General features: G+C 67.6%; 54 protein-coding genes and 3 pseudogenes (2 of these 57 only partly in view). 25 read left to right on the plus strand and 32 right to left on the minus strand.

Going from position 1 to position 57274, the window contains the following annotated elements:
* Positions 1-486: the 5' portion of a MarR family winged helix-turn-helix transcriptional regulator gene (locus tag OG568_RS01605; RefSeq protein ID WP_329529941.1), read on the minus strand. The gene continues 12 nt to the left of window position 1, outside the view; the window shows 486 of its 498 coding nt (coding positions 1-486); its start codon is at positions 484-486; the stop codon falls past the left edge of the window.
* 259 nt (positions 487-745) lie between these two features.
* On the opposite strand from OG568_RS01605, the gene OG568_RS01610 reads away from it, so the two are divergent.
* The 3 genes from OG568_RS01610 to OG568_RS01620 all read left to right on the plus strand — a co-directional run bounded on the left by OG568_RS01610 (position 746) and on the right by OG568_RS01620 (position 3811).
* Entirely contained in the window at positions 746-1513 is a 768-nt protein-coding gene (locus OG568_RS01610) for a pirin family protein (protein WP_329529942.1), read from the plus strand.
* Positions 1514-2773: 1260 nt separating this feature from the next.
* Positions 2774-3232 (plus strand): MarR family winged helix-turn-helix transcriptional regulator, encoded by a 459-nt coding sequence (locus OG568_RS01615; protein WP_329529943.1) that lies wholly within the window; start codon positions 2774-2776, stop codon positions 3230-3232.
* Positions 3233-3565: 333 nt separating this feature from the next.
* Positions 3566-3811: a hypothetical protein gene (locus OG568_RS01620; RefSeq protein WP_329529944.1), complete on the plus strand. Its 246-nt coding sequence runs from the start codon at positions 3566-3568 to the stop codon at positions 3809-3811.
* Positions 3812-3928: 117 nt separating this feature from the next.
* Here OG568_RS01620 and OG568_RS01625 read toward each other — a convergent pair whose 3' ends face one another.
* From OG568_RS01625 to OG568_RS01635, 3 genes are all read right to left on the minus strand, one after another.
* Positions 3929-4642 carry an SDR family NAD(P)-dependent oxidoreductase gene (locus OG568_RS01625; RefSeq protein WP_329529945.1) on the minus strand — a complete coding sequence of 238 codons (714 nt, stop codon included), beginning with the start codon at positions 4640-4642 and terminating at the stop codon, positions 3929-3931.
* A gap of 538 nt (positions 4643-5180) precedes the next feature.
* Positions 5181-5327, minus strand: coding sequence for a hypothetical protein (locus OG568_RS01630; RefSeq protein WP_329529946.1), 147 nt, complete (start codon positions 5325-5327; stop codon positions 5181-5183).
* A gap of 78 nt (positions 5328-5405) precedes the next feature.
* Positions 5406-5600: a hypothetical protein gene (locus OG568_RS01635; RefSeq protein ID WP_266578775.1), complete on the minus strand. Its 195-nt coding sequence runs from the start codon at positions 5598-5600 to the stop codon at positions 5406-5408.
* Between the two features lie 394 nt (positions 5601-5994).
* On the opposite strand from OG568_RS01635, the gene OG568_RS01640 reads away from it, so the two are divergent.
* Positions 5995-6174, plus strand: coding sequence for a hypothetical protein (locus OG568_RS01640; RefSeq protein ID WP_266578779.1), 180 nt, complete (start codon positions 5995-5997; stop codon positions 6172-6174).
* An 841-nt stretch (positions 6175-7015) separates the two neighbouring features.
* The gene (locus tag OG568_RS01645; protein WP_323138262.1) at positions 7016-7231 is read left to right on the plus strand and encodes a hypothetical protein; all 216 of its coding nucleotides are present in this window, start codon (positions 7016-7018) and stop codon (positions 7229-7231) included.
* A gap of 202 nt (positions 7232-7433) precedes the next feature.
* Here OG568_RS01645 and OG568_RS01650 read toward each other — a convergent pair whose 3' ends face one another.
* The 5 genes from OG568_RS01650 to OG568_RS01670 all read right to left on the minus strand — a co-directional run bounded on the left by OG568_RS01650 (position 7434) and on the right by OG568_RS01670 (position 12380).
* Positions 7434-7811, minus strand: a complete 378-nt coding sequence (locus OG568_RS01650; RefSeq protein WP_329529947.1) for a fic family toxin-antitoxin system, toxin component — start codon at positions 7809-7811, stop codon at positions 7434-7436.
* Positions 7811-8050: a hypothetical protein gene (locus OG568_RS01655; RefSeq protein ID WP_266633761.1), complete on the minus strand. Its 240-nt coding sequence runs from the start codon at positions 8048-8050 to the stop codon at positions 7811-7813. The genes OG568_RS01650 and OG568_RS01655 overlap by 1 nt, the downstream gene beginning before the upstream one ends.
* Positions 8051-8347: 297 nt before the next feature.
* Entirely contained in the window at positions 8348-8746 is a 399-nt protein-coding gene (locus OG568_RS01660; RefSeq protein WP_266423714.1) for a 6-pyruvoyl trahydropterin synthase family protein, read from the minus strand.
* A 551-nt stretch (positions 8747-9297) separates the two neighbouring features.
* Positions 9298-11238, minus strand: a complete 1941-nt coding sequence (locus OG568_RS01665; RefSeq protein WP_443077514.1) for an N-acetylmuramoyl-L-alanine amidase — start codon at positions 11236-11238, stop codon at positions 9298-9300.
* Between the two features lie 695 nt (positions 11239-11933).
* A complete protein-coding gene (locus tag OG568_RS01670) occupies positions 11934-12380 on the minus strand; it encodes a hypothetical protein (protein ID WP_329529948.1) in 447 nt (148 codons plus the stop codon).
* Between the two features lie 48 nt (positions 12381-12428).
* On the opposite strand from OG568_RS01670, the gene OG568_RS01675 reads away from it, so the two are divergent.
* Positions 12429-13943, plus strand: coding sequence for a GMC family oxidoreductase (locus OG568_RS01675; RefSeq protein ID WP_443077842.1), 1515 nt, complete (start codon positions 12429-12431; stop codon positions 13941-13943).
* A gap of 77 nt (positions 13944-14020) precedes the next feature.
* Here the strand turns inward: OG568_RS01675 and OG568_RS01680 are convergent, their stop codons facing one another.
* Positions 14021-14233 (minus strand): hypothetical protein, encoded by a 213-nt coding sequence (locus OG568_RS01680; RefSeq protein WP_329529950.1) that lies wholly within the window; start codon positions 14231-14233, stop codon positions 14021-14023.
* Positions 14234-14542: 309 nt separating this feature from the next.
* Here OG568_RS01680 and OG568_RS01685 point away from each other — a divergent pair, with 309 nt between their 5' ends.
* On the plus strand, positions 14543-15187 hold the full coding sequence (locus OG568_RS01685) for a DsbA family oxidoreductase (protein WP_329529951.1): 645 nt from the start codon (positions 14543-14545) through the stop codon (positions 15185-15187).
* A gap of 437 nt (positions 15188-15624) precedes the next feature.
* On the opposite strand, the pseudogene OG568_RS01690 reads toward OG568_RS01685, so the two are convergent.
* Positions 15625-16182, minus strand: a pseudogene (locus OG568_RS01690) (IS5/IS1182 family transposase); the annotation flags it as partial.
* A gap of 70 nt (positions 16183-16252) precedes the next feature.
* On the opposite strand from OG568_RS01690, the gene OG568_RS01695 reads away from it, so the two are divergent.
* On the plus strand, positions 16253-16948 hold the full coding sequence (locus OG568_RS01695; protein ID WP_329529952.1) for a type 1 glutamine amidotransferase domain-containing protein: 696 nt from the start codon (positions 16253-16255) through the stop codon (positions 16946-16948).
* 273 nt (positions 16949-17221) lie between these two features.
* Here the strand turns inward: OG568_RS01695 and OG568_RS01700 are convergent, their stop codons facing one another.
* The gene (locus tag OG568_RS01700; RefSeq protein ID WP_329529953.1) at positions 17222-18001 is read right to left on the minus strand and encodes a class I SAM-dependent methyltransferase; all 780 of its coding nucleotides are present in this window, start codon (positions 17999-18001) and stop codon (positions 17222-17224) included.
* Positions 18002-18480: 479 nt separating this feature from the next.
* Here OG568_RS01700 and OG568_RS01705 point away from each other — a divergent pair, with 479 nt between their 5' ends.
* Entirely contained in the window at positions 18481-18837 is a 357-nt protein-coding gene (locus OG568_RS01705) for a hypothetical protein (RefSeq protein ID WP_329529954.1), read from the plus strand.
* Between the two features lie 40 nt (positions 18838-18877).
* On the opposite strand, the gene OG568_RS01710 is transcribed toward OG568_RS01705, so the two are convergent.
* From OG568_RS01710 to OG568_RS01720, 3 genes are all read right to left on the minus strand, one after another.
* Positions 18878-19510, minus strand: coding sequence for a UbiX family flavin prenyltransferase (locus tag OG568_RS01710; RefSeq protein WP_329529955.1), 633 nt, complete (start codon positions 19508-19510; stop codon positions 18878-18880).
* A gap of 692 nt (positions 19511-20202) precedes the next feature.
* Positions 20203-21705: a UbiD family decarboxylase gene (locus OG568_RS01715; RefSeq protein WP_329529956.1), complete on the minus strand. Its 1503-nt coding sequence runs from the start codon at positions 21703-21705 to the stop codon at positions 20203-20205.
* Positions 21705-22304 (minus strand): non-oxidative hydroxyarylic acid decarboxylases subunit B, encoded by a 600-nt coding sequence (locus OG568_RS01720; protein WP_329529957.1) that lies wholly within the window; start codon positions 22302-22304, stop codon positions 21705-21707. The genes OG568_RS01715 and OG568_RS01720 overlap by 1 nt, the downstream gene beginning before the upstream one ends.
* A 114-nt stretch (positions 22305-22418) precedes the next feature.
* Here OG568_RS01720 and OG568_RS01725 point away from each other — a divergent pair, with 114 nt between their 5' ends.
* Positions 22419-22883: a MarR family winged helix-turn-helix transcriptional regulator gene (locus tag OG568_RS01725; protein WP_329529958.1), complete on the plus strand. Its 465-nt coding sequence runs from the start codon at positions 22419-22421 to the stop codon at positions 22881-22883.
* Positions 22884-23370: 487 nt separating this feature from the next.
* On the opposite strand, the gene OG568_RS01730 is transcribed toward OG568_RS01725, so the two are convergent.
* The 4 genes from OG568_RS01730 to OG568_RS01745 all read right to left on the minus strand — a co-directional run bounded on the left by OG568_RS01730 (position 23371) and on the right by OG568_RS01745 (position 27822).
* Complete coding sequence (locus OG568_RS01730) at positions 23371-24549, minus strand: alpha-hydroxy-acid oxidizing protein (protein WP_329529959.1); 1179 nt, start codon at positions 24547-24549, stop codon at positions 23371-23373.
* Positions 24550-24755: 206 nt separating this feature from the next.
* A complete protein-coding gene (locus tag OG568_RS01735) occupies positions 24756-25517 on the minus strand; it encodes an SDR family oxidoreductase (protein WP_329529960.1) in 762 nt (253 codons plus the stop codon).
* Positions 25518-25555: 38 nt separating this feature from the next.
* Positions 25556-27139 carry a benzoylformate decarboxylase gene (mdlC, locus tag OG568_RS01740; protein WP_329529961.1) on the minus strand — a complete coding sequence of 528 codons (1584 nt, stop codon included), beginning with the start codon at positions 27137-27139 and terminating at the stop codon, positions 25556-25558.
* Between the two features lie 65 nt (positions 27140-27204).
* Positions 27205-27822, minus strand: a complete 618-nt coding sequence (locus OG568_RS01745) for an enoyl-CoA hydratase-related protein (protein WP_329529962.1) — start codon at positions 27820-27822, stop codon at positions 27205-27207.
* Positions 27823-28179: 357 nt separating this feature from the next.
* Here OG568_RS01745 and OG568_RS01750 point away from each other — a divergent pair, with 357 nt between their 5' ends.
* The 3 genes and pseudogenes from OG568_RS01750 to OG568_RS01755 all read left to right on the plus strand — a co-directional run bounded on the left by OG568_RS01750 (position 28180) and on the right by OG568_RS01755 (position 30067).
* Positions 28180-28782: an LLM class flavin-dependent oxidoreductase gene (locus OG568_RS01750; RefSeq protein ID WP_329529963.1), complete on the plus strand. Its 603-nt coding sequence runs from the start codon at positions 28180-28182 to the stop codon at positions 28780-28782.
* A 99-nt stretch (positions 28783-28881) separates the two neighbouring features.
* Positions 28882-29013 (plus strand): annotated as a pseudogene (locus OG568_RS61195) (NAD(P)-binding protein); the annotation flags it as partial.
* Between the two features lie 13 nt (positions 29014-29026).
* Complete coding sequence (locus OG568_RS01755; RefSeq protein WP_329536232.1) at positions 29027-30067, plus strand: GMC family oxidoreductase; 1041 nt, start codon at positions 29027-29029, stop codon at positions 30065-30067.
* A 320-nt stretch (positions 30068-30387) separates the two neighbouring features.
* On the opposite strand, the gene OG568_RS01760 is transcribed toward OG568_RS01755, so the two are convergent.
* A complete protein-coding gene (locus OG568_RS01760; RefSeq protein WP_329360089.1) occupies positions 30388-30840 on the minus strand; it encodes a MarR family winged helix-turn-helix transcriptional regulator in 453 nt (150 codons plus the stop codon).
* A gap of 329 nt (positions 30841-31169) precedes the next feature.
* On the opposite strand from OG568_RS01760, the gene OG568_RS01765 reads away from it, so the two are divergent.
* Positions 31170-31823 (plus strand): DUF1707 SHOCT-like domain-containing protein, encoded by a 654-nt coding sequence (locus OG568_RS01765; protein ID WP_329536233.1) that lies wholly within the window; start codon positions 31170-31172, stop codon positions 31821-31823.
* 677 nt (positions 31824-32500) lie between these two features.
* On the opposite strand, the gene OG568_RS01770 is transcribed toward OG568_RS01765, so the two are convergent.
* The 5 genes from OG568_RS01770 to OG568_RS01790 all read right to left on the minus strand — a co-directional run bounded on the left by OG568_RS01770 (position 32501) and on the right by OG568_RS01790 (position 36540).
* Positions 32501-32731 (minus strand): hypothetical protein, encoded by a 231-nt coding sequence (locus OG568_RS01770; protein WP_329529964.1) that lies wholly within the window; start codon positions 32729-32731, stop codon positions 32501-32503.
* Positions 32732-32902: 171 nt separating this feature from the next.
* Positions 32903-33853: a GlxA family transcriptional regulator gene (locus tag OG568_RS01775; protein WP_329529965.1), complete on the minus strand. Its 951-nt coding sequence runs from the start codon at positions 33851-33853 to the stop codon at positions 32903-32905.
* Between the two features lie 10 nt (positions 33854-33863).
* The gene (locus OG568_RS01780) at positions 33864-34166 is read right to left on the minus strand and encodes a hypothetical protein (protein WP_329529966.1); all 303 of its coding nucleotides are present in this window, start codon (positions 34164-34166) and stop codon (positions 33864-33866) included.
* Between the two features lie 322 nt (positions 34167-34488).
* A complete protein-coding gene (locus OG568_RS01785) occupies positions 34489-35934 on the minus strand; it encodes a glyceraldehyde-3-phosphate dehydrogenase (protein WP_329529967.1) in 1446 nt (481 codons plus the stop codon).
* Between the two features lie 483 nt (positions 35935-36417).
* The gene (locus OG568_RS01790) at positions 36418-36540 is read right to left on the minus strand and encodes a hypothetical protein (RefSeq protein ID WP_266590753.1); all 123 of its coding nucleotides are present in this window, start codon (positions 36538-36540) and stop codon (positions 36418-36420) included.
* On the opposite strand from OG568_RS01790, the gene OG568_RS01795 reads away from it, so the two are divergent.
* The 6 genes and pseudogenes from OG568_RS01795 to OG568_RS01820 all read left to right on the plus strand — a co-directional run bounded on the left by OG568_RS01795 (position 36529) and on the right by OG568_RS01820 (position 41437).
* Positions 36529-37971, plus strand: coding sequence for a family 2B encapsulin nanocompartment shell protein (locus tag OG568_RS01795; RefSeq protein ID WP_329529968.1), 1443 nt, complete (start codon positions 36529-36531; stop codon positions 37969-37971). The genes OG568_RS01790 and OG568_RS01795 overlap by 12 nt on opposite strands.
* Positions 37968-38933, plus strand: coding sequence for a terpene synthase family protein (locus tag OG568_RS01800; RefSeq protein WP_329529969.1), 966 nt, complete (start codon positions 37968-37970; stop codon positions 38931-38933). The genes OG568_RS01795 and OG568_RS01800 overlap by 4 nt, the downstream gene beginning before the upstream one ends.
* Positions 38905-39735 (plus strand): IS5 family transposase, encoded by an 831-nt coding sequence (locus OG568_RS01805; RefSeq protein ID WP_329529970.1) that lies wholly within the window; start codon positions 38905-38907, stop codon positions 39733-39735. The genes OG568_RS01800 and OG568_RS01805 overlap by 29 nt, the downstream gene beginning before the upstream one ends.
* Positions 39732-40154 (plus strand): hypothetical protein, encoded by a 423-nt coding sequence (locus tag OG568_RS01810; RefSeq protein ID WP_329529971.1) that lies wholly within the window; start codon positions 39732-39734, stop codon positions 40152-40154. Before OG568_RS01805 ends, OG568_RS01810 begins: the two co-directional genes overlap by 4 nt.
* A gap of 79 nt (positions 40155-40233) precedes the next feature.
* Positions 40234-40458: pseudogene (locus tag OG568_RS01815) on the plus strand (family 2 encapsulin nanocompartment cargo protein terpene cyclase); the annotation flags it as partial.
* A 46-nt stretch (positions 40459-40504) separates the two neighbouring features.
* Positions 40505-41437 carry a geranyl diphosphate 2-C-methyltransferase gene (locus OG568_RS01820; protein WP_329529972.1) on the plus strand — a complete coding sequence of 311 codons (933 nt, stop codon included), beginning with the start codon at positions 40505-40507 and terminating at the stop codon, positions 41435-41437.
* 140 nt (positions 41438-41577) lie between these two features.
* Here the strand turns inward: OG568_RS01820 and OG568_RS01825 are convergent, their stop codons facing one another.
* The 4 genes from OG568_RS01825 to OG568_RS01840 all read right to left on the minus strand — a co-directional run bounded on the left by OG568_RS01825 (position 41578) and on the right by OG568_RS01840 (position 47171).
* Entirely contained in the window at positions 41578-42477 is a 900-nt protein-coding gene (locus OG568_RS01825; protein ID WP_329529973.1) for an aminoglycoside phosphotransferase family protein, read from the minus strand.
* 132 nt (positions 42478-42609) lie between these two features.
* Positions 42610-44697, minus strand: a complete 2088-nt coding sequence (locus tag OG568_RS01830) for an FUSC family protein (protein ID WP_329529974.1) — start codon at positions 44695-44697, stop codon at positions 42610-42612.
* A 399-nt stretch (positions 44698-45096) separates the two neighbouring features.
* Positions 45097-46305 carry a carbohydrate-binding protein gene (locus OG568_RS01835; RefSeq protein WP_329529975.1) on the minus strand — a complete coding sequence of 403 codons (1209 nt, stop codon included), beginning with the start codon at positions 46303-46305 and terminating at the stop codon, positions 45097-45099.
* 227 nt (positions 46306-46532) lie between these two features.
* The gene (locus OG568_RS01840; protein ID WP_329529976.1) at positions 46533-47171 is read right to left on the minus strand and encodes a hypothetical protein; all 639 of its coding nucleotides are present in this window, start codon (positions 47169-47171) and stop codon (positions 46533-46535) included.
* Positions 47172-47689: 518 nt separating this feature from the next.
* Between OG568_RS01840 and OG568_RS01845 the strand changes: the two genes are divergently transcribed.
* The 3 genes from OG568_RS01845 to OG568_RS01855 all read left to right on the plus strand — a co-directional run bounded on the left by OG568_RS01845 (position 47690) and on the right by OG568_RS01855 (position 54218).
* Positions 47690-50581 (plus strand): AfsR/SARP family transcriptional regulator, encoded by a 2892-nt coding sequence (locus OG568_RS01845; RefSeq protein ID WP_329529977.1) that lies wholly within the window; start codon positions 47690-47692, stop codon positions 50579-50581.
* Between the two features lie 348 nt (positions 50582-50929).
* Entirely contained in the window at positions 50930-52888 is a 1959-nt protein-coding gene (locus OG568_RS01850; RefSeq protein ID WP_329529978.1) for a hypothetical protein, read from the plus strand.
* Positions 52889-52946: 58 nt separating this feature from the next.
* The gene (locus OG568_RS01855; RefSeq protein WP_329529979.1) at positions 52947-54218 is read left to right on the plus strand and encodes a hypothetical protein; all 1272 of its coding nucleotides are present in this window, start codon (positions 52947-52949) and stop codon (positions 54216-54218) included.
* Between the two features lie 81 nt (positions 54219-54299).
* Here the strand turns inward: OG568_RS01855 and OG568_RS01860 are convergent, their stop codons facing one another.
* Positions 54300-55466, minus strand: a complete 1167-nt coding sequence (locus tag OG568_RS01860; protein WP_329529980.1) for an MBL fold metallo-hydrolase — start codon at positions 55464-55466, stop codon at positions 54300-54302.
* Positions 55467-56076: 610 nt separating this feature from the next.
* A complete protein-coding gene (locus tag OG568_RS01865; protein WP_329529981.1) occupies positions 56077-56316 on the minus strand; it encodes an MmyB family transcriptional regulator in 240 nt (79 codons plus the stop codon).
* A 70-nt stretch (positions 56317-56386) separates the two neighbouring features.
* Between OG568_RS01865 and OG568_RS01870 the strand changes: the two genes are divergently transcribed.
* Entirely contained in the window at positions 56387-56632 is a 246-nt protein-coding gene (locus OG568_RS01870) for an FAD-binding protein (protein ID WP_329536234.1), read from the plus strand.
* A 75-nt stretch (positions 56633-56707) separates the two neighbouring features.
* Positions 56708-56875, plus strand: coding sequence for a hypothetical protein (locus OG568_RS01875; RefSeq protein WP_329536235.1), 168 nt, complete (start codon positions 56708-56710; stop codon positions 56873-56875).
* A 140-nt stretch (positions 56876-57015) separates the two neighbouring features.
* Here the strand turns inward: OG568_RS01875 and OG568_RS01880 are convergent, their stop codons facing one another.
* Positions 57016-57274, minus strand: partial view of an organic hydroperoxide resistance protein gene (locus OG568_RS01880; RefSeq protein WP_323137065.1) — the 3' portion only. 194 nt of this gene lie beyond the right edge of the window; only the last 259 of its 453 coding nucleotides appear in the window; the start codon falls outside the window, past its right edge — the gene reads right to left on this strand; the stop codon is at positions 57016-57018.

A 57274-nucleotide genomic window follows, 5' to 3' on the forward strand; every position in this document is an offset into this window, starting at 1 on the left:
CGAGTCGATGCGCTGCAGGATGCGCTCGGCGTCCTGGCCGAGTCGGCGCAGGCGCTCGCTGGACAGGTTGTCCACCACGAGGTGGCGGACGTGGGCCACATGGCCGGGCGCAGCCGATTCCAACTTCCTCATACCGTCGGGCAGGAGGATGGCGTTGGTGAAGCGTCCGTCGCTCTGGTCCGGTTCACGCCGGACGTAGCCACGACTTTCCAGTCGTTTCACCATGTGCGACAGCCGGGACAGCGACGAGTTGGTGTGCTCGGCCAGTGTGCTCATGCGCAGGGTCCACTCGGGGGCCTCGGCCAGCATGGCCAGGGCCATGTATTCGACCATGCTCAGCTCCGCGTCGCGCTGCAGCTGAGCGTCGATGGCCCAGGGAAGCCTGGAGACCAGGCGGACCACCGACATCCACGACGCCAGTTCGGCCGGCGTGAGCCACAAGTCAGCATGCTCGTCCACCTGCTGAGACTTGTCGGGAGTGGTCATTTCGAGAGCGTACCAGCCTGGCCTGTCGCGATTGGATGCCTGGATCACCGATTCGGACAAGGCCACAGACGCAGGGCCTCAGGAGCGCCGATTGGCGCCATGGCGCGGTCCAACCCTCCTGAGTGAGCCACGGTGGCGACGTCGACGGGCGAGCCCCGTACCCACTCCCTAATGACTTGAATGTTCATGTGACTCCGACGTAACGTGGACGTTGAGTGTTGAACATTATGGAGATCTCTGGATGGAAAGGAAGCGCACTATGAGCGCATTGCTGACACCCACGGTGGACGTGCGGCGTGCCGACCAGCGGCTTGCGAGCCGCCTCTCCTGGCTCGACTCCAAGCACTCGTTCTCCCTCGGCACTCACCAGCCGGATCCGGCCAACACGCACCACGGCCTGCTGCTGGTCAACAATGAGGATCTGGTGCAGCCGGGTACGGGCTTCGAGACACATCCGCACCAGGACATGGAGATCGTCACCTGGGTTCTTCAGGGCTCACTGGTCCATCAGGACTCCAGCGGTCACCCCGGCGTGATCTACCCCGGTCTGGCCCAGCGAATGAGCGCCGGCACCGGCGTCCTGCACTCGGAGAAGAACGACTCCTACCGGTCGACCGGCGAACGTCCCACCGACCCGGTGCACTTCATCCAGATGTGGGTCCTGCCCGACGCACCTGGCGTCACGCCGGGCTACGAACAGCTCGAAATCGACGGCGAGTTGCTGGCCGGCGGGCTGGTCACGGTGGCATCCGGCATGGACAAGCACAAAGGCGCAAGCGCCATCTGGATCCAGAACCGGCATGCCGCGCTGTACGCGGCACGGCTGCGCCCCGGGCAGCACGTGAGCCTGCCCGAAGCACCGTATCTACACCTGTTCGTTGCCCGCGGCTCAGTGGACCTGGAGGGCACCGGTGGACTCAACGAGGGCGACGCTGTGCGTTTCACCGCCACGGGCGGGCATCAGGTCAGCGCCATCGGGCCCGCCGAGATCCTCGTCTGGGAGATGCACGCCACCTTCGCCGTGTGACCGGGCAGAGAACGGGACCGACAGCAGGAGTCGAGGCCGTGGAGGAGAAGGTGGTACGTACCGACAGGCCGGGGCCCGCCCAGAAGGCCGATTCGACCCCCACGAGCCGTGCGGGAGGCACTGTCCTCGTATCCGGACCACTGGAAGATCACACGATCAGGGACTTCCGAGAGGTGTGCTCTGCTGAGGCGGCCGGGGCGGTCGTGTGCGCAGCGGCGCGCACGGCGGTGTGCACAGGCGGAACCCCTTCGGCCGGTGGGAGCCCCCTGTGCGGGGAGGGGCCCAGCCGACAACTGGCAGGCGCTCCACGTCTGGAGCGGCGGCACACTCCGACGAATGCTCTGGTGGGCCTGCGGCAGGAAATTATGCGGCCGGACGGCTGCCTGCCAAGCACCAGCCTCATCCGCGCCTGCGATGCCACAACGGTGGCGGCGACTTGCGTCCGGCAGAGCAGTCACCGTCTGTCCGCGGACGGCATCGTCGGCCCGGCCACGTACAGCACGGCGAGTCGGCGACTCGTAGACGTCCCGCCCTGGACGGTGTACCGCCGGACTATGAGCGAGAGCGGCTGTTGTTCCTGACCGACGGGCAAGTGCGGCTTGATGGTCAACCCTCCCCGCGAGCGCCCGAGGCCGTGGTCGCCTGGCTCGGTTGACACGCCGTCAGGGGGCTCCTTTGGCACATCCCCCTTTGCCAGGCCCGGTCGGCGTGCTGACGGCCCGAGCCATCATGGAATCCACTCTCACATCCCACGCGCTCAGGCCCTTCGCATCAACCTCAGCCTGCAACCACTCGAAAATCCGTGTACCCGTCTTCGTACGCCACCGTTTGCCGTCAATCAGCCGCCAGCACGCCCACACAGGCGGCCGCCCCGGCTTCCTACCTAGCGGCAGCAACGGCCCAACCCGCGCCCGCCAGAGATCTTTAAGGAGGCGGGTTACGTGGGGCGTGGCGACCCGATCGTCCTGGTCTGTGACAACTTGAACACGCACATCAGCCGCACATGCGTGAGCATCCACGACCATGATCCACTGTCGCAAGACGGCCTAGTTGAATCACGAACACACTTCTCACAACTACGCACACGTATTACGTTCGCCTCCCGCGACACATGGAAACCGGTCGTTTATGGGGATAGGCGAGACTTCACCCCTCGCCCTTGAAAGCCGCCGCACTACTCTTTCTCATGATCGGAATCCAGGGATCGAAGCAACATGCGCGCGTCACTTCCGACTACGCACGGGCAATTACACTGTGACCATGGCAGACGCGAAGACGATCAAGCCGCTCAATCGCGATGAGGAGTCCTTCCTACGGGCCCTCGGCAGAGTGATGTCATTCTTGCCCCGAACCGTCGACGCGGACATGCTTGAGGAACAGCCGATTAGCAGTACGGAGTACATGGTCTTGGTACATCTGTCCGAGGCTCCGCACAACCAGATGCGCATGAGTGACCTGGCAAACATGTGTGGACTGTCCCTGAGCGGCATGACCAGAGTTGTGAACCGCCTGCAATCGCAATCACTTGTACTGCGCGAGAAGTCTCCTGACGACGGAAGAGCGTGGCTCGCCGTCCTCACCAGTTCCGGATGGACGCAACTGAAGCAGGCGTGGCCTACGAACCTCGCGAGTGTGCGGCGCCACGTTTTCTCCCGCCTGGAGGGCTGCGACATCGCTGCGGCCGTCGAGGTGTTGGAGCGCATAGCTCCCAGTTACTGAACTTGATTGGGTGCTGTCGGGACCGGCCGCCCGACAGCAGGCGCCGTCTCGTGCGCCTATGGGTGTAGCCGGGCAGTCCATCGCTGTCCATCTGCGCGGGGCTGGCATTCCAGGCGGGTTGATCGGATACGAGTACCGACCGCTGAGCGAGCCGGTGTACTTCGAGGGGGTCGGTGAGCAGAGGCTGGTCGCCATCGCCACGAGTGGTCCGTGCGGACGCATCGCCATTGACGTGGCGAGTGGTCACGCGGTGCGCATTCCCAAGATCGAGTCAGCGACGGCCAGTCGCGTGAAAACAGAAACCTCGACTCCTTCATCCGATGCGTCGCGGCCGTGATCTCACGCTTCCCCTTCTGCGCGGACGGCGACGAGGAGAAGTGCGAGTACGTAGCGGAAGAGCTGCGCGACCTCGTCTCCGGCATCGACGAGACCACCCTCGTGCGCCACGGATTCTGGGAGACCTCCTGCGACGACGTGACAATCGGGGACCACATCTCCGACGAGGAGCCCGACGAGCGTGTCCACGTCGGCGATGTCCCCCATGCGGTGCCCGTATGTCCGGGCAATGCGTGCGGGTAGGGGCTCGACTGAGTCCTCGACAAGCACGTCGACGGACCGGGTGCCGGGACCCGCCGGGACTGGTTTGCTGCACTTTCCTTGCCACGGTGAGTGGGGCCGACGCCCCTGGACTCGGCTCTATCGGCCGGCGCTCACGCCACCGTCCACGTGCAGAATCTCGCCGGTCACGAATGGGGCGTTCTCCAGGTAGATCACCGCATCCGCGATGTCGCTCTGTTCCCCCAACCGACCGATCGGGTGCAGGGCAGCGAGGTCCTCCTGGGGCACCTCCGAGTGCATCGGCGTGTTGATGGTGCCCGGCGAGACGGCGTTGGCACGAATCCCGCGTGCGGCGTACTCGATGGCGAGGGATTTCGTAGCGGATTGCAGACCGCCCTTGGTCAGCGAAGCCAGCACGGAAGGGACTCGCGAGTCGGCGTTGTCGACCAGGCTGCTGGTGATACTGACAATGTGTCCACCGCCCTGGGACAGCATTTGTTCGATGGCTAGTTGCGTTATGTAAAAGAAGCCGTCGAGGTTCACACGGGTCACCGCTGCATAATCTTCCTGGGTGTATTCCGTGAAAGGCTTCGCTATGAAAATTCCGGCATTATTGATCAGAGTGTCGACGCGGCCGAATCTCTCCATGCCCGCAGCGATAATTCGCTCGGCGGTGGCCGCCTCGGCGATATCGCCTGGGACCGCCAGGATGCCCTCGTCGCTGGAAGGTGCAATGCTGCGGGAGTTCGCGACGACGCCGTAACCAATTTTGCGAAAGGCCTCGACGATGCTCGCACCGATACCCTGCGAGGCACCCGTAACGATGGCGACCTTAGCGTTCTGAGAGCTCATGATTCAACGCTCCAGGAGGTGGCGGCTGCTCAATACGGCATGACCGAGAAGCGTATTTATGGACAGGCTTCGGCATCACTTTGACCAATTGACGTAGAGCGAAATGGACGGCGTCGTAATCCTCCAGCCTTGCAGAGGGCTTCGAACCTCTCCGCCCAGCAACCGGTCGCGTACGCGACCGAGGGATTGTGCACCAGCCATCAGCGTAAGTCTGTACCCCGCCTGCCGCATGCGGGGCGGGGTGCCGCCGCCGCACGTCAGACCATCATGGCTCCGCTGCCGCCGACTACTCCGTGCGGTTCCCCGGCACCGTGCCTCACGCAGTGATCAGCAGGACGACAGAGTCCGCATCATCGCCTGTGACTGCCAAATGTTCTGAAACGAACCATGGGGAGGTTGCGATAGCGGTGGTCGTAGGGAGCTCTGACGCGGCATTTTTTCATGGTCAACGCTCTGGATAGTGGACAGCGAAGGCGGTCAGCGAAGGGGACATCGTTCCAGAAATATGGAGCGCGCCTGGCCGCTGGGAACAGCAGGCTCACTGGAAGAACGCGCCGAGAAGCGTGATCGCCGCCAACTGATGCGCCTTTGAAGCAGATTCTTCAAAATCCCGAACGGGTTTGCGTCGATCATTGCCGTTCACATTGCGAAGCATGGGCAAGAGGACTTCCTGGTCCTTACTCATCCTGTAAGGAGCACTGTTACCGTCCCTCATATATATGGGCTCCTCTCCCGAAGCTGTAGTGACACCCCCGGTCATGAATCAGAGACCCAGATCCAACGCAAGGCACGAGAAATGATTCCACGAACCCTCGGGGTTGTAAGAGTCAGCTGCCAGGCCGTTCGGCGAGGGCTCCCTCTCCTCAACCATTTCCTCATAGCGGATACGCTCTGGCAGTTTACCGAACCGCTCGTGCCGTGCCGCTGCTGCCGCGTCGATCGCACCTTCAGTTCCCATGGTGGTGTCCTTTCGGTCGTAGCGAACCAGCTCACCGCTACTTGGTAGCGACAAGGCTGCACCAACCACACGTAACCTGTCAAGGTGGTGACGGTGGAGCGACGGCACTCGGTACTGTCAGTCATCAGTCGCGTACAGTGACCAGCGTGACGACAACAGCCATCCCCCTCCCATGGTCGGAGCGCGGCCGGACTGCCAGTAGGGCTCGAGCCGTCTCATCAGCTTCAGCCGTCGATACAGGCTCAAGCAGTCGTTCATGCAGGTGCGCGAGATTCGCCCTAGGCCACCGGGCGCCACCCGGTGAATACGTGCCCGTCAGGCTCACTCCTGCGTGACCGGACTGGGGGTACGCCGCCCAGGTGCGGCTCCGACACCAGCGATGGACAATGCAGACATGACTGAGCCACTACATCGGCCGACCGAAACGCCTCCCGCCGAGGGCTCTATAGCAGAGGCTCATCAAGAGCGGCCAGACGGCGGCATATGGGAGCATCCGTACTTCTGGCTGAGCTTGATCATCTTTGGGTCCGTGGTCATCGCCGCTTACTTCATCCTGCGCATCTTCGCGTATTAGACCGGCCCCACGTGCGGGCCGACGAAGCGCACGACCCCCGCCGCGACGCGGGGGCCGTCCTCACGGTCAAATGCGGGATCAACCGTCTGGAGCGCAACCGGCCGCGGCCACGCGACGGGACGCATCCGCCCTTCGCCTTTCGCCCTTCGCGACGAGGCGGCCGTGTAGGGCGCAAACCTCAACGCCGGATGGGACGTGGCGTGTGCCACCACGGCGACCATACGGCGCTGCCAAGGGAGCGGCCGGGACCACGATCCGGGCACTGGACTCGTCAGCGGTCTTCATCCGTAGGTCCCTCATCACCGGAGACGGGGAATCCCAGCACGAGGAGGGTGGGCGCTCCCCTCGCTGCACATCCGAACGCCGGCGGTCCATCGCATCCTCGGCCGCGCCCGGCGGACAGAGGCCCCGGTCGGTCTCGGTGGCGAGGGTTCGACAGCGTCGGCATCACCCGATGGGCGGCGAAACGGCGTACAGGAATAGGGCTTGCGCTCGTGCCGGAAGGGCTGCCGGGTGTGGTGTTCGACAGACTCATCGTCGAGGAGAACTCTGCGGTGGACGGCAGCACCGGAAGGGGGCCCCGGCCGGGCGATACCAGTGATCCGATCAGTACCGTCTCCGCGGTCGTCGCCCTCACCCGCGATCTCCATCGATCCGGCCTTCTCGATCGAGCACTCCACATCGAGCACACCACTATGTGGTAGCGCAGATCAGCGCGAAGGGGGCTGGAGCGAGCGACGGGGCCATCCGGGTGCTCCCTGGCCGTGTCGGCCGACTGGCGCGTTACCGGCTGGCCATGCTGGGCCCGGACGGCACCCTTCCCGGCGACAAGGAGCACGGTATGCCGACGGACCCGGTCGGACGATTCCTGGCGGCCTTGGACCCGGATCACCGGGAGGCCGTCGGCGCCAAGCCACGTGAAGAACAGGAGCGGCTCGCGGCGGCCTGGGAACGTGAACTCGAAGCGGACGACGAGCTCGACACCCTCGACGAGCTGTCCCCGCCGGCAGCAGAGGCCGAGGCGGCCCGCCGTGTCCTGGGCCGCGAACCCGGCTAGAGACCAGCGCCTGCCAGGCCCGCCCGTCGGCCGCAGCGCCGCACACCCGGAGCCCTGACCACCGTCGGATGTCGGACCGGCGCTCCCCGCGGATGCAGCGGCGTCGAAAGCCGTGCCACCAGGCGGGGGGTAAGGTCCGCTCACCCAGCCACCGCCATAGGTGCAGTCTTCGACAGCTGCGTCCCGTCCGCGCCGGTCTCGATCAAGTGGCGTGCGACCAGGTGCGCAACAGAGCGGCGATCTTTACAGCGCTGCACCCGGGGTCTCGGAGCAGGTCGCGCAGAGCGATGGCATCTTCACGAGTGGGCTTGACCTGGACTCCGGAGGCCTCCAGATACATGACGCCCGTCGCTGCGGCGACGGCCATGTTGGATCGCTCCAGCCAGCGGCATCGGCCGAGGATGTGCACCAGGGCGGCGGCACGGGCGTACGGGCCCTCGTAGACGGGTTGCTCGAGCAGTTCGGCCCGGTGGCAGGCGACTGCGGCGACGGGCACACCGTAGTCGTCGGGAGCGGGATCCCTCGCGCCGGCGAGCTCGGCGACCTGCAGGATCCAGGGAACGTCGATATGCAGGTCCATTACGCGGCTTGCGCTCCGGAGACGTGACGGTCGGCGTCCTCGGCCTCGTCGAACACGGCCTGGTGTTCGCTGAGGAAGCGCTCCGCGGCGTCCAGTCCTCGCTGCCGCAGCCCGTCGGTGTCCTCACGTACGAGGGCGGCGATGTAATCGCCGAGGCTCAGACCGCGGTCCTTGGCGCGGGCCTCGGCCAGCTGCTTGACGTCTTGGTCTACGCGTGCGCCCAGCTGTGTCTTCGCCATCCCATGATGGTAACAGCTGTTACCACCCGCGTGAGGAGAGGGCGCCCGACAGTTTCCGGGCCCCCCGAGCGCTGGTGGACGCGCCCCAGCGATCCGCTTCAGGTACGGGGACTCTGGGCGTGCACCCAACTGCCCCTCCACCTGAGGACTCCACACCCTTCTCTGGTCATGATCCCGGCGGCCGCGGTACCCACGGCGCAGCCAACGTCCGGGAGGTGACCGGGCCGGAGACGACCTCCGTGACGGACCCGGCCGGGGCGACGATGAGCGCCGCACCCGGCCCGTAACCGCGAGTGGTCAGAGCGCGCGCTCGTAACTCGCCCAGGCGATGTGCGACTCGTGGAGGCTGACGGTGAGGCCCGCGATCCCCTTGGCACCCTCGCCCAGGGCACCCTTGTGGATCCGCTCGGCGAGCCGGTCGGCGATGACCTTGGCCAGGAACTCGGTGGAGGTGTTTATCCCCGCGAAGTCCGGGTCGTCGTCGAGGTTGCGGTAGTTCAGTTCGCTCACTACCGCGCCCAGTTCCTGTGTGGCCAGCCCGATGTCGACGACGATGTTGTCGTCGTCCAACTGCTCGCGGCGGAAGGTGGCGTCCACGAGGAACGTGGCTCCGTGCAGGCGCTGGGCAGGCCCGAACACCTCGCCGCGGAAGCTGTGGGCGATCATGATGTGATCGCGGACGGTGATGCTGAACAACGGACGACCCTCCAGGTGTGGCGCGTCTTCATGCTTACTTGTTGCCGGGGATACCTGTATGACGGTGCTGAGAGTGCTCTAGGTTCAGTTGTCTCGACACCGACGGATCTGGACGGCAGCTGCGGCCGGTCCGCGACCCTACAGGTGATGCCTCGTCGCACAACTCCCGCTTCTCGGTGGGTGCGCGGGCTGTTGCGGCCCCGGAGACCAGCCTCATCCTACTGGCCACTCGCCCGGCACTCGGCACCATCGCCGCAGACCAGGCGGCTCGACGAGCCACCTCGCCGCCGGTCACACCGAGCGATCCGTGGGACCTGTGGGCGAAGTGACGCCCGCTCGACACATCGGTTGCGACAAGGAGCAGTACCCCGCACCCACATGCCAATGGGCACGCAGCCCACAGGTCAATGGGCACGCAGGGCGGCGAGCATGGGCACCCGCCGGCAGCGGCCTCTGCCATGTGTCCCTGGTGGACGCCTTGACGGCCGAGCCGACGGGAAGATTCCGCGGGTGCCGGGATCCGCTGCTCCCGGCACCCGCGGCGAAGGCGCTCAGCGCGCGGTGTGCTTCCGGTAGGGCGCTACCTCGGTGGCTGACACGTCGTCGGCGTACACCAACACCAGCCGGTGGTTGTACTGGATCGTGTACATCTTCTTGGCACCGATGAGTACCGCTCCGCTGGATGGGGAGTAGTCGTCGGTGGCTGCGGGCTGACTGGTGGCGACGTAGGCCTGACCGGTGGGCACGGTGTACATGCTGAGCGGCGCCTGGGTGGAGGCGCCGAAACCGACCGGGTACTCGGACAGGTCTGGGTAACTGGACCCGTAGACAGCCACCGGAGCGGTGCCCGCCGCCTTGACCACCTGTACCCCGTAGGCACGCGTGGTGTTGACGCCGTGCGGGTTGTAGAACCAGACCTTGGAGCCGCTGTACCAGATCGCGGTCCAGTCGCCGCTGCATCCGGCGACCACGAACTGCTGGCCGGCCTGCGCGGTGCTCCCCCAGTCGTTGATCCGGTCGGTGCCGGCGGCGGTACCGTGGATCGCCTGGTCACCGAAGAGCGGCGCCGCCGGGTCGGGCGCAGTGCGAAGGTAGACGAAATTCGACGCCCGCTGCTCCTCGGTGCAGGCGGGCGTACCCCCGGTCGGGTCGTCGGACGGGCACACCTGAACGGCCTGCACGTTCTTGGCGAAGCCCGGAGTGACGGTCACCACCGAGCCGACGGGGCCGACGCCTGACTCCCCCTGCGCGGGGACGCCGAGGAGGTCCATGAAGTGCTGCCAGTCCCAACTGGTGCCCGGGTCCCAGTGCATCGCGGAAACCAGGCTGGAGTTCGGCCCTGCAACGTTGTCATGGCCCACGATGTGCTGGCGGTCCAGGGGTATGCCGAAGCGCACGGACAAGTACTTGACCAGGTAGGCCGTGGTTTCGTACTCCGCCTCGGTGTACCAGGTAGCAGCCTGCACGGCGTAGCCCTCGTGCTCGATGCCGATCGAGTGCAGGTTCGAGGAGTAGTTGCCCGCGTGGAAGGCCACGTCCTTCGTGGGCACCATCTGGGTCACCGCGCCGTCGGCGGACCGCATCACGCAATTCGCCGACGACTTGCTCTTCGGGTCCTGGAAGGTGGCGATGGCGGAGTCGTAGGAGGATTCGGTGTCATGGATGACGATGGAGTCGATCCTGATGCCGTTGGCCGGCCGGTTGGAGACCTGACTGTTGCCCACGGCGGACGGCAGGAAGGCGCACCGCACGGCGGGCGGGCACTCGGTGTCGGCCGTAGCCGCGGAGGCCAGGTGCAAGTGGCTCATCTGTGCGGTGGCGGGCCGCACGTCCGGGTCGGCCGCGAGCCGCACCGTCTGACCGTCGAGAGTCGACCGGGCGTGGCCGCCGCCGATGGTCCGGTAGACACGCTGAGCGAAAGCTGTGGCGGCCTGCTTGTCCTTGGCCTGGCTGTAGCGTGCGACGGCTCCGTACCACTGGCCCGGGTCCGTCGGAGTGGCGCCGATCAGCTTGCGCTCATAGGAGGCGAGCAGTGCCGCGCCGCCCTCGATGTTCGTCGCCGGGTTCGTGCGCAGCGACTGCACGGACAGTCCCGTAGCCTTCGAGGCAGCCTGCAGCGTGTGGAGCGCGGGGTCGTTGGCCGTCGAAGCCAGGTCGCTGCGACCGGCCATACCCGCGTCTCCGCCGGCCAGCGTGGCTTTCGTGACGTCGGTCAGACGCATCGGTCCGTATCCGCCGCTGCGGCTGGGCAGGCCGTTGTGTGACTCCCAGGCCGACTCCTGGTAAGCGACGCCGAGCAACACGCTGGTGGGCACGTGGTACTTCGCGGCCGCTGTGGCGAAATCCTGCTGTCGGGGGTTGTCCGCGACGCCGCCCGCCTTTTGCGCTTCCGCGATGGTCGGAAGCAGGCCGATTCCGCCTACCGCCGGCGCGCCTACAGCGATTACGGCAGGAAGCCGCCGACGTGACGTTCCCTTGTGTGCGCGAAGCACAAGTGACTCCTTTGATGATGGATCAGCTGACGGTCCGGGCCGTCAGGTCAGAGGGCTCCAAAGCGTCCCCGGAGAAGCGGAGTCCGACGCTGTTACGGCGCCGCAGAAAGGAGAGGTCTTCCGCAGAGTGGCAAGGTGGCGCCGCAAATCGTCGTCGAGTGGGCTACGGCTTCATGGTCCGCGTTGCCGCTTGCCCATGAGGGGTGCAGGAAGGGGGGATTCAGGATCCTCGCCCCCTCGCTGCCCTCTCGTTCTGGCACTCATCTCGCAACTCTGTCGCCACTCGGCCCCGGGACTCGACCGTGCTGGTTCGCCTACTCGCCAACAAGCACTACGCCTGACGTGAGCATCCCGTCGACCGCAAGGCTGTTTTGAGGATGGCCTGACGGCCTACGAACTCACACCCTCTCTGGGCCTCCGCGTGGCCTCCAGGTCACCTTCCTTAGGTCTCCTCCAATTTGTGCGCGGCTGCGCCCAGCGGGAAGCCGGTACGCCCCCTTCAGCCCCCTTGGAGGAGAGGCCGCCGCCCTGCCGCCGTGTCAGTTCTGAAGCGTCAGCTCCAAGAGTCCGTTCATCCTCGTAGGCTCGATGGGCCTCCCGCTCGGCGCGCGCAAGGAGTCGGCCTCAGCCGACCGTTCCTCGCCTCTTCGGTGACTTCCGGCTTCGAGGCACTCGCGCACATCCTCCAACTGCCGTCAACCGGCACTTGTCCGCTCGTCGGCCAGGCGGTTGAGCCATTCCAGGAGCAGCAACTTCTCCCCGGGGCTAAGAGGAAGCGCCTTCTCCTGGTCCAGTGCCGCGCGCAGCGCCATGGCCGGGCCCGCCGCACCGGCGCCTGTTGTGGCGCTTGCGGGCTCGGCCGCGGGCAGCGTGGTGATGGCGTCGAAGACGACATCACGCGTCACGTCGGCCGTCTTGAGGCCACGGGCCTCCGGCGGGGCACTGATCATCGTGGAAACCACACCCACGCCCGCGGCGTGCATGACGGCAGCGGCTTGCTCGACGCTCATGCGCAGGCGGCCGACCGCGGCAACGCGGGTGATCACGCGCTGCAGCTCCGCGACAGCCTTACGACCGGCGCGCGACAGGTGGCCGGAGCGCGCTTGCCCGAAGACCAGCATGTAGTAGGTCGAATGCTTCAATCCGAACTCGATGTGCAGGTCCCAGGCGAGACGTAGGTCCGCGACCGGATCATCGCTCTGCGGCAGTTGGTTATCTTCGTACTCGTCGGCGGGGGTACGGCCGGCTGCGTGCTTGCGGCGCGACTGTCGCAGGATCTGGATGTTCGTGTGTTGCTGCTGGAGGCCGGAGCCTGTGTGTTGCCGGAGGCCGTGGCTTATCCGCCGGCCTGGCCTTCACTGGCGGCCTCGGAGGCCGGTTGGGGTGATGTCACCGTGGCCCAGCGCGCCTCTGGCGCGCCGGTCGCACTCCCCCGGGGCAAAGGCCTCGGCGGCTCTTCCGCCATCAACGCGATGGTCTTCGCCCGCGGCCACCACACCAGCTACGACAGCTGGAGCGACCACGGCGCCGAAGGCTGGACGTTCGACGACCTGCTGCCCTACTTCCAGCTCAGCGAGACCGCCACGAGCGGGGCCCGCAGCCGCGGGACGAACGGACCCCTGATCGTCGGCCCGGCCACCGATCCCAACGACATCCTGCTCGCCTGCCTCGCCGGCGCGGTCGAAACCGGACACCGCCCGGCGGCGGACATCAGCGGCGGCCTCGAAGAAGGCTTCGCCCCGGTGGACCTCAACATCGTCGCCGGACGCCGCCAGAGCGCCGCCGACGCCTATCTCGCTCCGGCACTGAACCGACCCAACCTGGACGTCGTCACAGAGGCGGTCGCTCACCGGCTGATCTTCGACGGCACGCGCTGCACCGGCGTCGAGTACGGCGTCCATGGCCGGACCTTCACCGCCACGGCAGCCGCAGAGGTAGTGCTCACGGCAGGGGCCATCGGCTCCGCGGAAGTACTGCAGCGCTCCGGTGTCGGCCCTGAGGACGACCTCCGACAAGCGGAGGTCGACGTCTTCCACGCCCTGCCCGGCGTGGGAAGGAACCTGCACGACCGCCCACGGGCCAACCTCGTCTACCGCGCGCGGCGCAAGGTGCCCACGGCCCGCAACAACCACGGCGAGATCCTGGGCCTCGTGCGCAGCACGCCGGCGATGAACGGGCCGGACGTGCAGATCATCTTCGTCGACATCCCCGTCCCCAACCCCGTCGCTCCCGTCGAGAACGGCTTCACGATCGGTGTCTCGCCCATGCGCCCGGCCAGCCGCGGCACCCTGAAGATCACCTCGGCCGATCCCTACACACCGCCCGTGATCGACCCCAACTACTTCTCAGAGGAGCAGGACGTCCGAGCAGTGCTGTCCGGCATCACGACAGCACGCGGGATCGCCTCGTCGTCCGCGCTCGCTGAATGGGGAGTCGAAGAAGTCAGCCCCGGCCTCGACGCCATGGACGAACAGTCGATCAGCGACTACACCCGAAGGCACTTCGGCTCCTACTGCCACCCCGTCGGCACCTGCAAGATGGGTGAAGACGAAGTGTCCGTCGTCGACTCCGAACTGCGCGTGCACGGACTCCACGGCCTGCGCATCGCCGACGTCTCCGTCATCCCCTCCATCCCTTCCAACAACACCAATGCCACCGTCTACGCAATCGCCGAACGAGCCGCCGACCTCCTGCGCGCCACCTGACTCGCTACCACTCGGCACCGGCCCGAGTGGCTTCGGTCCTGCCTCGCACATCGGTGTTCCTCGATGGCGTCATCGCGTCACGCTGCCCCTTCATAGCCTTCGCCTCTGCGCGATACGACGTGATAGTCGGCGCCTTCCAGCTGCGAGCCGAAGAAGTCACGGCCCGTCAGATGTCGAGTGAGCCGCACCATCGCCGGCGAGGAGCACCCGCCTGACTTCTGATGTCCGGTCGGGATCGCCTCGCAAAAGGCTCGGCCCGCGCGCATCCGGACTTTCTCGAGCTGATCCATGATGTGCCTTACTGCCGAGCGGGTGATCCAACGCTGAGGTGTCGGCGTTATGTCGGCGCATCACACGGTGAGCCCCGAGGCCGACGCCGTTGCCGTCGCGGCATTGAGGCCGTCGATACAGCGGACCGGGCCCACATCACCATGCCCGCACTTGCAGGTAGACGTCCGGTCGCCTATCGTCGGTGACCGGTCGTCTACTAGGTCGATCACATGCAAGGGCGCAACACCGGGCTGGTCAGGTCGGGCGGCCCCGCCGCCGTACGGCGAGTTCCGTACACATGCGGCCCTCACAAACAGGGAGAGACACATATGCGCGTCGAGATCTGGACTGATATCGCATGCCTATGGTGCTATTCCGCCAATGCGCGATTCGGTCAAGGGCTCGCAGCCTTTGCGCACCGTGATCAGGTGGAGGTGGTGCACCGGTCGTTCGAGCTCAATCCGCAGGCCGAAACCGGCACCGTACCGATCATCGACGCGGTCGCGGCACAGTACGGACGCACCCGCGAGCAACAGATCGCCAGAGAAGAGCAAGCCGCGGCCCTGGCAGCGTCCGTAGGCCTCGGGTACCGCGTCGGGGGGCGCGTCTTCGGGAACACCTTTGGCATTCACCGTCTCCTGCACTTCGCCAAGACCTCTGGTCTTCAGGTCGAGTTGATGGATCTCGCCTTCAGGGTGAACTTCGCGGACGAGCGTTCGGTCTATGACAGGGAGACTTTGGTGAGCCTGGCCGTCGAGGTGGGACTGGACGAGGCCGGAGCACGAGCGGTGCTCGACGATCCGGATGCGTACGCCGAAGAGGTGCGGACCGACGAGCGATTGGCCGCCGACCTGGGCGCGACTGGAGTACCGTTCTTCGTCCTGAATCGGCGCTACGGGGTCAGCGGCGTTCAGTCGGCCGAGATGTTCACCCAGTCACTGGAACAGGCTTGGGCGGAGCGATCGGCAGCGTAGAGGCCCTGACAGAAGTCGTTGGTCATGCGCCTTCGGCTTGCCTGCTCGTTGGTCTGGTTCTGAGGACCGACCGCGGGTGAACGCTGTCCGATGGACATGGGTTTTCGTGCAGTCGTCGCTGCCGCGTCCATAGACGGGACGGCTCGGAGACGGGACGATGCCAAACGTTGTGCGGAAGTCGCGGACCTGAGTCGCCCAAGGCATGCTTGCCGGGCCGGTACGGATCGTGAGGCGTCGCCGCACACCCGTCCCCGCGGGTGCTCCGAGCCGCGGGGCGACAGCGGACACGGTCGGCGACAATGACTGGCCGTTGCGCATCGACCTCACCATCGTCTGCATCCATCACGCCGGGCTGACTGCTTCGGCCCAGACGTCGCCGCCGTTCGCCTCGTGCACCCGCCCGACGTCAGGTACGGCCACGACGTGGGCACCCCTGCCGTACGGTCTCGTTCGTGTACGTGGACCGAGCAGGCTAGTTCGAGCAGGCCCCGATGGAGGTCGGCCCGCCGTTCGTGGCGGATCCGCGGTCGCTTGAACCAGTGCAGCCAGCCGAAGGTCCGCTCCGCGCCCCGGCGGGCCGCTTTGCCACAGCAGACGGCGGTACTTGTCGGAGTCGTAGCCGCGGTCAGCGAAGGGGCGCTTGTGCCGGTTTCCGCCGGTCAGGGAAACCGCGAGCGATGTGCCGAGGCGACCGACAATCACGTGGCGCTTGGAGCCGGGACGGCCGTGGTCAACCGGTGAAGGGCCGACGTGGCTCCTCTGTGAGCTCCCCGGACATGCGACCCGTCCACGGCACCGTCGTCCATGTCGAGAAGACCCGCCTGGCGCAGCTCGGTCAGCAAGATGGCGTGCAAGCAGGGCCAGGGCCTGTCCGGCACCCGGCGCCATGACGTCACTCCCGAGCGACCCACAGTCTCAACGGAGCTCATTCTGAAACGATCAGCAAGACGTTGCGGATGGGGTGGTGGAGAGGCTGTTCGTATGCGCCTAGGCATGTGTGTGCTTAGGCTGGAAATCGGTCGAATGTCCTAAACGAGTCAGGCGCAGACGAGGAGGCGGAGCGTGATGGCCAAAGTGCTCTTCATCGTGAGCGGGGCGACGTACTGGGTGCTCAAGGACGGCACCAGGCACGCGACGGGCTACTGGGCCGAAGAGTTCGCGATGCCGTACAAGAAGATCACGGAGGCCGGCCACGATGTCGTGGTCGCGACACCCGGCGGTGTGATCCCGAGCGTCGACATGATGAGCCTGCGCCCCTCCATGGCGGGCGGCGAAGAGGGCGCCCTCGAGTTGGAGGCCATCATCCGGTCCGCGGAGGTGATGCGGCGGCCCCTCAAGCTGTCGGACGTCCGCCTGGAGGACTACGACGCGGTATACCTGCCCGGCGGCCACGGTCCGATGGCGGACTTGGCGTTCGACGCGGACGCGGGCCGGCTGCTGACGGCACAGCTCGCCTCGGGCAAGCCACTTGCGATCGTGTGCCACGCTCCCTCCGCGATCCTGGCCACCAGGATCCACGGCGAGTCGCCCTTCAAGGGCTACCGGGTCACTTGCTTCACCGATGAGGAAGAGGAGGCCGTCGGAATCGCCCCCAAGGCACCCTGGCTGCTGGAGACCGAACTGAAGGAGAAGGTCGGCATCGACTTCAGCCGCGGCCCGATCTGGGAGCCGTACATGGTGGAGGACCGCAACCTCATCACCGGGCAGAACCCACACTCGGCCGCGATCCTGGCTGACCGCCTGCTGGAGATACTCAAGTGACCGTGCCTGAAGTGATCCCACCGAAGCCTTCCGCGTATGGCGACCACCCGGCTCTCGACACGAAGCACAGACGGGCCCTCTTCACATCACAGCTTGCCGCCCAGGGCACTCGCGGGCGGCATTGACGGTGTTGTCCAGCCGAATCCATGAGCTCTTCCTGGGTTCCAGCCGTCGCCGGTGCGCCGATAACGGTCATGGTGGATGGCGTAGTTCAGCCCTCCGCGGCCGTCGCGGCCACGCCCGACCTCTGACACATGTTGTCGACGAGATGCTTCACAGCCGCCGAACGCGCAGCACGCCGGTCAGCATCGGGAGAATGAACTCGCCGCGGGCGGTCTCCGGTCTGCTCGCGAGGAAAGCCCGGATCCGGCCCAACGTGGCTTCTTGTTCCTGTTCCGGCATGACCAGCACCCCCGCGCGCGTCGCGATGGTCGCGACGAGAGAGTCGGCGGTGCGGCGCTGCCCGTGCGGGAACTCGGCTTGCTCCGGCGAGCCGAACCGGGCGGCCACGCCGGTCTTTGGAAGGTGTGCGTCGGCCGTCTCTGCACGCCAGCCGGTGGGCGTGTCACGCGGGCCGATGGCCGCGCTCCCGCTGACCCGTGCGAGCCCGGCAACCCATTCGACCCTGTCCTCCATGACGTTCCACAGGCCGGCCAGAATGCCGCCGGGTGCGAGGACCCTGGCGATCTCGGGGCCCGCAACGGCCATATCGAACCAATGCATCGCGTTGCCGGCCAGCACGGCATCGACGGACGCGTCCGGCAGCGGTATCGCCTCGGCGCTACCCGGCAAGGCACGGACAGCCGGCAGCGAGCAGCGTAGCTCGGTCAGCATCGCCGGGTCGGGCTCGACCGCGATGACTTCGGCACCCAGCGCGACCAACGTGGCGGTCAGCTTGCCGGTTCCGGCGCCGAGGTCGAGCACGCGCGGGCCGCGCGCGGGCTCGAGCGCCCAGCGCACCGCGGCCTCCGCGTAGTCCGGACGGTGCTCGGCGTATGCGACTGCCGCCGCGCCGAACGACGAGGCGTGAAGCAGCCGTTCGTCCTGATCCACGCGGCTATCGTATCGGCACTGGCGGCGGTCAGCTATCCCGCCTCAGGACTTCGGCGACGGCCACCCGATAGCGCTACCAGCCTCGCGTTCACCAGAGAAGCGGCCTTACGACGACCGGGCGTCGCGCGTCAGGCTCCAGGTCCGGCCCGGATGAGTTCGAAGGCCGATCGGTCGTTGAGGTCGACGTGGTCGGTGGGTCGGCGTGGGTGAGATCGAGCGCCTGCCCGGTGTCGCGCAGGGTGTGCCGGGCTCGGTAGGTCTTGGGCAGTAGCTGACGGGACGGGGCCTGATTGTGCCGGAGGTGGCCGGCCCGCTCGAATGCAACGAGGTCACCGCGAGTGATGCGGTCCACCGCCGCGCGGCGGGTGGGTTCGACGCGCTGGCGGACCTTCTGCACCCGGGCCGCCCGGCCTCGGTCACCCGTGAGGACCGGGCCGCCGCACTGGACAAGCCCCCGTTGGCTTTAACCGGGTCCGCCCGTGCACCGTCGTCGCACCGTCGTCCTGGACAACGCTTCCACGCACGTGGCCCGGGTCTTCAAACGACGCCGGGAGGAACTTGTCGCCATCGGCGTCGAACTCTTCCACCTCCCGCCTCGCCGCTCCGAGCGGAACAACATCGAGCGGGTAGGGCGCTCGGCGAAGTACGAGGACGGCCCCGCGTACGTCCACGCCACCGCCGAAGCGGTCGGCACCGCAGCCGATCGGGCCCTGAACCGCCACGCCCATGTGTCCAAGGATCAGCAGCCGACTTCACCAAGGCCGCTACGCCTTCCAGGTGGATCGTCGAGAGTGGTGTCTTCCGGGCGACCGGTACCGGTGGACGACGCACCTTGAACGTCTTTGCGTCCTGGCTCCAGAGCTGGGCCACAGTCCGCTACAGCGCTTGAGTGTGCTCGCGCCGCGCCGCGGTGTCGCTGCCGTCCCACTGATAGCGATCCGTACCTGGCAGGCCCAGGAACTGCAAGACACGTTCGACGAACTCGTCCCGCAACTGCGCCAGCGTCTCCGGCACGTTGTAGTACGTGGGGATCATGGGGTACACGGTGGCTCCCGCTTCCGTGACGGCCACCATGTTGCGCAGGTGGATGAGGTTCAGCGGCGCTTCCCGCAGGCAGAGGACGAGTTTGCGCCGTTGCTTCAACATCACGTCCGCGGCTCGCTCGACGAGACTCTCTGTCTGGCCGTGAGCGATGCGCCCGAGTACACCGGCCGCACACGGCATGATGATCATTGCGTCGCTCGGGTAGCTGCCGCTGGTCACGGGACCGGACATGTCGGCCGGATCCAGGAAGCGTACTTTCGGTGACGTCGCCTCCAGGGCCCGGACCACCGAGTCCGGATCCTCACCGGTCCGGAATTCGAAGGCCACTAGTTTGCGCCCGTTGGCCGACACCAGAAGATCGATATGACCGACCCGGTCGTCCCTCTGAAGTGCGGTCAGCAAGGCCTTGGCCACACCGGTGCCGCCCGCTCCCGTGACAGCAACTGTCACATTCTGCTGGGTCACGACTGTCCCTTTCTTGACTCATCGGGTCGGCAACCGCACTGACTCGTGCCAGAGAAGTGATGTCTCGATGACTGTGGTTGAGGACTGCTGTCCGCTTCGGTCCACGGCGCATCGGTCCACGGCGCACGCTGATCGGTACCCCTCCATGTGATCGCCAAATCCCCTTCGTCACTCGACCAGCGGCATCTCGTCGTTCCTCATTCACTCGGGCGGCGTCCACCCCTCAGCGAGATACTGGAAGAATTCCGCATGGGCCCTCGGCACGTACCGGCGTGCTCCACGACCACACCGGCACACGCTCCGGCCGGGGCCGCCCGCGACGCCGCGCAGACGATGAGTAATTTGACGCCGCGTCCCACAAGCCGGGCAGCACATGTGGCTCCTCCCCCGGATATCGCCGAGCAGGCGTCCAACTCGGTGATGCCGGCCATCAGATCCCGTTCGGACGGCGCCGCGATGTGCAGAGATGGGACGGCGCCCCCTGACCGCCAAGCCGTGGCCGATCAAGGGGCGAGTCGTGGAGCCGGCACCTTGTGGTGTCCGTCGTGTCGGTTCTGGGAGGCTGTCCGACGGCAGTCGGCCGCCCGTCTTCAAGGGAGGTTGAGGGTCCCGGCGAGCATGACAGCCGACATGTCGGTCGTGTGACGGGCCACCTGGTGGTTGCACGCCGGAGGGCTACGGCATCGTAGGTGTCAGCTCGACGCGGCAGACCCTGTGTCGCCTGCCGACTCGGATTCCGCGGCCAGGACCTTGGCGCGCACATCTGCCGGGAAGACGCCGTCGAAGGTGGCGGGCGGAACGCGGCCGCTTCCCACCGCCGGGAGCAGGGCGTCGTGCACGACGATGGCTCCCCAGCCATTGTGCAGTTCCTCCTCGAGGAAGCACGGGTACCACGGCATGATCGGCCCGTGCCACTGCTCTTGACGGAGCGACGGATGCACCCTGGTGGCCAGCGCCCACAGAAGATCCGAATCGTTCGACGGATCGACGTCGTCGTCGAGGACATAGACGACCGGAGAAAGTCGGCCGACCCTCGTGCCGTTGAGAACCTCACCGATGCGGTGCACGAATCGCGCGGTGTCCATACCCGGCGACACATCACGCCAGTTCTGCGGGACCGTGATCACCGTCCAGAAACAGGCGGCGCCAAGCGGTAGCCAGGCAGTCGTGATGGGCAGTCCCGCCTCCTGCAAGACCGCGACGACCTCTGCGGAGATGCCCGCGGCCGGTGCGACATGCGAGTCGTCGACAGGCCGTCCGGCGGCGGCCAACGGCCAGATCGGGTCGTCTCGGTATGTGATCGCTTCGATGCTGAAGAGCGGCTGCGGCGACGTCTCGGGCAGTGCCCAGCCGTGGAACTCCGCGAACGGGCCCTCCACGGCATCACGCGTTGCTGACAGGTGCCCCTCGATGACCACCTCGGCCGAGGCCGGCACCTCCAGATCGTTCGTCTCGCACTTCACCACGTCAACCGGCTTGCCCAGCACGGCTCCGAGATACGCTCCCTCGTCGACCTCGGTCGGGACGGTCATTCCGCCGACGATGGCAACACCCGGGTCACCTCCCTGGACGAGCGCGTAAGGCATCGGCTCGCCGATGGCCTCCCACTCACGCCAGATCATGCCGAGGTGCTGCCCCGGCAGCACCAGCCCGGTCATGTGACGGTCGTCGATCATCATGATTCGAGAAATGGACCAGTTCGTCCATCGGCCGTCAGGCGTCTTGGCGACGATCACACCCCACGTATTGACGTAGGGACCACCGTCGCTCTGGTGAACGAACGGGATCGGGAACCGGCCGAGACGCGCTTCCTCACCCATCAGGATGTTCTGCTTACAGGGCGCCGAATCGGCCGCCACACGCCGCGGCGGGAGCAGCTGCTTGGTACCTGCCTGCCTGAGGTGTTCGACCAACTCGGCAGCGGTCGTCGTGTACGGCAGGCCGAGAGAAAGCGAGACCCGCGCCAGCGGATGGCCAGGAACGCTCGACAGCGCACCGGGGGCTCCGACCATGCGGAACCCCTCATCGACCCCGCTGAGGTGTTCGAAGAACGGGGCGGGCCGGCCGTTCTCGGTGGACCGTCGCGTAACGGCCGACGCTTCCAGGTTCGGATCGATCACGCGCGAGATGCGCTGAATGTCTCCCAGCGCGTCGAGTGCAGAGATGTAGGACCGGAGGTCATTGATTTCGGACATCAGTTCCTTACGCCTTTCAATTCCGATGGGCGATGCATTCCGTCCCAGCGCTGCGTCGATGACACCTGGATATCCAGTTGATCCAGCACCCGGACAACGACATGCTCGACGAGATCGTCAATATTTTTCGGACGGCTATAGAAGGCCGGCATCGGCGGCACGATTCTCGCCCCCATACGGGAGAGTGCCAGCATGTTCTCGAGATGGATTTCGCTGAGCGGTGTCTCCCTCGGTACGAGTACCAGGGGGCGCCGCTCTTTCAGCGTGACGTCGGCGGCGCGAGGGATGAGGCCATCAGCGTATCCGGTTCGAATTCCCGCGAGCGTCTTCATACTGCATGGTGCGATAATCATTCCGTCCATGCGGAATGACCCTGACGAAATCGCCGCACCTTGATCGTTCCATGAATAGGTCACGTCCGCCAGGTCGGTAACTTCGCGAACCGACAGGTCGGTCTCCAGATGGATTGTCGCCTTGGCCCATTGAGACAGAACGAGATGAGTTTCCACATCCGGCTGATTCCGCAGCCGGCGAAGCAGTTCGACGCCGAAGACAGCGCCGGTCGCCCCGGTCATCCCCAAGATCACACGTCGCGGCATGGGAACCACCTTCCGTACACGGTAAGTCCGTACACGGATCAATGTAGAGGACGAAGCTTGGTGTTGCAAACAGTCCGTGTACCAACTCACAGTGCACGGATGTATCCTGTGGTGGTGACGATCGGAGCTCGATACGACGGGCCGCTGGGCGACGGCATGGCCCACCAGCTACGACGCGCCTCGCAGGCGGTGAACGCCTCGTGGCAACTTCGCAGCAGCGACCTCACGCCGCCGCAGTTCGCAGTGCTCCAAGTCCTGGACGAGGGCGAAAGCCTCGACCAGAAGACCCTCGGTGCCCTTGCCGCGGTCGACCGGTCGACGCTCACCCCTCTCCTCGACCGGCTCGTGGCCCGTGGCCTCATCACCAAGACCACTGATCCCAACAACCGCCGTCGACAACTGATCGCTCTGACTCCGGCCGGGCGTGAACGAGTGGCTTTGGGCCGCCAACAGGCACAGGACACAAGCCGTTGGATCGAAGATCTGCTCGGGCCCGAGCGACTCGCGACCCTCACCTTGCTCCTCAAGGAACTCGGGGACGCGGGCCGCGACCAGCACTCGGAGAGCAATCGCCGATGAGCAAGCCCTCCTGGCGGCGGGCAGTCATCTGCTTCGCCCGTCACACCGAGCGCACAAGCCTCGCCGTTCGGGTTGGGCGGAAGCGGCGTCGCTGATCACGAATTCACCATCCAGCAGGAGAACGCGGGCCCGAGCGAGGAGATCGATCGCCACGCCATACCGGATGTGGTCTTCGACGGTGCGTGGCGGTCTGCGGCCAGTCGCGTATGAGTTCCTCATGGCTGGGGATGAAGTGCGGCGTGCCGGTTCGGATCGCACAGGTCAGCGGTCGCGGCTCATCCAGGGAGGCGCCGTCCATGGCGTCGATCTGCCGGGGGTCGACCCCGGCATCGGAGGAAGCGTGTAGCAGCCCCGTCTCATTGCCGAGGAGTGCAAGCAAGGCGCCCGGTTCCCGCCTGGCTGCTGAACTCCGAGGCTTTTCGCCGAGGTTGACGGCGCCGATGGATGTGCGGTGGGCCGCGCTGGATCCGGCGCGGCCCACCGCACATCAGAGGCGGTGCATCGCACCGTCCGCCCGGAGGTCCTCCAAAGCCGGGTAGCCGTCCACCGCCATGATGAGGTCGGCCTCAGCAAGCAGCGTACGCAGGACATGGACGATGCCCTCCGTGCCTCCGAGAGCAAGCCCGTACGCGTACGGGCGGCCCACACCCACGGCGGTGGCCCCCAGCGCCAGAGCCTTGATCACGTCCGCACCGCTGCGGACACCCGAGTCGAACAGAACCGGCAGGCCGTCCGCCGCCCCGACCACTCCCGGCAGCGCCTCCAAGGCGGGCAGTCCCCCGTTCGCCTGTCGGCCGCCGTGATTGGAGCAGTAGATCCCGTCCACGCCGCCGTCCCTGGCGCGGCGCACGTCTTCGGGGTGGCAGATGCCTTTGAGGACGAGTGGAAGCTCGGTGATCGACCGCAGCCACCTGAGATCGTCCCAGGTCAGCGGATTACCGAAGATCCGTGCCCACTCCAGCACCGCGGCCCGCGTATCCTCCTCGGGGGTTTTGGCCAGCCGGGCTCGAAAGACCAGGTCGGACGTGTAGTTGGCAAGGCAGTGGCCGCGCAACTGCGGGAAGTTGCTGGCTCCCAGGTCGCGGGGGCGCCATCCCGTGATCCAGGTGTCCAACGTCACCACGACGCCCTTGAAGCCCGCCGTTTCAACCCGGCGCACCAGACTCTCGGCCAGCTCCCGGTCGGTTGGGGTGTACAGCGAGAAGAATCCCGGGGTTTCCCCGAACTCGGCGGCGACTTCCTCCAGCGGATCAACGCTAAGGGTGGAGGCCACCATCGGCACCCCCGTACGGGCGGCCGCACGGGCCGTGGCCAGGTCGCCGTGGCCGTCCTGTGCGCACAGCCCGATCACCCCGACCGGTGCCATGAACAGTGGCGAAGGCAGACTCATCCCGAACAGGTTCACGGACACGTCGCGTTGGATCGCACCGACCATCATCCGCGGCACCAGCCCCCACTGCAGGAACGCTGAAACGTTGGCTCGCTGGGTGAACCCGTCTCCTGCTCCACCGGCGACATACGACAGCAGCGACGGCGACAGCACCGCTTGCGCTCGCGCCTCCAGCTCCTGGAACTCCATCGGTATGGCGGGCAACACGCCGGACAGCCCGTTGATGTAGATCTCGTTCTGGTAGTCACCGAACTGCCCGTCGAGCTCTCGGTTCATTCGTGGGGTCACCGTCCTCGCCTCACCCGCCCCGGATCATCCGAAACCAGTGCCGTCCACCGTGCAAGGGAGACGGCGCGGCGGCCGGGTCAGAGCGGTGCAAATTCAACTGAAGGGATTGTTGTCGGCGTGCATCGCTCCGCCGGACGAGTGCGGGCTGCGACGCCCCCACCCCAGCGTGCCCGTCCTGACACTGAAGACAGTGCCTAGAAGCCGCTGCGCACACCCCCGTCCACCGAGAGCATCATGCCCGTGAGGTACGACGCGGCGGGCGACAGCAGGAAGGCGGCGCTTCGGCCGAACTCCTCCGGGGTTCCGTAGCGGCGCAGGGGGACGCCGGCGGTCGCACGGGCGCGGGCGGCTTCGGAGTCGCCGCTCCGCGCGTCGAGTTCACGGACCCGGTCGGTTTCGATGTGGGCGGGCACGAGGCCGACGACGCGGATGCCCCGGGAGCCCAGCTCGTTCGCCAGGTTCTTCGCGTAACCGGCCAGGCCCGGCCGGAGGGCATTGGAGAGCGCGAGGCCAGGAATCGGCTCGTACACGGAGCTGGAGAGGACGATGCCGATGACACCTCCCTCGCCCAGTTCCGCCGCGACGGCGCGGGACAGCCGCACCGCACCGAGGAAGACCGACTCGAAGACGGTGCGCCACTGGTCGTCGTCGATGATGTCCGACGTACCTGTCGGCGGCCCGCCGACACTGATGAGCACCCCGTCCAGCCGCTTGAAGGCATCGCGTGCCGCGCTGATGAGCCGGTCCGGACTCCCGGGGTCGGCGTTGTCGGCCACGACGCCGACCACCTGCCCCGGGCCGCCGAGCTCCCCCTCGGCGGCGGCCGCCGTTTTCTCGCTCCGGCCGCTGACGACCACTCGCGCACCGTCCGCCACCAGCTCGCGCGCGGCGGCCCTGCCCAGCCCGCGGGTGCCACCGGTGACGATGTACACCCGGTCCTTCAATCCAAGGTCCATGGCTGCTGCCTCCTGTCCGATCGTGCGGACCGCATGGCCTACAACATCGCCTTCTGGGGTTGCGTGCGCACCACGATGACTGTGGTGGTGCCGGCGGTCAGGGCGGCCTTGAACTCCCGCTCCAGGTCCTCGGTGGTCTCCGCCTCGACCGCACGACATCCGAAGCCGCGGGCCACTGTGGCGATGTCGAGTCCGGGCAGGTCGAGTCCCGGAACACCCGGCGTCTCCTCCAGCACCGCGAACGACTTGAGGATGGAGTACTCCTGGTTGCGCATAACCACGTAGACGATCGGGAGGTCGTGCCGCGCCGCCGTCCAGATGGCCTGCACGGAGTACTGGAAGGAACCGTCGCCGATCAGGCCGACCACCGGCCGGTCGACGCCCCTGTCCCGGTCACCGAGCGCGACGCCCACCGCAGCCGGGGTGCCCCAGCCGATCCCTCCGCTGGCCGTGGCGAAGAACGATCCGGTCCTGACCGTCGGAAGCCACTCGATCTGTTGCGCCATCGTGGAGGTCGATTCGTTGACGATGACCGCGTCCGGCGGCCGGACCCTGCTCAGGGCGGCATAGACCTCTGGTGGGGTGAGCGGGCTGCTCTGCACCTGCGGTAGCTCACGGGGCCGCGCCATCGGCTCCGGAGCGGTCCGCGCGGATCCCTCCGAGACCATGTCCTGGAGCAGTTCGATCGCCGTCTTGGGATCACCGATGAGGCTGTCGCCGACTCGCGCCGCCGCGGCGACGCCCGGATTGCCGGTGATCTGCAGGAGCTCTGTACCTTCGGGGAGGTAGTCGCCGGGCACGTACGGGTAGTACCGGAACACCTCCGCACCGATCACGACGACCAGGTCGTGTCCCGCCAGCCGGTCGCTGATGGTCTTCACCGACATGCCGAGCGGGCCGCGGAAGAGGGCGTGGTTCTCGGGGAAGGACGCGCGGTCCAGCAGTGGGGCGCCGTAGACGGAGGCGCGCAGCTTCTCCGCCAGGGCGACGGCCGCGTCCCAGCCGCCGCTGCGGTCGACCTCCGGTCCGAAGACCAGTGCGGGACGACGGCTTGCGGAGATGCGATCAGCGAAGCCGCGCAGCCGCTCCGTGTCGGGAGCGACGCGGTCGCTCACCGCCCGCACACGGGTGAAACCGGACAGAGGCCGCTTCCAGTCGTCCATGGGAATCGACAGGTAGACCGGTCCCGCCGGCGGCTGCAGCGCCTCGGCGTAGGCCCGCATGAAGGCCTCCGGTACGTCTTCGGCACGGGCCGGTTCGTAGGTCCACTTCACCCATGGCTTAGGCAGTGTGGTGGCCTCGCGGTTGCCCAGATACGGCTCCCCGATCAGCAGTTCCCGATGCTGCTGACCCGAGGTGATGATCAGGGGCGTGTTTCCGTGGTAAGCCGCTACCAGGTTGCCCACGGCGTTCCCCACCCCGGCTGAGGAGTGCAGGTTGACCAGTGCGGGGCGGCGGGTGACCTGGGCGAAGGCGTCGGCCATCGCGATGACGGACGCCTCCTGCAGCGCCAGGACGTAGGTGAAGTCCTCGGGGAAGTCCTGCAGGAAGGTCTGTTCGGTGGAGCCGGGATTACCGAAAACCGTGGTGAGTTTCAGGGTCCGCAGCAGGTCGTAGGTCACGCTACGGACGGTGGACTGCCCAGTCATTGTTGCCACCGACTTTCTTGCTGAGGCCGGGCGCCGGGTCAGCGGCCCTGCCAGAGGGGTGAACGCCTCTCGGTGAAGGCTCGGGCGCCTTCCTTCGCGTCGTGGGACCCCAGAACCGGGGCGACGATCCGATCCTGCTCGACAAAGGCGTCCTCGTCGCGAAATGCGGTCCGTTCGGTGACGACGCGTTTGACGGCTGCCACGGCCGGCGGGGCGTTGCGCACCACGAGCGCGGCGAGTTCCACGGCCCGCCGCAGGGCTTGGCCCGGTTCTGTGGGGTAGTTGACCAGGCCGAACTGCTCGGCGCGTTCGGCGGGCAGGGGATCGCCGGTGAGCCGGAGTTCCAGGGCGATGTTGCGCGGGATGGTCGTGACCCGGGTGCGGGTGATGTCGGCGAAGCCCCGTCCTTCGACGACGGGTGTGTCTCCGGCCGCGAACGCCTTGAGGTCCATGCCGGCACTGAAGACACCATCGGTGCCGGTGAGGCTGCCGACCCAGAGGTCGTCGCGGGACTCAAGGCGGTCGACGGCAGCCGCCGGCGCCCGGGCGGTTGCCCCGTCGACGGCGTTGCGGGTCTCCGGCCGATCGAGCGTGATCACGAAAATGCCGTCGTGTTCCTCGGTCTGTACGGTCGCGGTGCCCGTGCGCGTGGTCATGATGGTGCTTCCCTTCTCCTCTCCCCCGCGCTGCTGAGCAGTGGTTTCACACGATCGCTTCGGCTTTGCGAAGGTCCTTACTGGACGGGACTGTCGATGGTCAGGTGCGGCTCCTCGCTGCCGTCGGCGATCGGTACGAGCACCTGGCCTGCCAGGAGTTGGGGGGCATGGGCAGGGCCGACTGGTCGCTCAGCATGTCGAAGTCGGAGTGCTCGTACGATCTGCGCCGGGTCAGCTACTCCTGTGGCGCCTCTCGCCCTCACGTACCGCTCCTTCCGATCCGGGGATCGGACCGCATCCGTGAGGACGACGCCAGGAGCGGACAGCGGAACAACCATTGGGCCCTGAACACCATGTTTGGCAGGAATTTGGTTCCCCGTGCTGTCCGAGGGCCGGGCAGCCCTGGGCATCGGCGTCGGCGCGGGGTTCAACGTCGCGGAGGCGCGCGGCCTGGGTCTGCCGTTCCCGCCTGTGGCGGAACGGTTCGAGCGTCTCGAAGAGACGCTGCGGATCTGCCTGCAGATGTGGAGCGACGACGAAGGGCCCTTCAACGGTCACCACTACCGGCTCGAACGCACTCTCAACTCCCCGGGCACGGTACGGCGCCCCCATCCGCCGATCCTGATCGGCGGATCCGGCGAGCGGAAGACGCTGCGGCTTGTCGCGGAGTACGGCAACGCCTGCAACCTCTTCCACGGACCGGACCTCCAGCACAAGCTCGATGTGCTGCGCGGCCATTGTGATCGGACCGGGCGGGACTACGACACCATCGAGAAGACGGTCCTCCTCCCCCTCGACCCCGGGCCGAGAGGCGAGCGCGTGCCGGGCCTGCTCGCCGAACTGCGCCGACTGCACCGGATCGGCATCGACCACGTCATCGGCCCGATACGGGGCGCCGACCAACTGGCAGCCCTCCAGCTGCTCGGAGAGCGCGTCGTTCCCGAGCTGCCACATCTCTGACGCGACGCGGCGGGAACCAGACCCGCTCAGCAGTATTAATTTGCTTGATGAAGCATTCACTATGGCGCAGCATTCACCGAAGTCCCCGGAGGACCATCCGTGAGCGACAACAACGGCCACCCGGGCGGAGACGCCGATGTCATCGTCGTCGGAGGCGGCTCCGCGGGCGCGGTACTCGCCGCCCGGCTCAGCGAGGACCCGCAGCGCCATGTCCTGCTGATCGAGGGAGGAACTCACGTCGCCTCTGCGGGCGTTCGTCGACGGATCCACGGACCGGGGGTTCCGGCGTGTCGGCGACTTCAACGGGGCCGAACAGGAGGGCGTCGGCGGCTATCCCGTCAACATCGTCGACGGGATGCGACAGAACACCGCCCTGGCCTATCTGACGCCGCAGGTGCGGCGGCGGCCCAATCTCCAGGTGCTGAGTGAGGTCACCGTCGACACCGTACTGATCAAGGACGGCGTGGCGCGCGGCGTGGTGAGTGCCTCCGGCACCGTGTACCGGGCCGCCGAGGTGTTACTCGCCGCGGGCAGCTACGGCAGTCCGGCCATCCTGCTGCGCTCCGACGTGGGCCCGGCGAAGGACCTGCGGGCATGGGGCATCGACGTGGTCGCCGATCTACCGGTCGGGCAGCGGTTGCAGGACCATCCGTTCTTCCACTCGCTGTTCGCCCTGGCGCCCGAGCACCAGACGATGACGGACGCCTTCGCGGCGGGTCTGTGGTGCGCCTCGACCGAGGCACGGGCCGGCGAACTGGACCTCGGCATCGTGGCCGTACATCTGTTGGACGGCTCCTTCAGCACGACCGGTGGTGCCCTGCTCCTGGCGACGGCCCTCACCCGGCCGGAGTCGCGAGGCTCCCTCACCTTGGCCGGCCGGGACCCGTACGACGCACCGGTGATCAACGACAACTACCTCGCGACCGCCAGGGACCGCCGACGCATTCTGGAAGGCGTGAAGCTCGTGCGCAGCCTCGTGAACACGCCGCGGTTCGCAGGGGCGCTGGCCGGCGAACTCGTACCCGGCGATGCGGTGCAAGGCGACGAGGAACTTCTCGCCACGATCGAGGCCGGGATCTCCACCTACGGTCACCCCACCTCGACCGTGCCCATGGGAAGGCCCGAGGACGAATGGGCCGTGGTCGACGAGTTGGGCGCGGTCCAGGGGGTTGCGCGGCTGCGCGTCGTGGACGCCTCCATCATGCCGGAGGTCCCGTCCACCGTGACCAACGCGACCACGATCATGATCGCGGAGCACATCGCCCACCGCGTGTACGGGGCCTGACGGGGCGTGTGAAACTACGGCGCCGGGAGCGCGACGCGGACCGCCCGACGGGTACGGTCCGCGTCAGTTCCACCAGATGGGCGCGGGGCCAGATCGGCGTACAGCACCTGACCGAGAAGGTCCCGTGGGCCGTCGTACCGGGGGTGGACCGTCGCCCGGCTCACCCCGGACACGGCACGACCGCGACTCCCCGCCCTCGTCTTCGACCAGCTGAAGACGTACGACACCACTGCTCACTTCAACGGGCAGAGCTCGGTATCGGTGTGCACGGCGACCGGGCAAAATCGACTGGACCGGGACACGGCCGTCCGCCACCTGATTCAGTCGAGCTTTTTCGCAACGGCTTCGAACTGCCTCACCAAAGCGGGCAAGGAGCGTCCGTCGAGCTGGTCGACGACCCGCTTACGGGCACTCGCCAGATGAACGGGGTAAGCGCCCTGAAGACGCTTCAGACCCTCCGGGGTCAGAGAGGCCACATTGCCCCGGCCGTCGCCTTCGTGGCGCCGCTTGACCACTTGGCCCCGAGTCTGGAGTGTGTCCACGATCCTGGTGATCCGACTTGCCGACAGGGCGCAGGCCGCGGCGAGATCCGTCATCCGCAGCTCCTGGTTCTCGGCTTCGGACAGGTTCATGAGGACGACGTACTCGGTGAGCGTCAGTCCCGTGGACCGCAGCAGATCGTCGTCCAGCGAGCGCGGGAGCGCGATGATGACGCGCATCAGGGCACGCCAGAATCGTTCCTCTTCGGCGGCCAGTGCATCCACGTCGCTCATCCGTCCATTTTACGTGCTCAAGCAAGCAAGCTCAAGCAGACATCAGGTCCCGGGTTCTCGTGAAGCCCACAGGGCCGCACGGAGTCGGTCGGCGACCGACTGCATCTCACCTGTAGGGCGAACGGGCCGACTCGGTGACGAGGTGGCACGTGGGTCGGCGCGTAGCGATCGATCCGAACGGCCATGTGTGCGGGGCCGAAAATCGACGCTGCCCATCGCCTCTCCGCGATGGGGCCCAGCCGAAATCCATGTCGCGATATAGCGTTAGTCTTCTACTCGCGCCGCTGCCCGCGTCGCGCGGAGACGTTCGACAGGACCAGGACGGAAGCATGTCGGGAGAGATTTCACCCACTGGTCAGCGCTCCGGCTCGTCGCCCGAGTTGCGAGCCTCTCATGCGGACCGGGACCGGGTGGTGGATGTGCTGCGTATCGCGGCGGGGGACGGCCGGCTGACCGCGGACGAGTTGGACGAGCGCCTGGAAGCTGCCCTGTCGGCGCGGACTCTGAGTGAACTGACCACGCTCACCGCTGACTTGCCGCCCGTATCGGCTACGGTCGGCGGGACTGGAGCGGAGGTCAAGGACGTAGTTCGGATCGAACAGGTCCACAGCGGCGCGATCGAGCGCATGGGGCGCTGGGTGGTACCGCGGAGGCTGGAGCTCGCGGTGACGTACTGCGAGGTGACGCTTGACTTCACTGACGCAGTGATCACGTACGACACCCTGCGGATCGACGTGGGCATGACGGGGAAGACCCTGACGCTGGTCACGAGGCCGGGCATCGTGGTCGATACCGATGGCCTGCAGCTGGTACACAGCAGGGTCAAGTACCGTCAGACTCCGACGGATCCTGATACGCCGGTCACTCTGCGAGTGGAGCTGGTCGGCCAGAAGGCCCACGGCCGCGTGGTGGTGCGGCCCCCGCGTCGGACGTTCGGGCAGTGGCTGCTGCGCAGGCCCACGTCCCTTTCTGCCGGCGATTGACTCCATCGTTGTGAACTGCCGACGGGCGAACGCCGAGGTCTCCTGGACTGGGCGACGCTCGCGAACTGCGCGTGCGGCCGCTGCCAAAGCGAGCCTCGTGTCTGTCGTGGGCGGCTTCGACCAGCTCGTTCACCGAGGACGCCGCGATGGTGTAGCGGACGCGGTATCCGGTCATGCGCCGGGGCGACGTTGAGGTTGGCGGTGTGGTCGAACTCGAGCAGCGACTTCTCGCGTGGGGGGAAGCGGGCAGCCCGGCAGCGCTGCCTGGCGACCTCCCGGCGCCCGTCATGCCGTAGCGGTCGAGGCGGGGAAGGAGCGTCGTTCCGGTGGTGAACGGATCGTCCGGCAAGGGCAGCGGGTGGCCTGCCTCGCGGGCGAAGTCCTGTGCGATCGAGCGTATCCTCGCCCCGATCCGCCGCTCGTCCTCCCTGGCCTCGAACTCGACGAACATGGCGTTGAGTTCGTCCAGGCTGTCGACCTGCGGTACCGGAGCGAGGTAGTTGCGGCGGAAGCAGCCGACCTGGCTCGCCACCCCGACCTTCTCTTGAGCGCCGCGCAGTCCTGGCTCGTGTCTGTCGAACCGTGGGGCAGCAGGGCTCTGCTCTCCGGCTGTTGTCGCCCGTGCGGCGTAGTACTTACGCACGGCTACGTCGGAAGGGGCCCGATCGGTCGGGTGGCTACTCCTTGCCCAGGAGCTTCCTCGCGGTCCGCACGATCTCCTCGTTGGTGTAGGCGCGCCCACCGATGCCCCCGCCGCCTGGAACCACCTCCGTCAGGGTCACCCAGGTGCGCTCTGTGAGGGAGGGGTCTGCGGCTGCCTCGGCGATGAGGGCGGAGATGTCTTTCACCAGTCCGAGCTGCTGCTCGCGGTTGAGGGCGCCCGCGTTGGTGGTCACATGGACACGCACGCTGTTGCTTGCCGCCCCCGGCGGTGGAGAACGACTCCGGCTCCAGTTCGTGGATGAAGGCGGCGGTGTTGTCGGTGAAGAAGTGGGACATCCGGGCAGCCGCCTCCGGCCTGCCCCGGCTCGGTGCGTACGCACACGCTCCTGGCGTTCGCGGCGGGCGGGTGGCTGGGGTCAGACCGTGGTGGTCCGCTGGAAGGTCCGCCGGTAGGCGGTGGGTGTGATGCCGAGGGCGTCGCGGAAACGGGCGCGGAGGTTGGTGCTGGTTCCCAGACCGCTTTGGGCGGCGATCTGTTCGATGCCGAGGTCGGTGACTTCCAGGAGCTCGCGGGCGTGGTTGACGCGGGCGGTGAGCAGCCACTGGTGGGGGGACACACCGGTTTCCTGGCGCCACATGCGGACCAGGGTGCGGGTGGAGACGCGGGCGCGGTCCGCGAGCGCGGCAAGGGTGAGGGTTTCTTCGAGGTGGCGCAGGGCCCAGTCGCGGGTGTCGGCCAGGGTGTGGGCGGTGGGTTCGGGCAGGGACTGGGCGATGTACTGGGCCTGGCCGCCGTCGCGGTGGGGTGCGGCGACCAGTTCGCGGGCGATGTCGTTGGCGACGGCAGCACCGAGGTCCTTGCGGACGATGTGGAGACACAGGTCGATGCCCGCGGTCACGCCGGCGGAGGTCAGCAGGGGGTCGTCGTCGATGTAGAGGACGTTGCGGTCGACGCGCAGGTGGGGGTAGAGCTCCTCGAGTTCGTCCGCGCTGGCCCAGTGGGTGGTGACGGTCCGGCCGTTGAGAAGCCCGGCCGCGGCGAGTGCGAAGGCTCCGGTACAGATGGACGCGATGCGGGCGCCTCGGCTGAAGGCAAGTTTCAGGGCCGCCGTGACCTCGGGCGCCGGTGGCCGCCGATAGTGCCAGTAGCCGGGCACGATGATCGTGTCCGCCCGGGCGAGCGCCGCCAGTCCGGCGGTGGCACCCACGGTGAAACCAGTACTGGTGGTGACGCTGCCGCGCGTCGCTCCGCACACGGTCAGTTCGTACGGGGTGTTGGGCCTGGGGTTGAAGATCTGCGTCGGGATACCCAGGTCGAGAGGCAGCACGTGGGGCAGTGCCAGGACCGCGACGCGATGAGCGCTCATGGCTCGAATCCTACGATCGCCTGTTCTCGGCGCTACCGGGAACCGGGGCGGTCGCCTCGCGAAGCGGTGGCGCCGGACCTGTGGTGAGGTGGGCTTCCTGCCGCTGTGCTGGAACCCGGACCGACGACCCGCGACACCGCTTCTTGATCGACAAGACGGTCTCCACGGCCGAGCAAGTGAGTCCCGCACCGGAGTCTGAAACCACCGGCACCCTGTCAGCCATGGCCGACGACAGCTCCAAGGCGGCGAAGATCTCCAGCAGTTGGCCCTCAAGATGGTTGATCTGCCGGGTGCGGTCGACGACGAGATCCATCCGCCGGGTGGTCAGGGTGCGCTGGTTCTTGACTTGCCGATGCGTCCCGTGGCCCACGGCCGACGGGCGATCAGCTGTCCATGATCGTGGTTCGAGTCACCGGCAGGGGCCATCTCGCACAAGGCCGCGAGCCACTGAGCTCCCCCACCGAACGCTGTTCTGGAACTTCCGACCACGCATGGAGACAGCGCGAGCGCGGTCCGGGCTGCCCCGACGGTCGGAAGACCGCCGGGGCACGGTTGCGGTGGAGGGCGGCTGGATACCCATCAGGAGCGGCTGCCGCTCATCCAACCGGGGCGCCGGATCGGACAGTGCGCCGCGATCAGACCGCCGGGGCGGGGTAGGTCGGGTACTCCACCCCGGAGACGTGCTGGACGACGCGGACGACCTGGCAGGAGTAGCCGAACTCGTTGTCGTACCACAGGTAGAGGATCGCGTTGTCGCCTTCGACCTTGGTCGCGCCTGCGTCGACGATCGAGGCATGGCGCGAACCGATGAAGTCGCTCGAGACGGCGTCGGGGGCGCTGATGAAGTCGATCTGGCGCTTGAGCGGCGAGGTCAGCGAAACATCGCGGAGGTGGTCGAGGACTTCCTCTCGTGTGGTCTCGCGCGCGAGTTGCAGGTTGAGGATCGCGATCGAGACGTCCGGTACCGGGACGCGGATCGAGCTGCCGGTGATCTTCGCCTTGAGGTCGGGCAGCGCCTTGGCGACGGCGGAGGCGGCACCGGTCTCGGTGATGACCATGTTGAGCGGCGCCGAACGACCGCGGCGGTCGGAGTCGTGGTAATTGTCCAACAGGTTCTGGTCGTTGGTGAACGAGTGGACGGTCTCCACATGGCCGCGCAGAACGCCGTACTCGTCCGCCATCGCCTTCAGCGGCGGGACGATCGCGTTGGTGGTGCAGGAGGCGCAGGACATGATCTGCTCGTCCGGCTTGATCGTGTCGTGGTTGACGCCGTGGACGATGTTGGGGACGTCGCCCTTGCCCGGTGCGGTCAGGACGACCTTGGCGATGCCGGGGCGAAGGTGCTGGGACAGGCCCTCACGGTCACGCCACTTGCCGGTGTTGTCGATGAGGATGGCGTCCTTGATGCCGTACGCCGTGTAGTCCACCGACAGCGGGTCGTCGGAGTAGATGACCTTGATCTCGTTGCCGTTGGCGATGATCTTGCTGTTCGCCTCGTCGACGGTGATCGTGCCCCGGAACTGGCCGTGGATGGAGTCGCGCCGCAGCAACGAGGCGCGCTTGACGATGTCCTGGCCGGCGCCCTTGCGGACGACGACGGCGCGCAGCCGCAGGCCATTGCCGGAGCCGGCCTTCTCGATGAGCAGGCGGGCGACGAGGCGGCCGATGCGGCCGAATCCGTAGAGGACGACGTCGCGCGGCTCCTGGCGCTCGATCTTGTTGACGCCCGTGGCGCCGGCCACGGCCTCGGCGGTGAACTCCTCCACCGACAGGCCACGGTCGTCGGACCTGTAGGTCGCGGCGAGCATGCCGATGTCGATCTGCGAGGGGCCGAGATCGAGCGTGGTGAGAGCTTGCAGGAACGGCAACGTCTGGATGACCGAGAGTTCCTCGCCGGCGATCTGCCGGGCGAACCGGTGGGTCTTGAGAATGCTCACCACGGACTTGTTCACCAAGGAACGGCTGTGCAGCAGGACCGTGACATCCCGCTCCCGGTGCAGCTTCCCGATGATCGGGATCATCGACTCCGCGATCTCCTCGCGGTTGTTCCAGTTGGTGAACGAGTCGTCATTGACAGTCACAGGTTTACATCTTTCGAGCTAGGCGGTGCTCAAATGTTAGCCCGTCGCCATTTCGATCACTCAAGCGGGGGGCCGTCTGTTCGGAACGTCGTGATGGACACGGTGACGTGCGCCGGTGGCGCGAGACCTGACGGCAGGCGTGAGAGCACACCCTCAGGGCCGGCTCGCCTCGCGCGATGGATGCCCACCTCCACGACACGAATGCGCCCCTTTCACGCGGTTCCGAGGGCCATCTCTGACTGTTTCGCTTGACATGGGGCGCGCACTGCCCAACTGCCCGGACCGTCACGCGGTTGCTGTCCTGGCGTCCACCTCCCCGGTATCCGTCTTCGACCTCCACCGCCTCCGTGAACCCACTCCCGACGACTTCCGGCGCGTCGCCGAGGCGGTCCCCGCTTTCCCCACCTGCCGCGGGACGCCATAACGGATCTGGATCCCGCTCATCCGTTGCCGTCGGCTCTCGTCCGCGACGGGACAGACAGGTCAGACCTCGTCCACGGCCAGGTGGTAGGCCCCCTTGCCCGAGGCGAACGGCGTCGACGCCCCGCCGCTTTCACTGATGTTCGTGCGTATCCACCCACGCCCGCTCACGTAATGGGAGGACATGTGACAGTCCCGGAAAGCTCCCCGGAAAGCGCCGCCGGGCCCCCCGCCGACGGACAACGGTTCACCAGTCTCAGTACCCACGCGGCTCGTCAGCTCGCCACCACCACCAAGTCCGAACCCCAGATGCAGGCCATCACCTCGCGATGGCTGCTCAAGATGCTGCCCTGGGTGGACGTCAAGGGCGGCACCTACCGGGTCAACCGGCGGCTCCAACTCCGCGTCGGCCGGGGCCGGGTGCAGTTCGAGCAGAACGGTGCCGACGACATCAAGGTCATTCCCGAGACGCTGACCGAACTGCCCGCTCTGCGCGGCTTCTCCGACACCGCGGCCCTGCAGGAGATCTCCTCACGGTTCAGGGTGCGTGAGGTGCGTACCGGCCAGGTCCTCTTCGACGCCGGGCAGCCCGTCAGCGAGGCGTATCTCGTCGTCCACGGCCGGTTCACCCGCTACACCACCGGCAAGTACGGCGAGCAGGAAGTCACCGGGGTCATCACGGACGGCGACGGGATGGGAGACGAGGCCATCGGTCAGCCCGACCCGCTGTGGTTCAGCTCGGTACGGGCCGAGACTCCGGGCGTGGTGCTGGCACTCAACTGGGACACCCTCATGCAGTTCGTGGAGCGCACCCCGTCGCTCGCGGCCCAGCTGAACGCCTTCGCGGAGCAGCAGAGCAAGCCCATGAACCGCAAGGGCGAGGCCGACGTGCCCGTACAGGCCGGGCACGTGGGCGAACCGGTCCTCGCCGGCGGCTTCGTCGACTACGACCTCGCCCCGCGTGAATACGAGTTGTCCCTCACCCAGACGGTCCTGCGCGTCCACACCAGGGTCGCCGACCTCTACAACCATCCGATGAACCAGACCGAGCAGCAACTCCGTCTGACCATCGAGGAGATCCGCGAGCGCCAGGAGTGGGAGCTGGTCAACAACCGCGAGTTCGGACTGCTGCACAACGTCGACTACGGCCAGCGAGTCAGCACCTTCTCCGGTCCCCCCACGCCCGACGACCTCGACGAACTGCTGTCGATGCGCCGCAAGACCCGGCTGTTCCTCGCCCACCCGAAGGCGATAGCCGCCTTCTTCCGGCAGTGCAACCGGCGCGGACTGGTACCCGGCACCGTGAATCTCGACGGCCACGAAGTACCGGCGTGGCGCGGCGTTCCGCTCTTTTCCTGCAGCAAGATCCCGATCAGTCCCCAACACACAAGCAGCATCATCGCGTTGCGCACGGGAGAGAAGGACCAAGGGGTCGTCGGCCTGCACCAGACCGGCATTCCGGAGGAGTACGAGCCCGGTCTGAACGTTCGGTTCATGGGCATCGACAGCACCGCGATCATGAGCTACCTGGTCACCGCCTACTACGCGATGGCCATTCTCGTACCCGACGCCGCGGGGATCCTGGAGAACGTCCAGGTCGGGCGGACCGCGGAATGAGCGCGTCATCGGCTTCCGGTTCGTCGCTGCGACTGCCCGGGCCGCCCGGCCTCGTCCCCGTCGCGCCAGCCCGGCGAAGCGGGGCGGTCCCCGGTCTGCGGCACCGGCCCGCCGCCCCGGCAGACCCGGCAAAGGCAGCGGAGGTCGACCGCAGGCTGGAAGCGTGGGTCCGCCGGCTCGATGCGTTCCCCAAAGCGTGGACGGGGGATTTCGCGGGCTTCCAGTTCGGCCGGGCCGTCGTGCTCCAGCATCCGGGCGCTGCCGACCTCGAACGCCTCACAGTGGCGGGCAAGCTGCTGCTGGCCGAGAACCTCGTCGACAACTGCTACTGCGAGGAGGACGAGGACAGAGGCGGCTCATCACGGGGACTCGGCGGGAGGCTGATCACGGCCCAGTCCGCGCTCGACCCCTTCCACTCCACTCCCGAACTGGAAGCGCAGTGGCGGCGCGGCGTGCAGGCCGACGGGCCGCTGCGCTCCTACCACGGGGCCCTCAAGGACTACGCCGTCTTCGCCTCACCAAGCCAGACCGACCGGCTGGTGCACGATCTCGCCCGGCTGCATCTGGGCTATCTCGGTGAGGCCGCCTGGGCAGAGATCAGGTACGTACCGCCGGTCTGGGAGTACCTGATGATGCGGCAGTTCAACAACTTCCGCCCCTGCCTGTCGATCGTCGACGCCGTGGACGGCTACGAACTGCCCGAGGCCCTCTACGCCCGGCCGGAGATCCAGCGGATCACCGCGCTCGCCGGCAACGCCACCACGATCGTGAACGACCTGTACTCCTTCACCAAGGAACTGGCCAACGATCCCAGCCATCTCAATCTGCCTCAGAGTGCGGGATGTGGCGTTCCGTCGGTCTTGTCATCGCTCGATGGTGTGACGTTGGGGCATCGCTGCCGGTCAGGCGTTCGGGGTTCGCTTGAGTTGTGGCATGAGCATGCGCAAGCCGTACCCGAGTGATCTCACCGATGAGCAGTGGGAGCTCGTCGAACCCGTGATCACGGCATGGAAGGCCCGGCATCCGTCGGTCAGCGGGCATCAGGGGAAGTACGCGATGCGGGAGATCGTGAACGCCATCCTCTACCAGAACCGCACGGGTTGTCAGTGGGAGTTCCTGCCCCATGACATGCCCCCGCCCGGAGCGGTGAAGTACTACTTCTACCTCTGGCGCGACGAGGGCACCGACCAGGACATTCACGACCTGCTGCGCTGGCAGCTGCGGGAGAAGCGGAAACGATTAGCCGACCCGAGCCTGGTGGTCCTGGACACGCAGAGCATCCACGTGGCCGTCGGCGTCCCGGCCACGACGACGGGCCGGGACGCCGCGAAAAGGGTGCCGGGCAGGAAGAGATGCCTGGCCGTGGACGTGCTGGGCCTCGTCATTGACTGCGTCGTCCTGCCCGCCTCCGCGCACGAGAACACCGCCGGCATCGCCCTGCTGGACGCTGTCACCGAGCAGTGCGACACGGTGAAAAAGGCCCTGGTCGACCAGGGCTTCAAGAAGAAGGTCGTCGAGCACGGCAGACACGTGGGTATCGACGTCGAGATCGTCGAGCGCAACCCGGACGACAAAGGCTTCGTTCCACAGGCCAAACGGTGGATCGTGGAGCAGACGAACGGGATCCTGATGTTCTACCGCCGTCTCGTACGCGACTACGAACACCGCCCCGCCTCCTCCCGCTCCCGCGTCCTGTGGGCGATGACCTCCGTCATGAGCCGCCGCCTCACCGGAGCCACCATCGCCTCCTGGAGGACCGCATGAGCGAAAACCCACAGGTCAAAGCCATCCTGGAACACATCGAAACCCGCGAACGCGAACTGGACGACCAAGCCGAGCAGTTCCGGGACCGCATCGAAGAACTCACCCGGCAGCTCGGCGAACTCGACGCGGAGAGCGAGAACCTGCGCATCACCCGCAAGACCCTCCTCACGCTCCCGCTACCCTCACCCGCCACCGGGCCGGACCGCCCCGACATCCCCGACCACCCCGCCTACCAGCAGATCCTCTCCGCCCTGGCCGACGCGGACCGGCCGATGCGCGCCCGCGATCTCTGCCAGGCCCTCGACCTGCCGATCCTCCCGAAGAACACCGAAGGCATCCGCTGCAAACTGAAACGCCTGGTCAGCCGGGGCATCCTCATCGAACCCGAACCCGGCTTGTTCGCCCGCCCCGACGCCTGAGGGCCACCCCACACCCGCGACCAGCGATCCTTCCCCAACCTCAACCACGAAACGGACAAGAACTCACGTTCCGCACTCTCAGGTCATCGCCGCGAACGAACGGTGCGGACTGAAGGCCGCCTACCTGAAGGCCGTCGAGATCCACAACAAGGTCATGGAGGCGTTCGAGGAGGAGGCGGCGGACCTGTCCGTCACCTCGCCCCTCATCGAGCGCTACGCCAGGGGCCTGGCCGCCTGGGTGTCCGGCAACCACGAGTGGCACGCCACCAACACCCACCGCTACCACCTGCCGAACTACTGGTAATGCCCCACCCCTGGCCCGTCGCCCACCGCGCCACAAGGAGTCACCTTTGACCGTCACCGAAGCCGGTACCGCGGCAGCACCGGTGCCGACCCAGGCCACCTGCCAGTCGACGTACCAGACCCGCGTCGCGGACTACTGGAACGCCGAAGAGAACCCGGTCAACCTCGAGCTCGGAAAGATCGACGACCTCTACCATCACCACTACGGCATCGGGGACGTCGACTGGTCCGTACTCGACGAGGACGAGGACGAGGTCGGGGGCGGGAGCGGGAGGCGCGGAGACGGAGACGACGCTGCCAAGCGGCGTGACCGGATCACCGCCGAACTGCACCGTCTGGAACAGGCACAGGCCGATCTCCTCGCCTCCCACCTCGGCCCCCTCTCCCCCACCGACCGCGTCTTCGACGCCGGCTGCGGGCGCGGCGGCGGAAGCGTGGTGGCCCATCTGCGGTACGGATGCCACGCCGACGGCGTCACGATCTCGAGGAAACAGGCCGACTTCGCCAATGACCAGGCCCGCAAACGGAGCATCGACGACAAGGTCCGCTACCACCACCGGAACATGCTCGACACCGGCTTTCCCTCCGGCGCTTATGCGGCTTCCTGGAACAACGAGTCCACCATGTATGTGGAGCTGGATTTGTTGTTCGCCGAGCACGCACGGTTGCTGCGCCGCGGAGGTCGCTACGTGACGATCACCGGCTGCTACAACGACGCCTACGGGCGGGCCTCCCGGGAGGTGTCTCTCATCAACGCCCACTACATCTGCGACATCCACCCACGGTCGGAGTACTTCCGCGCCATGGCCCGCAACCGCCTCGTCCCCGTCCACGTTCAAGACCTGACCGCCGCCACCCTCCCCTACTGGGAACTGCGCAAGCAGGCCGACCACCTGGTCACGGGCATCGAGGAAACGTTCCTGAGCGCGTACGAGAACGGCAGTTTCCAGTACCTTCTCATCGCGGCCGACCGCATCTGAGGTCTCCGCCCCCATACGCGGCGCCCCAACGTGCAGGTCCGCACCTCCTGCCCGGCGTCGGTGAGGAGTTCGCGGTAGATCGGCGGACCGCGCGAAGCCACACGTGACACGAGGTGGCGGCCGGACCCGCGGAGTGCTGGTCAGCCGATCAGCGCCTCGGTGATCTGCCGGGTGGTCTGCGCGGCGACCCGGGGGTTGACTGCGGCGTAGGAGGTGTACGCGTTCAGACCCGTGGCCAAGGCCCAGCCTCGGCCACGGGTCCACGTGGCGTCGTCCACACCGAGCGCGGCCCGGAAGGCAGTCCGGCTCCCGGCCGACATCAGGGTGAATGCGATGGTCAAGTCGCACGCCGGGTCACCGATGCCGAGCTCGCCGAAGTCGATGACCGCGCTGAGGCGGCCGTCGACGGTCAGGAGGTTGCCGGTGTGGAAGTCGCCGTGGAACCAGACCGGAGCGCGATCCCATCCGGGGGCGCTGAGGGTCGCGTCCCACAGCTCGGCCATGGCCGCGGTATCGAACACTTCGTCGACCTCTGCGATGGCGGCCCGGGTCGCGCCGTCCCGGTCGGCCAGCGGCCGGGCAGTGAGGTCCCCGCGGACGTCCGCGACCGGGAAGTCCGCGGGTGCCCACTGCTGCAGGGCGGTGAGGAACTCCGCCAGCTCGACGGCGGCGCTGGACGATCCGCCCAATGCCTCGGCGGTCGCCACCTCGCCGTCCAGCCACCGGGACACCCCCCACGGCCACGGATAGCCGAAGTCAGGCTCACCCATCCCCACCGGTACGGGGACGGCCAGCGGCAGATGCGGGGCGAGCCGGGGCAGCCACTCGGACTCCTTCTTGGCCTGCCCGATGGCCCCGGCATGGCACGGCAGCCGGACAGAAAGCTCCTCGCCCAGCCTGTAGATCACATGGTCCGAACCGGCCGGCTCGAGCAGCCTGAGAGGCAGCTCGGCCCACTGCGGGAACTGCGCGTCGACCAGGCGCCTGGCCAGTTCCACATCGACAGCCGGACGGGTGTCCGCGGTTCCCTCGGTTGCCAAGAACAGCTCCAGCGGTCGGCCCGCTCGACGCGTCGGGCAGTCGGAGCCATCACAGTGCGTCGCGGGCCCGTCTGTCGACCGTATTTCTCGGCTGATCCTCATCCGATGCCCGCATCGAAGACTCCGTCCGGCTCAGGTCTTGAGCCGGACGGAGTCTTCGATGCGAGTGAGCTGACGGTCGATGTCTGTCAACCACACTTCGAGATCGATGAGTGTGGGCAGGGCCGCGTGCTGCTCCGGCAGCGGTGGACCAGGGGGACGCCGGCCGGGCGCGTGGCCTTCGACGGTGGTGAAGCGCGCGGCGATTCTGTCGGCGTCCGCCGTCAGCTCGGCAGCCGTCCTGCGGGCCCATGCTTCCGCGTCCGGCGGCACATCGGGCAGAGGTGCTTCGAAGCAAGGGAGGCGCTGGGCACCGAGCACCGTGTGGTAGGCCACGATGAGCACCCCGTGCCAGTCGGCCTGCATGCCTTCCCAGGCGGCGGGTGGCTCGCTGCGGAACTGTGCGTAGGCGGCCTCCGCCAGGCGCAGGTGATGCAGGGTCGGCAAGGTCGCGGGCGGAGACGGGGCCGTCGAGGCCAGGAGAGCTTCGACCGTGGCGGGTACCAGCGTCCCGCACGAACGCAGCAGGCTCGCCATGGTGCGGCGGACTTCCCTGCGTGCCCCCGCGGGCCAGGCCAGCAGACCGCACAGCAGGCCGATGACACTGCCGGTGACCACATCGACGATGCGGGCTTCCGACAGTCGCCAGGTGGTCGGCGTGATCTGGGCGAAGGCGAGGGAGACCACCAAGGTGAACAGTCCCTGGGCGTAGGCGATTCCGAGTCGCGGGCCCAGTGCGAAGGCGATGAGCATGCCCGGCACCAGCAGGACGGCGTAGGCGTCCAGGTGCCGGCCGAGGGCGATGAGCAGCGCACCTGCCGCGACAGCCCCCACCAGATTGCCGACCATCGCCTGGCGCACCGCCCGCCAAGTGGCGCCGACCGTGGTGCGCCCCAGCGTGAGGACCGCGAGGAGGACCCAGAATCCGTGCGCGAGGTCGAGGGTGCCCGCGACGAGACGGGCGAGGGCGAGGCCACATGCGACCCGTACCGCGTTCTGGAACCACACCGAGCGATGCGTCGCGTTGCCTGCGATGCGGCGCGCCCACAGCCGCGTCGTGGGCAGGTCGGCGTACCAGAAGAGTTCGCGGGGCGGGAGCGGTGCCGATCCGCGCCCGACGACGGCGACACCGAGGGCGGTCACCGCGATCCACGTCGACTCGGCCAGTGTCAGTACCGCGGCCTGTCGCCGCAGGACGCCGGTGTCCGCTCCCGGGTCCGCTGGATCGGCCGCACGGGGCGTCCGTTCCGCCTGGAAGTGGCGGATCGCCTTTTCGAGCGCGTCGGCCGCCGGTGGAGGCTCACCGGCACGCAGGGCCGCACCCATGTCCTTGCACGTCCGCGCGACCCGTTCGCGGAGCGCGGCGGACGGACGATCCGTGCGCGGTGGTGCGTCAGGGGTCATGGATGCCGCGCTCTGCGACGCCAGTTGGTCCACGATCCGGCGGGCCGCGGCTCCCGTCTGTGCCAGAGCCCGGTCCCGGCGCCCCGGGCCGGTCGGACGCTCTCCTGGGGGAACCTGCGACAGCCGCATCCCTTCGCTGAGCTCGCGCAGCCTCGCGGCCGGGACTCGGGTCGGATCGGCCGCTGCCGCGGCGGCCGTCTCCAGTGTGTCGGCGAGCAGGATCCGGAAGCTCGTGGCAGGCGGACCGGACAGGACGAACACCTGGCACAGCGCGAGAAGTGCGACGCCCACGGCCACGCCCGTCAGCCGGGCACCCAGTGTCTGAGGAGCGTAGGGCGGGAAGCAGGCCAGGATGTAGAGGAGTTGAAGGCCGGGTGCTGGACCCGCCGTACGGGGTCCGGCCACCACGCTGAAGGTCAAGAGGAATCCGACGATCAGCATGCCGCCCACGGCGGCCGCCGTGCTCCCCGCGAGTGCCGTGCCCAGTGCGACGAGAACCACTCCGAACGGCAGGGTCCCCAACGTGATCCATGCCTGCTGCCGACCGGTCCCCGGAATGGTGGACAGCAGGCCGAGCGCGATCGGTGTGAACAGTGCGTACAGCGCCGCCGCAGGTTGCTGAAGGCCGTAGAGGAATGCGTAGAAGCCGACGCTCGCCGAGCAGGTGACCTGGATCGACCGCCGTAGGACCACCGCACCGGCCGGCCCGGGCGTCATACGTGCTCGCCACCCGCGCCGGTACGTGCACCGCGAACGGCCCCTGACGGCGATGGCGGCTGTGCGCGCATGGCGACGTTCCTCTCGGCAGACGCCGCGTGTCCTCGGCGACCGGGCCTCTGCTCATTTTCGACCCTGCGAGGGGCAGGCGCACGTGGTGGCGGCCCCGGAGGCGCAGCCGCGGGTGCGAGGCGATGCGCCGCGCGGCGTTCGAGCAACGCGCCTGCGACTGCTTGGGCGCCCGCCTGGCCTCCGGGCCGCCGACCTGATCCGTCCCGGCGCCGACCGCGCGGCACGGGTGCGCCACCCGTGCCGCGCGGTCGGCGTGCGGCGTCCGGTGGGCGGGGCGCCTCAGGGGCCCGCCCACCCGGTCCGGCGATTCGTCGAGCGGTCAGGTCGTCAGCAGGCGCCCTCGTCCTGCCAGACGCCCCAGTCGGAGGCGACGGGGGTCTCGTTCTGAGTCCACCACTTGGCCTTCCAGTTGTGTTGGTTGTACGACACCTCGTTGCCGGTGGTGTAGACCGCGGTCGAGCTCCAGGCCGGCTTGCACCCGGTACCCGGGGGCGTCGGGGTGGGGGTGGGGGTCGAGGTGGGCGGTGTGACCCCGGCGAACTTCACCGAATACTTGGCGAAGTCCCAGGAGTTCTGCGCCACGCTGGAGCAGGTGCCCGATGTCCGGCCGCCGTTGTCGGCCGGGGTGCACTGGCGGTCACGGTTGAGGGACCAGAACGTGAAGCGGTCCATGTTGTGGCTGGTGGCGTAGTCCAGCACGGTCTGGAAGTCGGTCTGCGTGAAGTACTCCCCCGTGTCGCTGCGCCCGTTCATCCCGGAGAAGCCCTCGTGGGCGTAGGCGGTCGCTTGGTCCCACCCGAACGTGGACTGCAGGATCTGGTTGAAGTTGGTCAGCGCGCTGGTCTGCGAGGCCGCGCCGTTGAAGCCGCCGTCGAACGGCATGATGGAGAAGTTGTTCGGGGCGAAGCCCTGTGACTTCGCCTCCAGCAACATCTGCTTGCCGAACCAGCCGGTGCCGTCAGCCGTGCCGGCGGTGGTGACGGAGACGTAGAGTCCGGGGTTGTTCTGCTGGAGAATCTTCGCGGCGCCGATCTCGTTCTTGATGGCTGCCGTGTTCTCGTACTCCGGCTCTTCGAGGTCGAAGTCGATGGCGTGCAGGCCGTACTTGGTGATGACCTGCTGGTACGCCGCCGCCGTGGCGGCCGCGTCGGAGCAGACCTGGCCGAGCTTGGTACCGCCGTAGCCGCCGATGGAGACGGAGACGTCGCCGCCCTTGGCGCGGATGGTGTTGACGACCGACTGGACGGCGGTGTCCGAGGAGACCGCGGCCGTTCCGCCCCATGTGGGGCTGCAGCCGCCGCCGTTGGGGGCGAGGACGAAGGCGAGCTGGAACGCCTTGAGGCCGGTGGCGTCCATGATGGCGGCCGGGTCCGGCGGGTCGTTGTCGAGCGGCATCAGGTAGGGAGCCGCGGCGTACCAGCGGTTGCTGAGTGCGGAGGTCGCGCCGGAAGCGCTGCCCGCGACCAGCGCGGTGGTGCCCGCTGCGGCGAGTCCAACGGCGGCCGCCGCGCCCAGACATGCGCGAAGACGTCTCACTGCGTGCCTCCAGGGGGTAGGGGGAGTCGCCCCAGCTTCGTGCAGCTGTTGGGGTCATGCCAATAGATTGGCCTAGACCAGATAACTCTTTGGACTAGACCATATGATTGCTTTACCTATCCCCTGTTACCGGAGGAGCTGGACACGGGCGTCGAGCAACCGGCGGGCACGGTTCGTATCGGCGTCAGCCCCGAGGAACCCGGCGTCGGCCGGTCGGCTCCGTCGGCTCAGCGGTCTTCGTGCCGTCCTCTTGGCCGGCCCCACGCCTGCGCCTGCGCCCTGGCATGTGCCGGGTACCACTTTGTGAAGCGGATCGTTGCGACCAGCAGCGCGATCGGGATGACCCAGTTGAGCCAGTCGGAGCCCGACTTCACGCGCAGGGCGAGTAGCCCCAGCAGGGCCGTGACCAGGAACACCCCGCCCCACATCGCCGTCAGGATCCGGTTGGTGCGCCGGAACAACGGTGAGTCCCAGTACCGGCGGGGCACCGACTCGCGTGCGTACTGCTCGGTGAACGGCGTGAAGGCGAGGGAGCCGAGCGCCACGGCGGCGATCACGCCGTTGGACAGCGTCTGCGCGTAGGTTTCCAACCACATCAGGTCCGGTCGGTCCACCACGAGCCCGAGCACGAAGATGACGGCGAAGAACACCAGACTCGCCGCCTCCAGAATCTTGACGCTGCCGCGCCGCAGGTCGGGCACATTGAGTACCAGGGCCGCGATGAGGGCCGCCAGTGCGGCGTACTTCCACGTACTGGGGCTCGCCACCACGTCGAAGATGATCCAGGGAGCGAATCCGAGGAAAACGCTGTTGGCGCGCAGGGCTTCGCCGCTGGACGCATCGGCCTGCGGATGTGTTCCGGGCACGGCTCCGTACGGCGGCTGATCCCCATCAGTTCTCGGTGCCGCACCGGCCGCCCGCATGCCGGACGGCGGAAACTTGCCGGTCCCCGTCGCTCCGCGTCCTGGATTCTCATCGGGCTGAGCCATCGGACACCTCCGCGGATGGCGCCCCCATGTCGGGAACCAGAGGGCGCGAGAGAACCCTCGGCCGGGCGCTGAGGCAATGACCTCTGCTTCTCATGCTGCGACCGCCCCCACCCCGCCGCATCCGATGCGGAAGTCCCCGGTAACCGTGCGGCACTCCGTTTGCGGGCGACAGACCCCGGCACTTGGCTGAAGGGTGTCTGGGCACCTGCCGAACGAGCCGGCTGCTGGCCTTCGCGGCGCAGGAACCGGTGACGTGCGTGCGGATCCCGGTGCGCGTGCCGCTGGGACCGCACGGCTGCCGGCTGCCGTCGGAGGAGCGACGGCGCGGACTCCTGGCCGCGCCACGCGTGACGTAGGGTGAACGCAGGGGGTGGAAGATCAAGAAGGGTAACGAGGTGGCGCCGGAGCCGGTGCGGTTCGCGGTGCTCGGGCCGGTTCGGGTCTGGCGGGCGGGGACAGAGCTGCACCTCGGGCGTCCGCAGGAAAAGGCGCTGCTGGCACTGCTGTTGGTACGGGCGGGTCACCTCGTATCCGTGGGCGAGATCGTCGACGTCCTGTGGGGCGGGCGCCCGCCGAACAGTGCGGTCAATGTGGTCCACCGGCATGTCGGTGCCCTGCGCCGCCTGTTGGAGCCCGGCCTTCCCACCCGGGCACCAGGCCACTGGCTGCTCCGCGCCGCGGGTGGATACCGAATGGTGACCGACAGTGACTCTCTGGACCTGCTGCGCTTCCGTGCGCTGCGGGTCGAGGCCCGGCGGGCCGTCTCGGACGCGGCGCCGGCAAGGGCCGTGGAACTCCTCACCGAGGCGCTGTCGCTGTGGCACGGACCGGCCGCCCGCGGGATCCCCGCGGAGGCGCGCGCGCACGCGGCGTTCGGCTCGCTGGACGATGAGCGCCTCGCGACCGTGAAAGAGGCTGCCGACGTCGCGCTGAGAGCACACGTGCCGGATGTGCTCCTCCCCCGGCTCCGGGAGGCCGCTGCCGACAGCCCGTTGGACGAACCGCTGATGGCCCGGCTGATTCTCGCTCTTTCGGCCACCGGTCAGCGGTCCGAGGCGCTCAGCACGTACCAGGCCCTGTCGGACCGGCTCGCCGACGAGTTGGGCATCGATCCGGGGCCGGAACTGCGCGACGCCCACCGGACGGTGCTGCGCGATGCGCCGGCCACGGCGACCGGGGCCGGAGCCTTCGAGGCACACTCGGCCGAAGGTCCGGCGCTCTCGGACCTCGTCGGTCCGAATGCGCCGGCCTCCCAGCCCGTGCCCGCGCAACTGCCGCACGACTTGGCGACGTTCACCGGTCGGCGGGCCGAACTGGACCAGATCCTCGCATCGCTGTCCAGCGACGCGCGGCCCAACGGAACAGTGGTGATCAGCGCCATCGGCGGAATGGCCGGAATCGGCAAGACCACGCTCGCCGTGCACTGGGCCCATCGGGTCGCCGACCGGTACCCCGACGGGCAGCTCTACGTCAACCTGCGAGGCTTCGACCCGTCAGGGGCGGTCATGCGTCCCGACGAAGCGGTGCGCGGTTTTCTGGACACGCTGGGCGTGCCGCCGGAACGCGTCCCGCACGGTCTGGACGCGCAGGCCGCGCTCTACCGCAGCCTGCTGGCCGGACGCCGGTTCCTCGTCCTGCTGGACAACGCGCGGGATTCCGATCACGTACGGCCGCTGCTGCCCGGCACGCCCGGCTGCCTCACGATCGTCACCAGCCGAAACCAACTCTCCGGTCTGGTGGCGGCCCACGGAGCCCACTCCCTCACCCTGCGTCCGCTCGACACCGACGAGGCACGGGAACTCCTCATCCGCCGCCTGGGAGCCGAGCGGGTCGCCGCCGAGCAGGAGGCGACGGCGGAGATCATCGCACTGTGTGCCGGGCTGCCGCTGGCCCTGGCCTGTGTCGCCGCCCGCGCGGCCGCCCACCCGCACGTCTCGCTGTCGGCCATCGCCGCCGAGCTGCGCGAAGCCCAGGGCAGTCTCGACGCCTTCATCAGGGCCGACGAGTCCGCCGATGTCGGCGCGGTGTTCTCCTGGTCCTCCCGCGCCCTCTCCCCCGCCGCGGCCCGCCTCTTCCGACTGCTCGGACTGCATCCCGGACCGGATTTCACCGCACCGGCCGCGGCCGCACTCGCCGGGCTCGCGGTACGGGAGGCGCGGCTGCTGCTGTCCGAGCTCTCCCGTGTGCACCTCATCAACGAGCATGTCCCCGGCCGGTACGCCTTCCACGACCTGCTCCGCGCCCACGCCGCCGAACTGGCGCACACCGAGCACGGCGAGGCCGAGCGCCGGGCGGCCGTTCACCGGCTGTACGAGCACTATCTGCACACGGCGCACGCCGCCGGTCTCTTGATCGCACCGTACGTGGACACGATGCCGCTCCCGCCTCCCCCCGAAGGAACCCTCCCCGAGCCGCTCACCGACGACGAGTCGGCTCTGGCCTGGCTCACGGCCGAGTACGCGGTGCTGCTCGCCGTCATCGACGCGGCCACGAGCTCCGGTTCGCACCGTCTTGTCTGCCTGCTCGTCTCGTCCATGGAGCGGTTCTTCGACCGGCAGGGGCGCTGGCACGACTGGGCGGCCGCCCAACACACCGCGCTCGACGCCGCGCTACGGCTGTCCGACCCCGTCATGGAGGCCCACGGCCTTCGCGGACTGGCCCGGGTGGAGGGCCGACTGGGCCTGCGGGGCGACGCCGGTGCCCACCTCGACCGTGCCCTGGGACTCTTCACCGAACTGGGAGACGACGTCGGGCGGGCCTATGTCCACCTGAGCCTCGGCTGGGAGGCCGAGCAGCGGGGTGACCTCCCCAGCGCCCTGCTCCACGACCAGCTGGCCCTGGATCTGTTCCGTGCCACTGGTCGGCAAGCCGCGCAGGCGACCGCCCTCAACGCGGTCGGCTGGGACCACGCGACGCTCGGCGATCACCAGCAGGCCCTCAGTCACTGCCGCGAGGCCCTCGCCATTCAGCGAGATCTCGGCGACCACATCGGCCAGGCCGCCACCTGGGACAGCATCGCCTACGCCCACCACCATCTCGGCGACCACCCGCAGGCCCTCACCAGTTACCGCAACGCTCTCACCATCTACCGGGACCTGGGCGTGCCGGCCGAGGAGGCCGGAACCCTCGTTCGTATCGGGGACGCGCACCGTGCGACGGGCGACCACGAGGCCGCCCGCGCCGCCTGGCGGAGCGCCCTCACCCTCTTCACCGAACTCGCCCACCCCGACGCCGAGCAGGTCCGTGCCCGGCTCCAGGAACCGGGCGAACCGCAAGATCACGCGTGACGATCACGAAACGCGCGACCGGCCTGAAGCCCCGACTGCCCGCCGTCCCGCGATTATTTCCCTACCGCTCCACGGGAATGAAAACGGACGGTCATACTCAGTTTTATTTTGGATTGCCATGACACAGCAGCCTTGTCATGGCTGCACCGTTGTAGAAGTGTGACCCGTCAGTCGAATGCAACTGGGGGACGCATGGCCGACGGTGACGCAAAGATCGACGTATTGTCGCAGGCGGTCGCCGCAGTGGGCGAGGAGTTACCCGAGCCGACGATCCATCGTGGACAGTACGTGATTCCACTGGATGTGGATCAGGCGGACTGGCTCACATTTCTCGGGATCAGCTATCACGTGTCCCCGAACATAGGGATTCCGGTCACCACGACGTCGTTCTCCCTCCATGTGGAGAACGAGGAAATAGAGCTTTCCTGCGTGGTGTACAACGAGGTCGGTGATCACGTTCAGGACCTTGTCGTGGAGAACCCGAAACTTCCCTGGGGCGGCGACGCGACGGGCGTACCCCTGCCACTCGACAGGTTTCCCGGCTCGTCGCTGACGTTCCGTTTCAACTACCGCAACAGCGTCAATGTCAAAGACCTGGTCCTGACCCTCGATTTCGAGGACGCGCTCGTGGTGGCCCTCAATCGGCGCTCCATCTACTTCACCCTGGCCCGGCGCCCGGTCGCGGACACCGGCCTCATGCGTCAGGAACGCGACCGGCCCGGTCCCGCGACCGCTCCCGGTCCCAGCACTCCACTGCTGTACCTGCACGGCTACGAGGACCCGGACACCGGATTCGAGACGCCCGCGACCCGGGTGCCGCCGATGGCGCTGACCCCGCAGCGGATCGCCGCCGCCTGGCAGACCGCGAAGTCCACCGGCTACTTCGACCCGGCGGTCTTCCCCAACGTGGGTGGCGCCGAGGATGCCGCTGGGCTGGCCGGGGTGACGGCGGCGCTGGGCCCGTTGGACGAGGGCACCGTGGTCAAGCAACTGCTGACCGGCGCCCGGCTGGCCGTGCAGCGCGGCGTCAACGGGCAGTACGCCTACCGCTTCCTGGCCGTTCCCGAGCACTGCCGGCCCGGGCTGATCCTCGTCGAGTACTACCGGCTGTCCGCCTTTCCCGCCCGCTACGGGGCCGGCCGTGTCATCAAGACCTTCTCGCTCCTGCCGGGCGAGCGCACGAGCATCCGGGTGAACACGTACAAGCGGTCCAGCACCAGCATCCAGCAGTCGTCGTCGATCCTGGACGCCACGAACAACGAGACCGAGCAGGAGTTCACCAACAGCGTGAACCTGGAGCAGTCCAGCCAGGAGAACGCCAGCAAGAGCTTCGAGTACCGGGCGGCGGCCGAGGCCGAGGGACAGGCCACCTGGGGCTGGGGAAGCGCCAAGGCCAAGGTCAGCGGCGGCGTCTCCGGCGGCAACAACAGCGCCCGGGAGGAATTCGCGAAGAACCTCACCAACGCGGTCAGTCAGAACGCCGCACGTGCCACCTCGCGCCGGGACATCCAGGTCGACACCAGCATGGACACCAAACTGGAGGAGGGCGAGGAACAGGCGGTCGAGCGCACCCTGGAGAACATCAACGTCAGCCGGACGCTCAATTTCGTCTTCCGGCAGATGAACCAGGAATACGTCTCGCTCCTGCATCTCGTCGATGTGCGCGTCGCATTCTTCAACGGCCACGCCGAATCGCGGGACGAGGTGCCTCTCGGCGAACTCGACCGACTGCTGGCGGACTGCATCCGGCCCGAGCGCGTCGACGCTGTGCGGGCCGGACTCATCGCGCAGCTCCAGGCGGTCAAGGACTACCGGGGCGAGCCGAGGCCCGACTTCGTGCAGGTCGTCCAGGACGCCGCCGACGACACCGCGACCGCCTACGCGCGCGTCAACCCGGACTTCTCCTCCGCCCATATCTCGCCGGACGGGCGGACCCTGCAGGTACCCGGTGTGATCGTCGGCGCCGAGGAGCATGTGCTGCGCACCGACGGCGTGGTCGTGGAAACCTTCCTGGGCGAGGGCAACGGCCTCGACGCGTACTCGGCGGGGCTTCAGGAGCAGGCGGTACGGGCCAAGAGCGCCGCCAATCAGCTCCAGGAACTGGAGGCGGAACGTCTGCGGCTGGCCCTGCAGATCGTGACGGACAACGACGCACAGCGTATGGACCTGTATCAACGCATGTTCGTGCGGCCGCAGATCGTCAACCAGATCGACCACGCGGCGGTGAACGGCACAGCGGGTGCCGGATCGGCCGGCGCCATCGCCATGGATGGAGCTGACGGGACGGACGGCCTCCGTGTGCCCTGAGACTCCGCTCCCGCTGCGCGCACCTGCGGTCATTCGGAGCGATCCTCCAGGACGCCCGGTGAGCGTACTGGCTCCCCGGGCGCTCCGGAACGCGCAGGCGCTCACGGGCACACAGCCGAAGGACAGCACGGCGGTGGTCGATGTGGCCCTGGGCAGGGAGGACGCCGTCCTCACGAGTTCCTTCCCCGAGGTTCCCAGCCTCTCCGACATCGAGAACACCTTGGTGACGGACTACGGAGTGACGCTGATCGCCGGCGCGGGGGTGTGGACGGCGGCCGAGGCGGCAGAGGTGCTACAGGGACTGCGGTACACCCCGGCGTGGGACGCGTGGGTCCTCCAGGGCTGCTGCATGTATCGCGACGACTACGCCGCCACGACGCTCGGCGACACCGAGGCGTCGAGTCACTACCACTGGGTGGTGGCCATGGACGGCACGGACGGAACCCCGGGAGCCGATGTCAGACACATACACTTCTTCGACGCGGCGTTTCGCCCACGCGAGTTCTACAACGGATACGCCCAGGTCACCGTCATGCACGAGCTCGGCCATGTGCGGATGGAATCAGGTCTGGTACGCCAAAAAAGGCGAGTGTTCCTGACCGGGGTCGAAGGTTTCACCAGGATCTACGGTGGTGTGGCGGACGATGCGGCAGCACTTGAGCTCGAGGACGAAGACCCGCCCGAGGTAAGGGAATTGGTCGCTTCCCTTCGTGACCTGTGGGATTCGGGAGGTGCGAGCTCCGCACTGAAGTGTATGCAAGACCTTGCGGACGAAGTCCAGTACATGTGGGACTATTCTCAGTTTCTCGACACATTCGGACCGGAATCGTCGCCCTGGCAGTCGTGGGGACCAAATGTGTGGAAGGAGTGGCAGCGCATCATGACCGCCCTCCAGGGTTCCGTGGACGCTTTCCTGGAACAGACCAGGCAACTGCGCATCAGGGCCGGGAAAGCGGACGCCGCGCTCAGGGACATGCAGGTCCAGAACGGGGAGTTCCGCGGCGCGCTCCGGGCGGCCTGCACCCGATTCATCAGGAGTTGCGGAACTCTCTTCGACGAGACGGTCCGCGTGCTGCGAAGCGCCGTGGAGTACGGGGGATCCACCCGATACCTGGAGTACTTCTCCTTCCTGGCCTACAGGTACGGGTTCCGCACGTTCACGTCGTACTCGACCGTGGCCAGGGTCGAATGGTTCGCCGAAACCTATCAGCTTGCCGCCCTCGACCCTGAAGAACTCAAGAGGATGAACAGCGGAATCGCCACGTGGTTCCTCGACAGGCAGCTGACGCTCCCGCTCCATCTCCAGATGTTCACGGACCGGGACCTCTAGGGCCCGTTCTGGGGTGTCCAGGCGGGGCGGCTTCCTGGCCCGCCGTGCTCGATTGACCGCTCGTGGCCCTGCGCCTCGAAGTTACGGCTGCTGCCGGACCAGAGCGGGACGGGTACCCGCCTGGTGGGGAACCTTGGAGACGGTCGAGGCGGCGTCGGACGCGGGCACGGCCACCGTTCGCCACCACGGGTCCTGAGGCAACTGGCCGCCGGGTTCGAAGGGTTGACCCGGCACGGGCACGGCAACCCGCACCCCCGCTTCGGCAGCGGCGGCGTACGTGCGTTCGGCAGGCTCTTCCCACGGATGCGGGGCCAGGTTGAAGGTGCCCCAGTGGATCGGCAGCAGCACACCGTGCGGCTCGCCTCCCGACAGGTCGAGGTGGGCGCGGACACCCTCCTCCGGCGTCATGTGGATGTCCGGCCAGAATTCGCTGTAGGCGCCGATCTGCATCATCACCGCGTCGAACGGACCGAGCGCCGCCCCGATTTCGGCGAAGCCGGAAAAGTATCCCGTGTCACCACTGTGGAAGACCCGGTGCCTCGGACCGGCCGCCACCCACGATGACCAGAGCGTGCGGCGGTGCAGTGCGCGCCCGCAGAAGTGACGGGCGGGCGTGGCAGTCAGCGTCAAGCCCGCGACCTGTGTCGACTCGTGCCAGTCGAGTTCCGTGATCCGCCCGGGTGCGACTCCCCAGCGCTCCAGGTGCGCCCCGACGCCCAGCGGGGCCGCGAACTGGGCGCCCGTGTGGGCGAGGGCTCGGATGGTGGGCATGTCCAGGTGGTCGTAGTGGTCGTGGGAGATCACCACCACGTCCACGGGGCCGAGGTCCTCAAGGGGCAGCGGGACCGGGTGGAGCCGTCGGGGTCCCGCGAAGCCCACCGGTGAACAACGCTCACCCCATACCGGGTCGAACAGCAGCCGTGCGCCGTCGATCTCGGTGAGAACGGTGGAGTGTCCCATCCAGGTGAGGCGCAGATCGGATTCCGCCGCCGCAGCGGGTCCCGCGAGGGCCGGCCGGTGCAGGGGGATGGCAGCGGCCGGCGTGCGGCGGACACGATCGGCCCGGTGAACGTTCGTCCGGGCGAAGTCGAGCATGGAGCCGGAAGCCATGGTCTGGGTGACCGTCGGATTGCGGAAGCTGCCGTCGGCGTACTGAGGAGATGCCTGCATGCGCTCCAGTCGTGCACCGGTGGGGATGCCGCCGAAGGCGGCGGGGCGAAGCAGCCGCCCGAGGCGAGGCAGAGGCATGAGAGGTCTCCGTAGTGATAGCTGGGGTGGGTCGAGGCTGTGATGAGGCGGGAGGTCGCTGTCGATCTGCCACCTCTGCGAAACAGCCCTCGGGTTTCCGCAGGACCCGCGACCCTGAATGTAGTCACTGGAAACAATGATGTCAACGACAACAATGATGCCAGCGTCTACATACCGGTTCGAACGGTGGGCCGACGTCACGGACCGCGCGTAGGCCACGGAGTGCGATCAAGCTACGCAGCCTGGAGACCGCCCGCGCCGGCGTGGCGGCCGATGATCCGTGCGTGTTCGTCCCGTTGGGGCCGCGCACCGACAAGAAAGTGATGTGGGAGTCTCCGCTGTGAGGGGTAACGGCAGGAACCCCCAGTGACATCCGCAGACGTCGAAGCCCCGCCTCGGCCCGGCTGAGGGCGGCAGCCAGAGGACGGGGCTGAAGGGGGGAACGCTAGTGCCGCGGCAGGCAACGTTTGCCCGTCAAGGAGCGGCGTCCGGTGCGTGCTCTCGGCGTGCCGGCCGGAAGTCCTCGTACTGGACGTACTTGGGCTTTCGGCCGGTGCGGCGAGAGGGCGTGCCGGGCGTCGCGACGGGGCGAACGTTGCCTGCCGCGGCACTAGTTCCCGGCGTCCGCCTCGGCTGCCTGCGCCACCTCGGTCGTGGCGGACCAGCTCGCCAGCAGCTTCAGGCCGTCCTCGGCCGCGGTGCCGGGCGGTGCGCTGTAGACCGCGATGGCCAGTCTGGTGTCGCCCGGCAACTCCATCCGTTCGTACTCAAGATCCAGGTCGCCGACGACCGGATGTCGGAAGCGCTTCCTCCCGCTGTGGTAGACGTGCACGTCGTGCGCGCCCCACATGACACGGAACCCCTACGAGACGGCATGAACCCTGTACCAGGGCCGTGCCGCCGGCGAAGGTCCTGGGCTGATCGCACGGTGCGCCGACGAGGACGATGTCGCGACCGCCCTGTGCCACACCTCCGCCCACGGCATCCCGGTGGCCGTCCGCGGCGGCGGGCACGGCTCGGACGGGTACGCGATGCCCGGCGGTGCCCTGGTCGTAGACCTCTCGGCGACGAAGGCGGTCACGGTCGAGACGCAGACCCGGGTGGTGTCAGGTCCTTCGGCGGTTCGATGGTTCCGGCCCGCAGCGCGGCCCGGGAGGCGACCGTGACGATCCCCCATTCGCTGAGGTACCTCAGCGTGGGAGAGCCGGGAGAGAACCCGGAGAGAGCAGTCAGTCAAGGCGCTGGAGCGTGAGGAACTGGTCGAGCGGGCAGCGGATCCGGGCGACGGGCGCTCCCAGCTGGTGCGGCTCACTCCGGAGACCCGGTCGGTCGGTCGGTCGCGGCAGCCGCGCGCGCTCCGCCGAAGGCGGTGGGCCGCCCGACCGCCTGTGGTTCGCTCGCGCCCCTGAGGTCACCCTGCTCGAAGGGATGGCCCGCGTGCGGCGCTACGCCGAGAACGTGGCCGAAGTCCTCCTGAACGGCCTGTCCTTGTCCAACCGGAGGGTGCCGCTCCCCTGCCGGGAGGGAGTCGGCCCTCGGCGGCGTCGGCTCAGTCGCCGGCGCCCGAACCGACCTCGTGGCCGTTGGCGGTCAAGGTGACCTCGATGTTTCCCCGGGTGGCGTTCGAGTAGGGACACACCTGGTGTGCGGCCGCGACGATCTTTGCTGCCTGCTCTGGATCCGGGATCTGCGGAAGGGTCACATGGAGCTCCACGGCAAGTGCGAAGCCACGATCCTCGGTGGGCAGGAGGCTGACACGGCTGTCGATCGAAGCGTCGCCCGTCTCGACCCTTTCGCGACGGCCCACC

The sequence above is a fragment of the Streptomyces sp. NBC_01450 genome, from assembly GCF_036227505.1.
GTDB lineage: Bacteria > Actinomycetota > Actinomycetes > Streptomycetales > Streptomycetaceae > Streptomyces.

Coding starts and splice junctions, on each gene's coding strand:
- OG568_RS01830 (WP_329529974.1), bottom strand. CDS start 44,697: ATGACGCCCGGGCCGGCCGGTGCGGTGGTCCTACGGCGGTCGATCCAG.
- OG568_RS01745 (WP_329529962.1), bottom strand. CDS start 27,822: ATGACCACGCGCACGGGCACCGCGACCGTACAGACCGAGGAACACGAC.
- OG568_RS01715 (WP_329529956.1), bottom strand. CDS start 21,705: ATGTCCGAAATCAATGACCTCCGGTCCTACATCTCTGCACTCGACGCG.
- OG568_RS01805 (WP_329529970.1), top strand. CDS start 38,905: ATGAGCATGCGCAAGCCGTACCCGAGTGATCTCACCGATGAGCAGTGG.
- OG568_RS01730 (WP_329529959.1), bottom strand. CDS start 24,549: ATGAACCGAGAGCTCGACGGGCAGTTCGGTGACTACCAGAACGAGATC.
- OG568_RS01795 (WP_329529968.1), top strand. CDS start 36,529: ATGGGAGGACATGTGACAGTCCCGGAAAGCTCCCCGGAAAGCGCCGCC.
- OG568_RS01780 (WP_329529966.1), bottom strand. CDS start 34,166: ATGGATCTCGTCGTCGACCGCACCCGGCAGATCAACCATCTTGAGGGC.
- OG568_RS01680 (WP_329529950.1), bottom strand. CDS start 14,233: ATGGATCAGCTCGAGAAAGTCCGGATGCGCGCGGGCCGAGCCTTTTGC.
- OG568_RS01860 (WP_329529980.1), bottom strand. CDS start 55,466: ATGCCTCTGCCTCGCCTCGGGCGGCTGCTTCGCCCCGCCGCCTTCGGC.
- OG568_RS01635 (WP_266578775.1), bottom strand. CDS start 5,600: ATGGGAACTGAAGGTGCGATCGACGCGGCAGCAGCGGCACGGCACGAG.
- OG568_RS01810 (WP_329529971.1), top strand. CDS start 39,732: ATGAGCGAAAACCCACAGGTCAAAGCCATCCTGGAACACATCGAAACC.
- OG568_RS01645 (WP_323138262.1), top strand. CDS start 7,016: ATGCCGACGGACCCGGTCGGACGATTCCTGGCGGCCTTGGACCCGGAT.
- OG568_RS01735 (WP_329529960.1), bottom strand. CDS start 25,517: ATGGACCTTGGATTGAAGGACCGGGTGTACATCGTCACCGGTGGCACC.
- OG568_RS01630 (WP_329529946.1), bottom strand. CDS start 5,327: ATGAGTAAGGACCAGGAAGTCCTCTTGCCCATGCTTCGCAATGTGAAC.
- OG568_RS01765 (WP_329536233.1), top strand. CDS start 31,170: ATGTCGGGAGAGATTTCACCCACTGGTCAGCGCTCCGGCTCGTCGCCC.
- OG568_RS01625 (WP_329529945.1), bottom strand. CDS start 4,642: ATGAGCTCTCAGAACGCTAAGGTCGCCATCGTTACGGGTGCCTCGCAG.
- OG568_RS01685 (WP_329529951.1), top strand. CDS start 14,543: ATGCGCGTCGAGATCTGGACTGATATCGCATGCCTATGGTGCTATTCC.
- OG568_RS01790 (WP_266590753.1), bottom strand. CDS start 36,540: ATGTCCTCCCATTACGTGAGCGGGCGTGGGTGGATACGCACGAACATC.
- OG568_RS01800 (WP_329529969.1), top strand. CDS start 37,968: ATGAGCGCGTCATCGGCTTCCGGTTCGTCGCTGCGACTGCCCGGGCCG.
- OG568_RS01865 (WP_329529981.1), bottom strand. CDS start 56,316: ATGTGGGGCGCGCACGACGTGCACGTCTACCACAGCGGGAGGAAGCGC.
- OG568_RS01610 (WP_329529942.1), top strand. CDS start 746: ATGAGCGCATTGCTGACACCCACGGTGGACGTGCGGCGTGCCGACCAG.
- OG568_RS01615 (WP_329529943.1), top strand. CDS start 2,774: ATGGCAGACGCGAAGACGATCAAGCCGCTCAATCGCGATGAGGAGTCC.
- OG568_RS01775 (WP_329529965.1), bottom strand. CDS start 33,853: ATGAGCGCTCATCGCGTCGCGGTCCTGGCACTGCCCCACGTGCTGCCT.
- OG568_RS01720 (WP_329529957.1), bottom strand. CDS start 22,304: ATGCCGCGACGTGTGATCTTGGGGATGACCGGGGCGACCGGCGCTGTC.
- OG568_RS01655 (WP_266633761.1), bottom strand. CDS start 8,050: ATGGCGAAGACACAGCTGGGCGCACGCGTAGACCAAGACGTCAAGCAG.
- OG568_RS01695 (WP_329529952.1), top strand. CDS start 16,253: ATGGCCAAAGTGCTCTTCATCGTGAGCGGGGCGACGTACTGGGTGCTC.
- OG568_RS01760 (WP_329360089.1), bottom strand. CDS start 30,840: ATGAGCGACGTGGATGCACTGGCCGCCGAAGAGGAACGATTCTGGCGT.
- OG568_RS01640 (WP_266578779.1), top strand. CDS start 5,995: ATGACTGAGCCACTACATCGGCCGACCGAAACGCCTCCCGCCGAGGGC.
- OG568_RS01650 (WP_329529947.1), bottom strand. CDS start 7,811: ATGGACCTGCATATCGACGTTCCCTGGATCCTGCAGGTCGCCGAGCTC.